Source organism: Pseudarthrobacter oxydans (assembly GCF_034258515.1).
In the GTDB taxonomy this organism is placed as follows: Bacteria; Actinomycetota; Actinomycetes; order Actinomycetales; family Micrococcaceae; genus Arthrobacter.
Window position 1 is genome coordinate 2,402,844 of the sequence record NZ_CP139438.1, and the last position, 55,002, is coordinate 2,457,845.

The 55,002-nt window shown below is 65.8% G+C and carries 56 protein-coding genes and 1 riboswitch (2 of these 57 running past the window's edge); of the genes, 24 read left to right on the plus strand and 32 right to left on the minus strand.

The window, feature by feature from the left end:
* Positions 1-138, minus strand: the 5' end (the start) of a protein-coding gene (gene pdxT / locus SMD14_RS10850; protein ID WP_157242055.1) for a pyridoxal 5'-phosphate synthase glutaminase subunit PdxT. Its footprint begins 573 nt before the window's first position; the window shows 138 of its 711 coding nt (coding positions 1-138); its start codon is at positions 136-138; its stop codon lies off the left edge, out of view.
* 90 nt (positions 139-228) lie between these two features.
* Between pdxT and SMD14_RS10855 the strand changes: the two genes are divergently transcribed.
* Positions 229-1,521 carry a MurT ligase domain-containing protein gene (locus SMD14_RS10855; RefSeq protein WP_321213638.1) on the plus strand — a complete coding sequence of 431 codons (1,293 nt, stop codon included), beginning with the start codon at positions 229-231 and terminating at the stop codon, positions 1,519-1,521.
* Between the two features lie 80 nt (positions 1,522-1,601).
* Positions 1,602-2,279 carry a glutamine amidotransferase gene (locus tag SMD14_RS10860; protein ID WP_231755121.1) on the plus strand — a complete coding sequence of 226 codons (678 nt, stop codon included), beginning with the start codon at positions 1,602-1,604 and terminating at the stop codon, positions 2,277-2,279.
* 22 nt (positions 2,280-2,301) lie between these two features.
* Here SMD14_RS10860 and SMD14_RS10865 read toward each other — a convergent pair whose 3' ends face one another.
* Both SMD14_RS10865 and SMD14_RS10870 read right to left on the minus strand, forming a co-directional pair.
* Entirely contained in the window at positions 2,302-3,669 is a 1,368-nt protein-coding gene (locus tag SMD14_RS10865) for a hypothetical protein (protein ID WP_321213639.1), read from the minus strand.
* Between the two features lie 3 nt (positions 3,670-3,672).
* A complete protein-coding gene (locus tag SMD14_RS10870) occupies positions 3,673-4,983 on the minus strand; it encodes a CapA family protein (RefSeq protein ID WP_321213640.1) in 1,311 nt (436 codons plus the stop codon).
* 75 nt (positions 4,984-5,058) lie between these two features.
* Here SMD14_RS10870 and SMD14_RS10875 point away from each other — a divergent pair, with 75 nt between their 5' ends.
* Entirely contained in the window at positions 5,059-7,071 is a 2,013-nt protein-coding gene (locus tag SMD14_RS10875) for a M3 family metallopeptidase (protein ID WP_321213641.1), read from the plus strand.
* 139 nt (positions 7,072-7,210) lie between these two features.
* Here the strand turns inward: SMD14_RS10875 and pdxS are convergent, their stop codons facing one another.
* The 6 genes from pdxS to SMD14_RS10905 form a co-directional block, all read right to left on the minus strand.
* Entirely contained in the window at positions 7,211-8,137 is a 927-nt protein-coding gene (gene pdxS / locus SMD14_RS10880; RefSeq protein ID WP_041652076.1) for a pyridoxal 5'-phosphate synthase lyase subunit PdxS, read from the minus strand.
* 143 nt (positions 8,138-8,280) lie between these two features.
* Entirely contained in the window at positions 8,281-8,904 is a 624-nt protein-coding gene (gene pgsA, locus SMD14_RS10885) for a phosphatidylinositol phosphate synthase (RefSeq protein WP_157242049.1), read from the minus strand.
* Positions 8,894-9,481, minus strand: coding sequence for an HIT domain-containing protein (locus SMD14_RS10890; RefSeq protein WP_321213642.1), 588 nt, complete (start codon positions 9,479-9,481; stop codon positions 8,894-8,896). Before SMD14_RS10890 ends, pgsA begins: the two co-directional genes overlap by 11 nt.
* Before the next feature lie 18 nt (positions 9,482-9,499).
* A complete protein-coding gene (gene thrS, locus SMD14_RS10895; RefSeq protein WP_321213643.1) occupies positions 9,500-11,509 on the minus strand; it encodes a threonine--tRNA ligase in 2,010 nt (669 codons plus the stop codon).
* Positions 11,510-11,625: 116 nt separating this feature from the next.
* Positions 11,626-15,114, minus strand: a complete 3,489-nt coding sequence (locus SMD14_RS10900) for a DNA polymerase III subunit alpha (RefSeq protein ID WP_321213644.1) — start codon at positions 15,112-15,114, stop codon at positions 11,626-11,628.
* Entirely contained in the window at positions 15,111-15,446 is a 336-nt protein-coding gene (locus tag SMD14_RS10905; protein ID WP_321213645.1) for a DUF6504 family protein, read from the minus strand. The genes SMD14_RS10900 and SMD14_RS10905 overlap by 4 nt, the downstream gene beginning before the upstream one ends.
* Before the next feature lie 157 nt (positions 15,447-15,603).
* On the opposite strand from SMD14_RS10905, the gene SMD14_RS10910 reads away from it, so the two are divergent.
* Complete coding sequence (locus SMD14_RS10910) at positions 15,604-15,993, plus strand: hypothetical protein (RefSeq protein ID WP_157242047.1); 390 nt, start codon at positions 15,604-15,606, stop codon at positions 15,991-15,993.
* 19 nt (positions 15,994-16,012) lie between these two features.
* Here SMD14_RS10910 and SMD14_RS10915 read toward each other — a convergent pair whose 3' ends face one another.
* Complete coding sequence (locus SMD14_RS10915; RefSeq protein WP_157242046.1) at positions 16,013-16,333, minus strand: chorismate mutase; 321 nt, start codon at positions 16,331-16,333, stop codon at positions 16,013-16,015.
* Between the two features lie 19 nt (positions 16,334-16,352).
* On the opposite strand from SMD14_RS10915, the gene SMD14_RS10920 reads away from it, so the two are divergent.
* Positions 16,353-16,775: a VOC family protein gene (locus SMD14_RS10920; protein ID WP_157242045.1), complete on the plus strand. Its 423-nt coding sequence runs from the start codon at positions 16,353-16,355 to the stop codon at positions 16,773-16,775.
* 27 nt (positions 16,776-16,802) lie between these two features.
* On the opposite strand, the gene SMD14_RS10925 is transcribed toward SMD14_RS10920, so the two are convergent.
* Positions 16,803-17,546 carry an SOS response-associated peptidase gene (locus tag SMD14_RS10925; RefSeq protein WP_321216255.1) on the minus strand — a complete coding sequence of 248 codons (744 nt, stop codon included), beginning with the start codon at positions 17,544-17,546 and terminating at the stop codon, positions 16,803-16,805.
* Between the two features lie 157 nt (positions 17,547-17,703).
* Between SMD14_RS10925 and SMD14_RS10930 the strand changes: the two genes are divergently transcribed.
* Positions 17,704-17,961 carry a mycoredoxin gene (locus SMD14_RS10930; protein WP_104998100.1) on the plus strand — a complete coding sequence of 86 codons (258 nt, stop codon included), beginning with the start codon at positions 17,704-17,706 and terminating at the stop codon, positions 17,959-17,961.
* A gap of 21 nt (positions 17,962-17,982) precedes the next feature.
* On the opposite strand, the gene SMD14_RS10935 is transcribed toward SMD14_RS10930, so the two are convergent.
* Positions 17,983-18,756 carry a biotin/lipoate A/B protein ligase family protein gene (locus SMD14_RS10935; RefSeq protein WP_409339679.1) on the minus strand — a complete coding sequence of 258 codons (774 nt, stop codon included), beginning with the start codon at positions 18,754-18,756 and terminating at the stop codon, positions 17,983-17,985.
* On the opposite strand from SMD14_RS10935, the gene SMD14_RS10940 reads away from it, so the two are divergent.
* Positions 18,749-19,141, plus strand: a complete 393-nt coding sequence (locus SMD14_RS10940) for a DUF2177 family protein (protein WP_321213646.1) — start codon at positions 18,749-18,751, stop codon at positions 19,139-19,141. The genes SMD14_RS10935 and SMD14_RS10940 overlap by 8 nt on opposite strands.
* An 11-nt stretch (positions 19,142-19,152) precedes the next feature.
* On the opposite strand, the gene SMD14_RS10945 is transcribed toward SMD14_RS10940, so the two are convergent.
* The 3 genes from SMD14_RS10945 to SMD14_RS10955 all read right to left on the minus strand — a co-directional run bounded on the left by SMD14_RS10945 (position 19,153) and on the right by SMD14_RS10955 (position 22,344).
* The gene (locus SMD14_RS10945; RefSeq protein ID WP_321213647.1) at positions 19,153-20,865 is read right to left on the minus strand and encodes an AarF/UbiB family protein; all 1,713 of its coding nucleotides are present in this window, start codon (positions 20,863-20,865) and stop codon (positions 19,153-19,155) included.
* Between the two features lie 5 nt (positions 20,866-20,870).
* Positions 20,871-21,413 carry a PadR family transcriptional regulator gene (locus tag SMD14_RS10950; RefSeq protein WP_157242041.1) on the minus strand — a complete coding sequence of 181 codons (543 nt, stop codon included), beginning with the start codon at positions 21,411-21,413 and terminating at the stop codon, positions 20,871-20,873.
* Positions 21,414-21,540: 127 nt separating this feature from the next.
* Positions 21,541-22,344: a thioesterase family protein gene (locus SMD14_RS10955; RefSeq protein WP_321213648.1), complete on the minus strand. Its 804-nt coding sequence runs from the start codon at positions 22,342-22,344 to the stop codon at positions 21,541-21,543.
* Between the two features lie 185 nt (positions 22,345-22,529).
* Here SMD14_RS10955 and SMD14_RS10960 point away from each other — a divergent pair, with 185 nt between their 5' ends.
* Positions 22,530-23,207: an endonuclease/exonuclease/phosphatase family protein gene (locus SMD14_RS10960; RefSeq protein WP_157242039.1), complete on the plus strand. Its 678-nt coding sequence runs from the start codon at positions 22,530-22,532 to the stop codon at positions 23,205-23,207.
* Here SMD14_RS10960 and SMD14_RS10965 read toward each other — a convergent pair.
* Entirely contained in the window at positions 23,204-23,707 is a 504-nt protein-coding gene (locus tag SMD14_RS10965) for an NUDIX domain-containing protein (protein ID WP_157242038.1), read from the minus strand. The genes SMD14_RS10960 and SMD14_RS10965 overlap by 4 nt on opposite strands.
* A gap of 55 nt (positions 23,708-23,762) precedes the next feature.
* Positions 23,763-23,960: a DUF1918 domain-containing protein gene (locus tag SMD14_RS10970; RefSeq protein WP_104999751.1), complete on the minus strand. Its 198-nt coding sequence runs from the start codon at positions 23,958-23,960 to the stop codon at positions 23,763-23,765.
* 130 nt (positions 23,961-24,090) lie between these two features.
* On the opposite strand from SMD14_RS10970, the gene SMD14_RS10975 reads away from it, so the two are divergent.
* Positions 24,091-24,597, plus strand: a complete 507-nt coding sequence (locus SMD14_RS10975; RefSeq protein WP_157242037.1) for a metallophosphoesterase — start codon at positions 24,091-24,093, stop codon at positions 24,595-24,597.
* Between the two features lie 74 nt (positions 24,598-24,671).
* Here the strand turns inward: SMD14_RS10975 and SMD14_RS10980 are convergent, their stop codons facing one another.
* Genes SMD14_RS10980 through SMD14_RS10995 form a run of 4 tightly spaced genes read right to left on the minus strand, consistent with a single transcriptional unit; the run spans position 24,672 to position 27,397 of the window.
* The gene (locus SMD14_RS10980; RefSeq protein WP_157242036.1) at positions 24,672-25,127 is read right to left on the minus strand and encodes a DUF1810 domain-containing protein; all 456 of its coding nucleotides are present in this window, start codon (positions 25,125-25,127) and stop codon (positions 24,672-24,674) included.
* Positions 25,111-25,680, minus strand: a complete 570-nt coding sequence (locus tag SMD14_RS10985) for a DNA alkylation repair protein (RefSeq protein WP_321213649.1) — start codon at positions 25,678-25,680, stop codon at positions 25,111-25,113. Before SMD14_RS10985 ends, SMD14_RS10980 begins: the two co-directional genes overlap by 17 nt.
* Positions 25,677-26,036: a TraR/DksA C4-type zinc finger protein gene (locus SMD14_RS10990; protein WP_321213650.1), complete on the minus strand. Its 360-nt coding sequence runs from the start codon at positions 26,034-26,036 to the stop codon at positions 25,677-25,679. Before SMD14_RS10990 ends, SMD14_RS10985 begins: the two co-directional genes overlap by 4 nt.
* A gap of 20 nt (positions 26,037-26,056) precedes the next feature.
* Positions 26,057-27,397, minus strand: coding sequence for a lytic transglycosylase domain-containing protein (locus tag SMD14_RS10995; RefSeq protein WP_321213651.1), 1,341 nt, complete (start codon positions 27,395-27,397; stop codon positions 26,057-26,059).
* Between the two features lie 239 nt (positions 27,398-27,636).
* A riboswitch (cyclic di-AMP (ydaO/yuaA leader) is annotated at positions 27,637-27,837 on the plus strand.
* Between the two features lie 3 nt (positions 27,838-27,840).
* Between SMD14_RS10995 and SMD14_RS11000 the strand changes: the two genes are divergently transcribed.
* Positions 27,841-28,674 carry a LysM peptidoglycan-binding domain-containing protein gene (locus SMD14_RS11000; protein WP_321213652.1) on the plus strand — a complete coding sequence of 278 codons (834 nt, stop codon included), beginning with the start codon at positions 27,841-27,843 and terminating at the stop codon, positions 28,672-28,674.
* A gap of 147 nt (positions 28,675-28,821) precedes the next feature.
* Here the strand turns inward: SMD14_RS11000 and SMD14_RS11005 are convergent, their stop codons facing one another.
* From SMD14_RS11005 to SMD14_RS11030, 6 genes are all read right to left on the minus strand, one after another.
* Positions 28,822-30,297 (minus strand): protein adenylyltransferase SelO family protein, encoded by a 1,476-nt coding sequence (locus SMD14_RS11005; RefSeq protein WP_321213653.1) that lies wholly within the window; start codon positions 30,295-30,297, stop codon positions 28,822-28,824.
* Complete coding sequence (locus SMD14_RS11010; RefSeq protein WP_157243147.1) at positions 30,294-31,325, minus strand: ribonuclease Z; 1,032 nt, start codon at positions 31,323-31,325, stop codon at positions 30,294-30,296. Before SMD14_RS11010 ends, SMD14_RS11005 begins: the two co-directional genes overlap by 4 nt.
* Before the next feature lie 67 nt (positions 31,326-31,392).
* On the minus strand, positions 31,393-31,575 hold the full coding sequence (locus SMD14_RS11015) for a hypothetical protein (protein ID WP_157242032.1): 183 nt from the start codon (positions 31,573-31,575) through the stop codon (positions 31,393-31,395).
* 219 nt (positions 31,576-31,794) lie between these two features.
* The gene (locus SMD14_RS11020) at positions 31,795-33,150 is read right to left on the minus strand and encodes a phenylacetate--CoA ligase family protein (protein ID WP_321213654.1); all 1,356 of its coding nucleotides are present in this window, start codon (positions 33,148-33,150) and stop codon (positions 31,795-31,797) included.
* A gap of 36 nt (positions 33,151-33,186) precedes the next feature.
* A complete protein-coding gene (locus SMD14_RS11025) occupies positions 33,187-33,444 on the minus strand; it encodes an SHOCT domain-containing protein (RefSeq protein ID WP_157242030.1) in 258 nt (85 codons plus the stop codon).
* 124 nt (positions 33,445-33,568) lie between these two features.
* A complete protein-coding gene (locus SMD14_RS11030) occupies positions 33,569-34,000 on the minus strand; it encodes a hypothetical protein (protein ID WP_321213655.1) in 432 nt (143 codons plus the stop codon).
* Positions 34,001-34,193: 193 nt separating this feature from the next.
* Between SMD14_RS11030 and SMD14_RS11035 the strand changes: the two genes are divergently transcribed.
* The 6 genes from SMD14_RS11035 to SMD14_RS11060 all read left to right on the plus strand — a co-directional run bounded on the left by SMD14_RS11035 (position 34,194) and on the right by SMD14_RS11060 (position 41,608).
* Positions 34,194-35,060, plus strand: a complete 867-nt coding sequence (locus tag SMD14_RS11035) for a universal stress protein (protein WP_321213656.1) — start codon at positions 34,194-34,196, stop codon at positions 35,058-35,060.
* A gap of 67 nt (positions 35,061-35,127) precedes the next feature.
* The gene (locus tag SMD14_RS11040; RefSeq protein WP_321213657.1) at positions 35,128-36,732 is read left to right on the plus strand and encodes a DUF4389 domain-containing protein; all 1,605 of its coding nucleotides are present in this window, start codon (positions 35,128-35,130) and stop codon (positions 36,730-36,732) included.
* Positions 36,733-36,850: 118 nt separating this feature from the next.
* Positions 36,851-37,189, plus strand: coding sequence for a hypothetical protein (locus tag SMD14_RS11045; RefSeq protein WP_321213658.1), 339 nt, complete (start codon positions 36,851-36,853; stop codon positions 37,187-37,189).
* 117 nt (positions 37,190-37,306) lie between these two features.
* The gene (locus SMD14_RS11050; protein ID WP_321213659.1) at positions 37,307-37,765 is read left to right on the plus strand and encodes a universal stress protein; all 459 of its coding nucleotides are present in this window, start codon (positions 37,307-37,309) and stop codon (positions 37,763-37,765) included.
* A 48-nt stretch (positions 37,766-37,813) separates the two neighbouring features.
* The gene (locus SMD14_RS11055) at positions 37,814-38,794 is read left to right on the plus strand and encodes a polysaccharide deacetylase family protein (protein WP_321216257.1); all 981 of its coding nucleotides are present in this window, start codon (positions 37,814-37,816) and stop codon (positions 38,792-38,794) included.
* Between the two features lie 18 nt (positions 38,795-38,812).
* Positions 38,813-41,608: an HAD-IC family P-type ATPase gene (locus SMD14_RS11060; RefSeq protein WP_321213660.1), complete on the plus strand. Its 2,796-nt coding sequence runs from the start codon at positions 38,813-38,815 to the stop codon at positions 41,606-41,608.
* A gap of 41 nt (positions 41,609-41,649) precedes the next feature.
* Here SMD14_RS11060 and SMD14_RS11065 read toward each other — a convergent pair whose 3' ends face one another.
* Positions 41,650-42,261 carry a hypothetical protein gene (locus SMD14_RS11065; RefSeq protein ID WP_321213661.1) on the minus strand — a complete coding sequence of 204 codons (612 nt, stop codon included), beginning with the start codon at positions 42,259-42,261 and terminating at the stop codon, positions 41,650-41,652.
* Between the two features lie 137 nt (positions 42,262-42,398).
* Between SMD14_RS11065 and SMD14_RS11070 the strand changes: the two genes are divergently transcribed.
* Both SMD14_RS11070 and SMD14_RS11075 read left to right on the plus strand, forming a co-directional pair.
* Positions 42,399-42,836, plus strand: a complete 438-nt coding sequence (locus SMD14_RS11070; RefSeq protein ID WP_321213662.1) for a VOC family protein — start codon at positions 42,399-42,401, stop codon at positions 42,834-42,836.
* A gap of 128 nt (positions 42,837-42,964) precedes the next feature.
* On the plus strand, positions 42,965-43,492 hold the full coding sequence (locus SMD14_RS11075) for a hemerythrin domain-containing protein (RefSeq protein WP_321213663.1): 528 nt from the start codon (positions 42,965-42,967) through the stop codon (positions 43,490-43,492).
* 14 nt (positions 43,493-43,506) lie between these two features.
* Here the strand turns inward: SMD14_RS11075 and SMD14_RS11080 are convergent, their stop codons facing one another.
* Positions 43,507-43,974 carry a universal stress protein gene (locus SMD14_RS11080; protein ID WP_321213664.1) on the minus strand — a complete coding sequence of 156 codons (468 nt, stop codon included), beginning with the start codon at positions 43,972-43,974 and terminating at the stop codon, positions 43,507-43,509.
* 275 nt (positions 43,975-44,249) lie between these two features.
* Here SMD14_RS11080 and SMD14_RS11085 point away from each other — a divergent pair, with 275 nt between their 5' ends.
* Positions 44,250-44,924 carry a response regulator transcription factor gene (locus tag SMD14_RS11085; RefSeq protein WP_321213665.1) on the plus strand — a complete coding sequence of 225 codons (675 nt, stop codon included), beginning with the start codon at positions 44,250-44,252 and terminating at the stop codon, positions 44,922-44,924.
* A gap of 45 nt (positions 44,925-44,969) precedes the next feature.
* Here SMD14_RS11085 and SMD14_RS11090 read toward each other — a convergent pair whose 3' ends face one another.
* The gene (locus tag SMD14_RS11090) at positions 44,970-46,625 is read right to left on the minus strand and encodes a GAF domain-containing protein (RefSeq protein WP_321216258.1); all 1,656 of its coding nucleotides are present in this window, start codon (positions 46,623-46,625) and stop codon (positions 44,970-44,972) included.
* A gap of 278 nt (positions 46,626-46,903) precedes the next feature.
* Here SMD14_RS11090 and SMD14_RS11095 point away from each other — a divergent pair, with 278 nt between their 5' ends.
* The 5 genes from SMD14_RS11095 to SMD14_RS11115 all read left to right on the plus strand — a co-directional run bounded on the left by SMD14_RS11095 (position 46,904) and on the right by SMD14_RS11115 (position 52,388).
* On the plus strand, positions 46,904-47,365 hold the full coding sequence (locus tag SMD14_RS11095; RefSeq protein WP_157242020.1) for a pyridoxamine 5'-phosphate oxidase family protein: 462 nt from the start codon (positions 46,904-46,906) through the stop codon (positions 47,363-47,365).
* Positions 47,366-47,411: 46 nt separating this feature from the next.
* Positions 47,412-48,284 carry a universal stress protein gene (locus tag SMD14_RS11100; RefSeq protein ID WP_157242019.1) on the plus strand — a complete coding sequence of 291 codons (873 nt, stop codon included), beginning with the start codon at positions 47,412-47,414 and terminating at the stop codon, positions 48,282-48,284.
* A gap of 27 nt (positions 48,285-48,311) precedes the next feature.
* Positions 48,312-50,780, plus strand: a complete 2,469-nt coding sequence (locus SMD14_RS11105; protein WP_321216259.1) for an HAD-IC family P-type ATPase — start codon at positions 48,312-48,314, stop codon at positions 50,778-50,780.
* Positions 50,781-50,848: 68 nt separating this feature from the next.
* The gene (locus SMD14_RS11110) at positions 50,849-51,904 is read left to right on the plus strand and encodes a zinc-dependent alcohol dehydrogenase family protein (protein WP_321213666.1); all 1,056 of its coding nucleotides are present in this window, start codon (positions 50,849-50,851) and stop codon (positions 51,902-51,904) included.
* A 61-nt stretch (positions 51,905-51,965) separates the two neighbouring features.
* Positions 51,966-52,388 (plus strand): Hsp20/alpha crystallin family protein, encoded by a 423-nt coding sequence (locus SMD14_RS11115; RefSeq protein WP_157242018.1) that lies wholly within the window; start codon positions 51,966-51,968, stop codon positions 52,386-52,388.
* 41 nt (positions 52,389-52,429) lie between these two features.
* On the opposite strand, the gene SMD14_RS11120 is transcribed toward SMD14_RS11115, so the two are convergent.
* Both SMD14_RS11120 and SMD14_RS11125 read right to left on the minus strand, forming a co-directional pair.
* Positions 52,430-53,455 (minus strand): ATP-dependent 6-phosphofructokinase, encoded by a 1,026-nt coding sequence (locus SMD14_RS11120; RefSeq protein WP_321213667.1) that lies wholly within the window; start codon positions 53,453-53,455, stop codon positions 52,430-52,432.
* On the minus strand, positions 53,452-55,002 hold the end of the coding sequence (locus SMD14_RS11125) for an HAD-IA family hydrolase (RefSeq protein ID WP_321213668.1). The gene runs 1,635 nt beyond the window's last position; 1,551 of the gene's 3,186 nt are visible here — the last part of the coding sequence; its start codon lies beyond the right edge, outside the window; it ends in the stop codon at positions 53,452-53,454. The genes SMD14_RS11120 and SMD14_RS11125 overlap by 4 nt, the downstream gene beginning before the upstream one ends.

Below are 55,002 nucleotides of genomic sequence, written 5' to 3' on the forward strand. Positions count from 1 at the left end.
GCGGCGGACGCCCACAGCCTGGGCACCCGTCCGTTCGATCGCACGGAGGTGCTCGCGGAAGTCGCCCTGGAGCGCCAGCACACCGATCCGAAGGCCGGCGCCCGGGCGCGCAGAATCAGCTGAAGGGGAATTTGCCATCCAACCAGCATAAGCGCCCAAACCATCCTGCCTGGCTCATGGCAGGCGCCTGGCGGAGGTTGCATGCCGTTGCTGGGATATATTCAAAACATGCTCTACTTCAGTGTTCCGCTCGGCAAGCTGGTGCGCCGCGTCTCCCGGCTCAGAGGTGGCGGGTCCGCCCTGCCCGGGCTGGTGGTTGAAAAAATCGACCCCGGCTTCATGCGGCGGACGCTCACCACGCTCCCCCACGGCGTCGCTGTTGTCAGCGGCACGAACGGCAAGACCACCACCACCAAAATGGTGGTGGAGCTGCTGGAAAGCCAGGGCCTCAAGGTCTTCACCAACCGCACGGGGAGCAACTTCACCCGCGGTGTGGCCGCAGCCCTGCTGGGCGAGGTGGATTGGCGCGGCCGGCTCGACGCCGACGTCGCGGTCCTGGAACTCGACGAAGCCCACGCCGTGCACTTCGTCAACAGCGTGCCGCCGCGCTACTGCCTGCTGCTGAACGTCCTCCGCGACCAGCTGGACCGCTTTGGTGAAATCGACAAGACGGCCCAACTGCTCCAGCACATCGCTGCCAAGACCACCGGGACGGTGGTGCTGAACCGTGAGGATCCCAGGGTGGCCCGGATCGCCGAAACGCTGACCGGCCAGGACGTCAAATACTTCGGCCTGGACGATTCGCTCCTGGGCACCTTCCCCAACGACGACGATATGCGGGCCGCTCCCGGCAGTCCCGCCCCGGCGGGCCTGCCGGAGAAGCCCGCTGCCGACGTCGTCCTTCGCAAGGTGGGCGCGGACACGGCCGAGTTCGAGTACGACGGCGTCACGGTCAGCACAGGCATGAAGCTTCGGGGTGTCTACAACATCTTCAATGCGGCCGCGGCGCTGACGCTCGCGCGGAGCATCTGCGGCAGCGGCGCCGCCACGGCCAACCAAGAGACCCTGTTGGATGCGCTGTCCCACGTGGCACCGGCATTCGGACGCGGGGAAAGCCTTACCGTGGACGGCCAGCCCCTGGACCTGGTCCTGGTCAAGAACCCGAGCGGCTTCCGGCTCGGCCTGAAGTCCTTCCCGGCCGGAGGCTACGCCACCATGATCGCCATCAATGACAACTATGCGGACGGCCGGGATATGTCGTGGCTGTGGGATGTTGAGTTCGATTCCCTGCGGGAAGGCGGGGTGGACCAGCTGACCGGGTCCCGCGCCTATGACATGGCCCTCCGGCTGCAATACGACGACGTCCCCGTCGGCAGTGTGCAGACGGACATTGCGCCGGCCCTTGCAGCCTTCATCCGGGAAGCCCGGGGAAAGCCGAAGCGCATCTTCTGCACCTACACCGCCATGCTGGCCATCCGCCGTGAACTGTCCAAAATCACCACCGTGGAGGTTGTCTCTTGAGCCAGGCAGGTGCGGACCCCGCACGGGAGAACTCTGAGAGCAAGGGCACCCTCCGCGTGGTGCAGCTCTACCCGCGGGACATGAACATCTACGGCGACTGGGGCAATGCCCTGGTCCTGCAGCAGCGGATCAGGTGGCACGGCTACACTCCGGAGCTGGTCGAGTACAACGTGGGGGATCCGTTCCCCGACGGCGTGGACATTATCGTGGGCGGCGGCGGCCAGGACAGCGGCCAGCTGGTGATCCAGGACGACCTGCAGTCGCGGGCCGGAGTACTTAAGGACCTGGCTGAGGACGGTGCGCCGATGCTTGTCATCTGTGGGCTGTACCAGCTCTTCGGACACTTCTTCAAGACCCGCACAGGCGCCGTGATCCCGGGCATCGGCATCCTGGACGTGGAAACCCACGGGACGGACGAACGCCTGATCGGCAACGTCAAGGTCTCCACCCCGGAGTTCGGCGAAGTCCTGGGTTATGAGAACCACAGCGGCCAGACCACCCTTGGCAGCGGCGTGCGGCCTTTGGGCTCCACCCCGAAGGGTATGGGCAACAACAGCAGTGACGGCCACGAGGGTGCCCGCTACCGCAATATAGTGGCCAGCTACCTGCACGGCTCCCTCCTGCCCAAGAATCCGGCCATCGCGGACTTCCTGATCCGCACGGCAGCGGAGCGCAAGTACGGCAGCTTTGTTCCGGGCCATCCGGATGACCACTACGCGGAACTGGCCAGGGAACACGCGGCGCGGCGCCCTCGCTGACCCGGGGCGGGACAGTCAGCGCTCAGCGCCAGTTAAAGTACTCACGGTGTATGTTCGCCCGGCGGACACCGGCGGCGCGAAAAGCCTTCCCAAACTGGCGGAGCATCTTGTCCGGACCTCCCATGAAGACAGACAAGCGGCGAGGTTCCACGGCTACGGAGCCAAGGACCATCTCAGGAGTCAGCCTCCCGTCCGTATCCGTGTCCACGAAATGGACCGTAAGGCCAGGGTGGGCCCTGGCGATACCTGCGATTTCTTGGGCAAAGGGCGACGTGCCTGATGAGGTGACGAACAGATCGACGGTGCCCTCCAGCTTTCCTTCCAGGGAACGCAGCCAGCTAAGGAACGGGGTGATCCCCACGCCTCCTGCTATCCAGACCTGGTGCCCGGTCCCGGCGTCGCGGTCGAAGCGGCCATAGGGTCCGCTGACTACCGCCGGCATGCCGGGGAGCACCGCGTCGGGCATGCCGGCGGTGTGATCACCCAGGGCCTTGACCGTGATGCGTATCCGGCGCTCCCGGACGGAGCCCGAGATCGAAAACGGATGCCGCTGCCATCCTTGCTTCGTCTCGAGGTAGATCATGGCGAACTGGCCTGGTTTGAACTTCAGCGGCCTTCCCAGTGGCAGGAGGCTAACCTCCACCAGGCCCGGCGCCACGATGTCGACGCGTTCCACCTGGTAATCGTGGTGGGGCAGGAAGTGCCGCGCCAGGAGTTCCCGGTAGGCGTAGAAGGCAAGTCCCGTGCCGCCGATGGCCACGTAGCTCCAGCGCAATCCTGGTACCGCATCGAAGGCGCTGGCGTCCAAAAGGCCATGCAGAAAGCCGGCAGCGACAAAAAGTCCTGTCAGGCGGTGGAAGCCGCGCCACCGTTCATAGCCTCCAAGCAGGCGCCGAAGAAGCCGCACAGGCCAGGCTTCGCGGAAGTCGAGCACCATCCGCCGGACAGGGGCAGGCAGCATGGTGCGCCAGCGAGGCAGGACGGCCCAGACCACCAGGGCGGCAAGCCCGGTTGCGGCGATGACGGCCAGCGCCTTGCCCACGCTGGTGGCAGCGGGGTTGGCGGCAAGTTGGATGTGGGGCACCAGGAGCAGGCTTCCGGTAATCGCAAGGCGGCGGTGCCAGATGGCGGCGTGGTCAATGCCACCGAAGATGTGCTCCACCTGCGGAAGCGTACTGATCAGGACCAACGCTATGGAAAAGAGCAGGATGGACTCGCCACCAAAGAGTTGTCCCAGGTAGCCCGGCACAGCCTCCCCTCCGGGCCGCATCAGGTACCAAAGGACTGCATAGGCCGCGGAAAAGCCCATAATGCCGGCGGGCCCGGTCCACCGCACGGGGAGGCCGGGATGCCCGGCCACTCTTCCTGACTCCGGCTGCGGGTTCACCACGGATCACGGCTCCTTCGTTACCAGGAGTTCGTGGGCGCCGGCGGACGGGGCGTCCATGGACTCGACCACCCCCAGAGTACGCTCCCTGGTCGCGGCGTCGGCTTCCGGCCCGGCACAGGGCCCCTGCGGCGCGTCGGAGGCCACCGAACACCAGCGGTAGGGATCCCGGACAATAACCGAAGGAGCCCAGGCCAGGTCCGTGGCTGACCACCTGCCCGACGTGTCCTGGCCGAACTGTACCCTGACCAGCAGGCCCTCATTGTTGACCACATACCACGGGGAAAGTTCCGTGATGGCGTTGCCCAGCCCGTACACGATCCAGGTGCCCTTGTAGTTTTCAATGGGCTGCACGGCGTGCGCGTGGTGTCCGTAGACCAGGTTGAACTGGCCGCTGTCCGCCAGGGCACGCGCCACCTCCTGCTGCTGGACGTTGGGTTCACTGGCGTATTCGTCCCCCGCATGCATGGCCGCCAGCACGATGTCCGCCCCCTGCGCCCGCGCTTTCTCCGCCTTGGCGATCATGGTGGGGGCATCGAGCATGTCCACCTGCCAGGGATGGTCCGGAACCAGCCCGTTAAGCCCATAGGTTCCCTGGACAACAGCGATCTTTGCCGCCGCCGTCTGCATAATGAGGATCTTTTGGGACTCGGTTTCGGTCCGGTAGGAGCCTGTGTGTTTGAGGCCGGCGGCGTCCAGGGTATCCAGGGTTCGCAGCAGTCCGTCCGTCCCGCGGTCGATGGTGTGGTTGCTGCCCGTTGTGCAGGCCTGGTAGCCGACCTCTTTTGAGGCGGTAATGATCTGCGGCGGAACGTTGAAGGAGGGATAGGCCGAGAACGGGCCGTCCGGACCGGATACGGGAGTTTCCAGGTGGCAGATGGCGAGGTCGCTGTTGTTGATGTACCTGCGCTGGCCTTCCAGGAGCGGCACGAAGTCCATTCCCGGCTTGCCTGCGGCCGCCGCGTCGTGCTGTCCCTGCTGCCACAGCTGCGCGTGCACCAGCATGTCTCCGGTGACCAGCACCGAAGTGCAGCGGAGCACGGGGCAGGCAGGCCCTTTGCCGGGGGTCGGGGTGGGTGTCGGTGTGGACGGCGGAGCAGGGGTTGTGGCCGTCACGGGACCAGAACTGCCGGAACCGCCCGCTGCCGGACCCGCCCCGGCGGAAGCGGAGTTTCCCGCCCGGGCCGTGGACCCGTCCTGCTCCGCCAACAGGCCGCAGCCTGCCAAGGCCCCTGCCAGGAGCACCGAAACGGCCAAGGCCGAAGCGGAAGCATGGGCGCGGATATGCACCGGCCCCCTGCCGGATATGGTCCCCATAGCTGCCATTGTAGGGACGGCGGCGTGGCGTGGCGCACATTGAGAAGCGTGGCCTGCTGTGAAAGGTTTTAGTTCATGACCAACCCCCTTCTGGCGCCCAGTCCCCTGCCGTACGGACTTCCTCCCTTCGCCGGGATCGAACCCGCCCACTACGAGGAAGCCATCGAAGCGGGCCTCGCCGAACACCTGGCCGAGATCCAGGGAATCGTGGACACCCCGGCACCGGCCACCTTCGACAACACGGCACTGGCGATGGAGCGCTCCGGCCGCCTGCTGGACCGGGCCGCCGCGTCCTTCTTCACACTGGTGTCAGCGGACGCGTCGGACCGGATCCGGGACCTCGAAACGAAACTTTCCCCGCTCTTCTCAGCCCACCAGGACGAGATCTTCCTGAACCGTGGACTTTTCGAGCGCTTTGCCGCCATCGATACGGCCCAATGTGATGCCGAGTCCACCCGGCTGGTGGAGGAATACCTCAGGGAATTCCGGCAGTCCGGCATCCAGCTTGACGGCCCGGGCCAGGAGAGGCTCCGCGCCATCAACGCCGAACTCTCACAGCTGGGCACGGAGTTCGGACAGCGGGTCAAGGACGGAATGAAGTCGGCCGCCATCCTGCTTGACCATGCCGGGGATCTGGCCGGCCTGCCGGCGGATGACATTGCCAGCGCTGCCGAGGCCGCCCGCGCGGCCGGCCATGACGGGAAGTTCCTGCTGACGCTGATCCAGCCCAGCAACCAGCCCGCCCTGGCCGCCCTCGAAAACCGCGACGTCCGCCGTCGGCTCTTCGAAGCCTCCGTAGCCCGGGGCAGCAGCGGCGGCAGCCTCGACGTGCTGGACCTGGCAACATCAATGGCGCGGCTCCGCGCCGAGAAGGCATCGCTGCTCGGCTTTGCCAACTACGCCGAGCTGGTGGTGGACCGCCAAACTGCTCCGGACTTCGAATCGGTCCAGGCCATGCTTAGCCGCATGGCCCCGGCAGCGGTGCGGAACGCGGACGCCGAAGCGGCGGCGCTGGCCGAGGCTGCGGGCCATCCGCTGGAGGCCTGGGACTGGGCCTTCTACTCCGCCAGGGTCCGCCGCGGGAAGTATGCGGTGGACGAACAGGCGCTGCGCCCTTATTTCGAACTTGACCGGGTCCTGGCCGACGGGGTTTTCTTCGCCGCCACATCCCTGTACGGCATCACGTTCCACGAGCGGGACGACCTCTCCGGCTACCACCCTGATGTAAGCATTTGGGAGGTCCGGGACGAGGACGGTGAGGGACTGGGCCTGTTCCTGGGCGACTACTACACCCGCGAGTCAAAGCGTGGCGGGGCCTGGATGAATTCCCTGGTTGAACAGTCGGCGCTGCTGGGAACCAAGCCTGTTGTCATCAACAACCTGAACATCTCCAAGCCGCCGGCCGGCGAGCCAACCCTGCTGACCCTGGACGAGCTGCGGACCACGTTCCACGAATTCGGCCACGCCCTGCACGGGCTCTTCTCCAACGTTACGTACCCGCGGTTTTCCGGCACGTCAGTTCCCCGCGACTTCGTTGAGTACCCGTCCCAGGTCAATGAAATGTGGATCATGTGGCCCGAAGTCCTGGAAAATTATGCGCGCCACCACGCCACCGGTGAGCCGCTGCCGGCCGCCGTCGTGGAAAAGCTCAACGAGTCCCGGCTGTGGGGCGAGGGTTTTGCCACCACCGAGTACCTGGGCGCGGCCTTGCTGGACCTTGCCTGGCATGTCCTCGGGGCCGGCGATGTTCCGGAAGACGCCCTGGCTTTCGAAGACAAGGCCCTCGCTGCGGCGGGAATCGCCCACGCCCTGATTCCGCCGCGCTACCGCACCGGCTACTTCCAGCACGTCTTCGCAGGCGCAGGGTACGCAGCAGGCTACTACTCCTACATCTGGAGCGAGGTCCTGGACGCGGAAACGGTGGACTGGTTCACCGAAAACGGCGGCCTGACACGCGCGAACGGCCAGCGCTTCCGCCAGGAGCTGCTGTCACGGGGTAACAGCCGGGACCCCCTGGAATCCTTCCGCAGCCTCCGCGGCCGCGACGCCCGCCTGGACCCGCTGCTGAAGCGCCGCGGCCTGGAGTAAGGGTTTCCAAGTAGGTAGCGCTAAGTGTCGTTTTGAACCTCCAAAACGACACTTAGCGCTACCTACTTGGGATAAACGAACGACGGCGGCGGGTCACCTTCCCGGGTGACCCGCCGCCGTCGTACTGCTTTTGAAGCTGTTACCAGCCGCGTTCGGCGAGGCGGTGGGGCTGGGGGATCTCGTCGACGTTGATGCCCACCATGGCTTCGCCGAGGCCCCGGGAGGCCTTGGCGATGACGTCGGGGTCATCGAAGAAGGTGGTGGCCTTGACGACGGCGGCGGCGCGCTGGGCCGGGTTGCCGGACTTGAAGATGCCCGAGCCGACGAACACGCCGTCAGCGCCGAGCTGCATCATCATGGCCGCGTCAGCGGGGGTGGCGATGCCGCCGGCGGTGAACAGCACCACCGGAAGCTTGCCGGCGGCGGCAACTTCCTTGACCAGTTCGTACGGTGCCTGCAGTTCCTTCGCCGCGACGTACAGCTCGTCCTCGGGCAGGGCCGCAAGCTTGGCGATCTCGGAACGGATCTGGCGCATGTGCCCGGTGGCGTTCGAGACGTCGCCGGTGCCGGCCTCGCCCTTGGAACGGATCATGGCCGCACCCTCGTTGATGCGGCGCAGTGCCTCACCGAGGTTGGTGGCGCCGCAAACGAAGGGAACCTTGAAGTTCCACTTGTCGATGTGGTTGACATAGTCGGCCGGGGTCAGGACCTCGGACTCGTCGATGTAGTCCACGCCCAGGGACTGCAGGACCTGGGCCTCCACGAAGTGGCCGATCCGGGCCTTGGCCATGACCGGGATGGACACGGCATCGATGATCTGGTCGATCATGTCCGGATCCGACATGCGGGACACGCCGCCCTGGGCCCGGATATCGGCCGGAACGCGTTCCAGCGCCATCACAGCAACGGCACCGGCGTCCTCGGCGATGCGGGCCTGTTCGACGTTGACGACGTCCATGATGACGCCGCCCTTGAGCATCTCAGCCATACCGCGCTTCACGCGGTTGCTGCCCGTGACGCTGTTCGCGGACGAACCGGCTTCGCTGCTTACATCAGGTGTAGACACAAAAACCCCTATGGGTAGATAGATGACCTTCGCCGGGGTGCAGGGCGGCACGGAGATGCCGATGTACACGCACCGGGTTGCCGGATCCATTGACCGGGCAGTCCTAATACTAGTCTCACCGCGGCCAGCAGGCTTAATTCGTGTTAATCAGCAGGCGACGGCTCGGCGAGGGACTGGCGGCGGACGGAAAGCACGCGCTGGACCACTGTGATGAAGCTGGCCACGGCCAGCAGCAGGAGCGTCACCAGGAGCACCAGTTCCGGAAGTCCAAGGCCCGTGAAGCCGGTAACCACCAGCACGGAGACGAGGCGCTCGGCCCGCTCCGCGATCCCGGTGTTGGCCGTGAACCCCAGCGACTCGGCCTTTGCCCTGGCATAGGAAACCACCATGCCAAGGACCAGGCAGACCATGGCTGCCACGGCGATGGGAACGTTCGCCCCGCCGGTGAAGAACCACACGGCCAGGCCGGCGAACAGGGCGCCGTCGGCGATCCGGTCAAGCGTGGAGTCAAGGAAGTTGCCCCACCGGCTGCCCACCTCCCGCATCCTGGCCATGATGCCGTCCAGGACATCGGAGAAGATGAACGCGGTGATGAACAGGGTTCCCCACCAAAGCTGGCCGAGCGGATAGAAGACCAGGGCACCCACCACGACGCCGGCCGTGCCGACGACCGTTACCGCATCCGGCGAAACACCGATCTTGAGGAGCCAGCGGGCAAGCGGGGTGAACAGTGCGGTGAAGAAACCGCGGGCATGCCTATTCAGCATCCGTCTCCCCGGGCCAGGCGTCGGCCACCTGCTGGCGGACCTCGTCGAGGGTCTGCGTAATGGCCTTGGTCTGGGCGATGATCGGGAAGAAATTCCCGTCACCGCCCCAGCGGGGAACGATGTGCTGGTGGAGGTGCGCCGCGATTCCGGCACCGCCCACGACGCCCTGGTTCATGCCCAGGTTGAAGCCCCCCGGGTTGGCCACTTTCCGCAGGACCTTCATGGCGGTCTGGGTGAGTTCCGCGAACTCGGCGGTCTCGTCGAGAGTCAGGTCTGTGTAGTCGGGAATGTGACGGTACGGGCACACCAGGAGATGGCCGGGGTTGTAGGGAAAGAGGTTCAGCACCACGTAGCAGGTCTTTCCACGGTGGACGATAAGGGCTTCCTCGTCAGTCCGTCCGGGGCCAACGCAGAAGGGGCAGTCGTTCTCATTCTTGAACTGGTGCTGCCCGCCTTTGATGTAGGCCATGCGGTGCGGAGTCCACAGGCGCTGGAAGGCGTCCGGGACACCGGCGAGGTCAAAGTCGTCGGTAACGCCGGCATCGCCTGGATACCCTGCGCCTGTGTTCTCCTGCACCGTGCTGTTCCGTTTCCGCTAGCTGGTCCGGTTACGGACGGCTTCCGTGATCCGCTTGACTGCCTCTGCCACGGGCACGCCGTTGTCCTGGCTTCCGTCCCGGAAGCGGAACGACACTGCGCCTGCCTCGGCGTCATCCCCGCCGGCGATCAGCACGAACGGGATCTTGTCCTTGCTGGCGGTGCGGATCTTCTTCGGGAACCGGTCCGAGGAGGTGTCCACCTCGGCACGGATGCCTGCGGCCTTAAGCTGGTCGACGACGTCGAACATGTACTCGTTGAACGTTTCCGCCACCGGGATGCCCACCACCTGCACCGGGGCAAGCCAGGCGGGGAAGGCGCCGGCGTAATGCTCGGTGAGCACTCCCATGAACCGCTCAATCGATCCGAACAGTGCGCGGTGGATCATGACGGGCCGCTGGCGGGTGCCGTCTGCCGCCTGGAACTCCAGTTCGAACCGTTCCGGCAGGTTGAAGTCCAGCTGGATGGTGGACATCTGCCAGGTCCGGCCCAGGGCGTCCTTCGCCTGCACGGAAATCTTGGGGCCGTAGAACGCGGCCCCGCCCGGATCAGCGACAAGTTCCAGGCCCGATTCCTCGGCCACTTCGGCCAGGGTCCGGGTAGCTTCGTCCCAGGCGGCGTCGTCACCGACGAACTTCTCGGGATCCTTGGTGGAGAGCTCCAGGTAGAAGTCGTTCAGGCCGTAGTCCTTGAGCAGGTCCAGCACGAACGTCAGGGTCTTGGTGAGCTCATCCTTCATCTGCTCGCGGGTGCAGTAGATGTGGGCGTCGTCCTGTGTCATGCCGCGGACCCGGGTCAGGCCGTGCACCACGCCGGACTTCTCGTACCGGTACACCGACCCGAATTCGAACAGCCGCAGGGGCAGCTCACGGTAGGAGCGTCCGCGGGCCCGGAAGACCAGGTTGTGCATGGGGCAGTTCATCGGCTTGAGGTAGTAATCCTGGCCGGGCTTGCGGACTGTGCCGTCTTCATTGAGTTCGGCGTCCACGTGCATGGCCGGGAACATGCCGTCCTTGTACCAGTCCAGGTGGCCCGAGACCTCGTACAGGTGGCCCTTGGTGATGTGCGGCGTGTACACGAACTCATAGCCGGCCTCAACATGGCGCTGCCGGGAGTAGTCCTCCATCTCCTTGCGGATGATGCCGCCCTTGGGGTGGAAGACGGGAAGGCCCGAGCCGAGTTCGTCCGGGAAGGAGAACAGGTCCAGCTCAGAGCCAAGCTTGCGGTGGTCGCGGCGTTCGGCCTCGGCGATGCGCTCCTGGTAGGCCTTGAGGGCATCCTTGGTAGGCCACGCAGTGCCGTAGATCCGCTGCAGCTGCTGGTTCTTCTGGTTACCCAGCCAGTAGGCGGAGGACGAACGGGTGAGGGCGAAGGCATTGGAGATCAGCTTTGTGTTGGGCAGGTGCGGCCCACGGCAAAGGTCGCACCAGACGGTGGTCCCGTCCTTGCGCTCCACGTTGTCGTAGATGGTGATGTCGCCGGCACCGACCTCGACGTTGACGCCTTCGCCGGCCTCTGCGGCTTCGTTCTTCTTGCCCAGGAGTTCAAGCTTGTAAGGCTCGTCCTTCATGGCTTCGCGGGCCTCGTCCTCATTGACCACACGGCGGACGAACTTCTGGTTCTGGTTGATGATCTTCTGCATCATCTTTTCGAGGGTCTTGAGGTCCTCGGGAGTGAACGGTTCGGCAACATCGAAGTCGAAGTAGAAGCCGTCGGTGATGTACGGGCCGATGCCCAGTTTGGCGTCCGGGCGCAGCTGCTGGACGGCCTGCGCCATGACGTGGGCGGTGGAGTGGCGGAGGACGTTCAGCCCGTCCGGGGAATCGATGGTGACGCCCTCGACGTCGGCGCCTTCAGGCAGTTCCTGGTCCAGGTCCTTAAGCTCGCCGTTGACGCGGGCAACAACAACATCACGGCGCTCAAAGAAGAGTTCCGCACCGGTTGTCCCGGTAGTCACCTTGGTCTCTTCGCCATCGACGAGAAGGGTGATCTGCTGGGCATCTGACACGGGTGTCTCCTATTCAAAGTTAAGGCTTCATAGCTTGTGGCATACGGGGACCACAGCCAGCCATCGTCAATGCTATCGGTTCAGCTCAGGCCCGACCAACGCGGCGCACCCGAGGATCAGCCGCCGAATCCCGTGATGGCGAGGGTCCGGGTGATTCCGTCCAGGGGGTGCCGGGCCTCCGGTTCCTGCGCCTGGGACTCCTGGAACGGCAAGGTTTCGGCGCGGCTCAGGTCCCAGGCCATGCTCGCGCTCAGGCTGATTCCCCGCGGGCCGGTCCGCCTGGTGGTGCCACGGATCAGGAGCAGCCGGGTTCCAAAGAGGAGCATTCCTGCCTTTTCCTGGGCTTCATGGAAGAAGACCGAATCGATGCAGCCGGTGCCGTCGTCGATGCTGATGAAAACTACCCGCCGGCCGCCCCGCATGGGCGGCGTCTGGGTTGCCACGCGAACCCCGGCCACCAATACTTCCGTCCCGTTCCGCAGGCCGAGGAGCTTGTCCGCCGTGGTGACTCCCAGCCTGTTGAGCATCGGCCGGTGGCTGTCCATCAGGTGGCTGCTGACATCAACAGCCATCAGGTCGAGTTCGGCCCGCACAGTTTCCACCAGGGTAGGCGCCGGCAGCCCGGGCTTGACGTTGCGCAGTTCAACATCCCCCAAAGGCAGGGAGAGCTGACCCTCGATAACCTCCACACCTTTCCGTCCGCTGCCGGCACCTTGGAGTTTTTGCAGGTGTTGGACAAGGTCCGCACGGTTTGCGTTGCCGCCTGCCTCCCGGTGAAGGGAATCAAAAGCGCCCAGCTGGGCCAGCCGCTTGATGCTGGGCTTGCTGACCCTGGACCGTGCCCTCAGGTCTGCGAGTGAGTCAAAGGGCTGGCCGGCAACGATCCGCTTAAGTTCTGTTGCGGACAATCCGTAAATGCCGTTCAGGCTTAGCCTGATTCCCAGCTTTCCTGCATCCGGGCCTTGCTCTACCCGTTCCACCCGGTATTCTGCCTTGCTGCGGTTGATGTCCAACGGGAGGATCGGGATGCCCAGGCGCCGTGCTTCCGCTACCAGCAGCCTTTTGGGGTACATCCCGGGATCGTGCTCCCACAGCCCGGCAAGGAATGCTTCGGGGTGGTGCGCCTTCAGCCAGGCCGACTGGTAGGTGGGGACTGCAAAGGCAGCACCATGCGCTTTGCAGAATCCGAAGCTTCCGAAGGCTTTCAAGGTTCCCCAGACGTTGTCCACCACAACGGGCGCGTAGCCCCTTTCCCGGGCCGCTTTGCGGAAGAACTCCTCCACGCCCAACTCAAGGACCTCGTTGCCCAGGGCACGGCGGAACTCGTCCGCACGTGCCAGTCCGCAGCCTGTCATGACGTCGAAGGTCTTCAGGATCTGTTCGTGGAAAACGGTGACGCCGTGGGTCTCCGCGAGCACCGGTTTCAGGTCCGGATGGGGGTACACCTCGGGGGCGAATCCGTGCCTGTGCTCAAGGAAGGGCCGGACCATGTCCGATTTCATGGGGCCGGGGCGGAACAGTGAAATATCGATGATGAGGTCGTTGAATTCCCGGGGCGCCATCTTGCCAATGAGCTCACGCTGCCCGGGCGATTCAATCTGGAAGCAGCCCAGGGTGTGGGTGCTCCTGATCAGTTCAAAGGTGGCTTCATCGTCCAGCGGGACGGCATTGAGGTCGATGCGCCCGTTGTCGGCAATGTAGTCGGGACCGGTCCCGTCCGGACCAGGTGAATGCTTTCCGGCTGCCACCACTTCTTCCTTGGAGGGGTGGATGCGGATGACTTCCCGCACGGCAAAAGCCATGGCGCTCTGCATCCGGACCCCAAGGACATCAAGCTTGAGCATTCCCATGGGATCCATGTCGTGCTTATCGAACTGGCTCATGGGGAGGCCAATTCCGCTGGGCTGCACGGGAGTGCGGTCCAGCAGGGTTGCGTCGCCAAGGATCACGCCGCAGGGATGCATGGAAATATGCCGGGGCAGCCTGTCAAGGCGTTCCGTCAGGTCCACCAGCAGATCAAGCTGCTGGTTTCCATCCAGGTCCCGCTGTTCCACCCGGCCGGCGAACTCCCGGAGCTCAGGTTTTTCCTGCAGCGCTTCACGGAAATTGCGGGCAGAAAAGCGCCACAACTGCTTGGCAATCTCCCCCACTTCGTCGCCGTCCATGCCCAGCGCCATGCCGGCGTCCCGCACTGCGCCCCTGGCCCGGTAGCCATTCTGCATGCTCATCAGGGTGACCCGCTCAGCACCAAAGCGCTCAAAAATCCGGTGGTAGACGTTGTGCCGCTCCGCGCTTTCAACGTCTATGTCAATATCCGGAAGGGTTGCCCGGTCCTGCGACAGGAAGCGTTCGAAAATCAGGTCATGCTGCAGGGGGTTCACCTGGCTGACGTCGATCAGGTAATTGACCAGGCTTGAGGCGCCGGATCCACGGGCTGCTGCCCGCACTCCCATTTCCTGGATCATGCGGGAGACCTCGGCAACTGTCAGGAAATAGGAGGAGAAGCCGAGGTTGCGGATGATGCCCAGTTCGTGATCGAGCCGGGAGCGCATCCTTTGTCCGGCAGTGCCGGTAACTCCCGGGAAGCGCCTGGTGATTCCAGCCTGGCACCGCTGGACCAGTTCAAGGTGCGGATCCTGGCTGATCCCGATGACTGAAGCTTCCGGCACCACGGGCTGCTTCCACCCCATGTCCGTGACCGGATCAATCCTGCAGAGGTCCGCCAGCGCCTCGGTCTGCGCCATCAGCTGCTTGAGGTCCGCTGCACCATAGCCTGCCGCAGAAATGATCTCCTTGCCCAGACGGAGCATCTCCGCGGAGGATTTAAGCCAGCCTTGGCCTGTTAGCTGCAGCAGGGGCTCTTCCGCGAGTTGCGGCAGGGATTTCAGGGTGCGGGCTGAGTCGAGCACATCCGCGGTGGGCGCTCCGTCTGCAGCGCAGTACCTTACGGCGTTTGTCAGGATTGCAGGAACATGATGCTCTTCTGCCAGCTTGAGCATGCGGACAGCATGGGCGGTACTCAAGGGCTTTCCGGGTGCGCTGAGCTGGGAAACTATCTCGGCAACCAAAGTGCCTGCGGGCATGGCGTCCAACCATTGCTTGAAGAGGGTGCGCGGACGAAGGTAGCGCCGCCCGCCCATGGCGCGGCCGACGTCGGAATCAGGCCCGACCAGGACAGTCAGCACCGGTTTCAGGGTTTGGGGATCGAGGGTTCGGGAGGCAAGTTCGGCCCTGGTCACGGCGGCTGGAACTGTTCCCCCGGATTTCCCGGAGGTGCGGGCATGGGCATCTGATATCAGCCTGCAGAGCGCGCGGTAGCCCGCCCCGTTGTTGTTGCCCCGGGCCAGCACCACCACCCTGCCGGCAAGCTGGGTGCGGTGATCGCCGTCGTCGTCAAATACCGCAAGGTCAACACCCACAATGGGATCGATGCCCGCTCCCATGCATGCCTTGAGGTGTTTGATGGTTCCGTACATGCCGTCACGGTCAGTGCATGCAAGGGCCGTTGCACCGTCAGCGGCGGCGGCCTGTGCCAGTTCCTCTGGCCAGGAGACGCCGTAGTGCGCACTGAAGGCAGTGGAGACGTGAAGATGGGTGAAGCTCATGCTGTCCTGGGCCGGAGTGCGTCATGGATGCGCAGCAGCCGCCAGCGGCCGCTTTGGATATGCCTGGTGAGGTCAAGCGTCAGGGTTTCTTCCGGCCCCTGGACCCCACGGACAGGGTGGTCAGGCCGCACCTGGACCCGCCAGATTTCGTGGTCCACCAGTCCGCGGCCGCTGCCAAGCGGAGCGCGGCTTTCTTCCGCCCACCATTGCCGGCGTTCGTACCAGCGCACCGGTTCAGCACAAACAGCATAGGAACGTCCTGCCCACAGCAGGCGCTGCGGTTCGCCGTCGGCGGTGCACTCGACGTCCACGGATTGGCTGAACATGCCCATGGCGCCTCCCGGATCTCATCTGGCTTATTCGAATACTTGTTCGAATAAGCCCAGTCTACCCCTGCCCTGAACGTGCGCAAAGAAGGTTCAGAGGAAGGACTGAGGAGAATGGCGCGCAAGGGTGGACGGACCGATCGACAGGGAGCAGGATGGTGCCATGAGCACCCAAGACGCACTTCTTAAGCAGGCAAGCATCTCAACCCAGGACTCCACCGTGGTGGCCACGTTCAATATAGACGGCACCATCCCGGCGTCCGGTGCTTACGTGGTAGGTCTGGTAGGGGCTACTCCGGACTATTCAACACAACGGCGGCTATGCATTGAGTTCATGAACGGGGAGGCGATTGCCTTTTATTCATTCAACCGTGAACAGGGAGTCGAAGAAGACTACGACCTGTCCGGTGTGACCCACTCCGACAGCACCATTACGGGCAGCTTTCCCCTGGCGGCCTTGAACGGCCTTGGCAAGGGGCATGTCATGTCAGCCTTCAGCGAGGCCGAGGGCAGGGAATTCCAGCACGGCGTCCCCGTGGAGGAACACCTCTAAACAAGGGCTTGCGGGCAGTTCAGCTGTTCCCTTTGTGGACCCGCATTTCCAGTTCGATGAAGCCGGAGATCATTGCCCGGTACGTGGACTCCACAATGTCCGGGTCGATGTCTTTTTTCTCGGCTGCCGAGCGGACATGCTCAATGATCCGTTCCACGCGCCCGGGCGCACGGACCTCGGCGTCATCACCCTTGAGGGTTCCGGCAATCCGGATCAGCCGTTCCCGGCGGGCGATGAGGGTGACAATCTGCTCATCCACCTCGTCGACAGCAATGCGGACCGCAGCGAGCTGTTCCTTGTCGGCCAAAGCATCTCGATCATTTCCTTGAATTGTCGCCATCGTCTGACAGTATCGAAGCATGCAGCCCAGAGTCGACTTCATCTCACTAGGTGTCCGCAGCGTTTCCGCCTCCCGCGCGTTCTATGTGGACGGCCTTGGCTGGCCGGTCCACCGTGAACTTGAGGGTGATGTTGTGTTCATCCAGGTGAACCACGGTTTGGTGCTGTCCCTGTGGGACGTCCGCCAGATGCAGGCTGACGCCGGCGTCAGTCCGCCCGGTCCGGTTCCCTGCATCACGCTTAGCCACAACCTTCCGTCCACTGAGGACGTGGACCGGGTCATGGAAGAAGCGGCCGCGGCGGGGGCTGCCATCATCGCGGAGCCCATCACCCAGCCGTGGGGCGGGTACAGCGGATACTTCGCCGATCCGGACGGCTTCCGGTGGGAGGTTGCCTACAACCCCGCCTGGAGAGTGGACGACGACGGCGCGGTCACCGTATAGCGCTTGCCGCGGGTCCGCGACGGACTACTAGAAGAGGGCCTCCACGGGCCGGATGAGTTCCGGCCCGTTGTTCCGGACGTTGCCGACTTCTTTTCCCACAGAGTCCACGTGCCAGTCCGCCGCCACGTCCTTGACCCCCGCCCGCACCAGGTCCACCAGGCCGGCGGCTTCGTCCGCGGTTGGGTCGAGCCATGCCCGCATCGTGGCTTTGTCCATCGGCAGCGGCACGCGGTCATGCAAGGCCGTCAGTTTTCCAAACACCGTTGACTCGCTGCCGGGCGGCGGGGTGTCAGTGGTCAGGATGGCCGTGGAGAGCATCCAGCCGCCCGGCTCCCCCGCCGGCCACGCGGGATCCTTCCACCACTCATAGAGCCCTGCGAAGACCAGGCCCTTACCCCCGTCCGGATGGACATAGTACGGCTGCTTCGACTTTCCCGGCCCCTGCTTCCATTCGTAGTATCCATCTGCCGGGACCGCACAGCGGCGCGACCTGGCGGCCTTGCGGAACGCCGGCTTCTCAAGCACGGACTCACTGCGTGCGTTGATCATCCGCGAGCCGATGCCCGGGTCGTTGGCCCAGGACGGGACCAGCCCCCACCGGGCAACATGGAGCTGGCGCACCTGCCTGGCAGCCGGCCCGTCATCCACCAGGCGTTCAAGGACGATGGGAACGTCGTCCGTCGGGGCGACATTCCACGACGGAGGAATGTTCACCTCGTCCTCCAGCTCGGCGTCGAACTCGGCCAGGAGGTCCCCCACGGCACGGGCCATGACATAGCGTCCACACATGGCTCCAGCATGCCACCGGCGCCAGATGGTGTCATCCGAAGGACATATGAACGGCCTGCGGCCTCTGTTGGCCGGGAATAGGCACCGCCGCGTTACCGTTGTCAGGAACGAAACCGTCAACGACACAGAGGAGAGCTCCGTGGACTTCACTCCCGACTCCGGCACCATCACCATGTTTTCCACTACCTGGTGCGGCTACTGCAACCGGCTGAAGAAGCAGCTGGATGCCCAGGGCATCGGCTACACCGAGATCAACATCGAGGAAGTCGAAGGCACTGCCGAACTCGTGGAGCAGCTTAACGGGGGCAACCGCACGGTACCCACCGTCCTCTTCCCGGACGGCACCGCGGCCACGAATCCGTCCGCAGCCGAGGTCAAGACCCGCCTCGCAGCCTAGGCGTTGACGCCATCGCGCGGGTCATGCCCCCAGGCTGCTGAAGGAAGCGGCCTTCAGGACGGCATGGCCCGCGTAGGCGGCAAGCAAGGCATTTTCCACCGCGGCAACGTCCACGCCAGGGACCAGGTCTTCGACCGCACCTGCCGTGGCGGGGTTCCAGTCCAGCCCCAGGGCGGCATAGCTGTCGGTCAGCACTTTGCGGATGGGCGCAGAGTTTTCCACCACAATGACGGAACTGAAGAGCCAGCCGCCGGCCACTACGCGTTGCGCCGTGCCCACCAGCTTCACCTGGTGGCCGCCGTCAGCCGGGTCGGTTCCGTGCACGCTGAACTCGCCGGGGCAGTATTCGCCCGGAATCTCGCCCACGGCCGCCTGAACGCCGACGCTGCGCAGTACCTCGGCAAACAGCTCCCCAAAGTAACCGAACCTGGTTTTGGAGCCTGCGATGGCGTCGGCGTCCGGTTGAAGGTGGTCCACCACCAGGGTCCCCTCATGGTAGGCGGCCGCCCGCCCCCCTGCCCGGCGGACCAGGGGCTCGAAGCCGTTGGCCCTGCACGCCCGGGCAGCCGCCTCAAAGCCCGGCAACCGGGTGTCACGCTGGCCGAAGGCCACGGTGGGCGCAGGCCGGTAAAGCCGGAGTGTGGGGCCAATGTCCCCCTTCTTCACCCGTGCCAGGAGTTCCAGGCCGAGCTCCAGGTCACGGCCCGCGCCCAGCGACTTTTCCTGCCGCACAACGGTTAGCGTGCGGGGCCCCGGGCCGTCGTCGTACATGTTGCTATGCTCCCCTATGGTCATATTGCAGTTCCTGGTGGTCGCCGCCGCCTTCGCGGCGATTGACGCCGTCTGGCTCAAGCTGATGAATCCCTTTTACCGCAGCCACATCGGCGAGCTGCTGGCGGATAAACCACACCTAGGTTACGCCGTCGCCTTCTATGTCATTTACATCGCCGGGATTGTGTTTTTCGCCCTCCGGCCTGCCCTCGACGGCGGCAACTGGCTCACTGCCCTGGGTTACGGCGCGGCATTGGGCGCCTTCGCCTACGCCACCTACGACCTCACCAATGCCGCCACCCTGAAGGTGTGGCCGCTGCAGCTGCTCGTGGTGGACATGCTGTGGGGCGCCGTACTCACCGGGCTGTCCACGGTTGCCGGCTGGCTTGTATTCCAGGGACGCGCCTGACGCTGACGCGGTCACGGGCCGCGGCGGCCCGCCCACAGCCCGTGCAGCAGCGGGACCACGGACCCGGCCATGAGGACGCTGCCCAGGACAAGGTCGTCTGCCCGCACCACGGCGCCGGCAATGAGCAGGGCCGCAAAAACAAGGGCCGACGCCGACCGCCGGGCCCTGCGGTCCAGCCGGGCGAGCTGCCGCTCAATGCGGGGATTAGCCACCGCAAGCGACCCCTCCTCGAGGCGGCCGGCCAGTGCCTCCAGGCGTTTGGGCAGGCGCAGGGCGATCGCCGCGGCGTCGAGGGCCTGCTGAACCACGTCCTGCACGAGGTTGCCGCGCTCGTCCCGCAGCAGCCGGGCCGCATACGGTTCCACCGAGTCCCACAGGTTGAAGCGTTCATCAAGCGAGCTGCAGACACCGGACGTCAGTGACATCGCCCGGATGATCAGCAGGAAGTTCTCCGGGAACTGGAACGGCAAAGAGCGGATAACGTCACCGAATTCCACGCCGAAATCGCGGAACTCCTTGGGATCCACTTCACGAAGCTCGGCAAACCCCATCCCGCCGAAGCGGGCGAAGAGGTGCGTCATGGCCCTTTCCAGCTCCATGACGTCCGCCGACGGCGCCAGCACGCCGACGTCGTTGATCGCCGCCACCAGGCCCTTGCCGTCACGCGCGGCGGCCGCAATCAGCAGCTTCCTCAGCCCGCTGCGCGTGGAGTCGGTGACCTCACCCATCATGCCGAAGTCGATGAACGTCAGTTTCCACGGATGTCCCCCCGAGCCGGCGGAAACAGGAGTGACGAAGATGTTGCCCGGGTGCGGATCCGCGTGGAAGAAGCCGGTGGTGAACAACTGGTCGAACATAACGGACGCGAACACCGGGGCCACTTCGGCCGGATCGATACCGGCGGCGCGAAGGGCTCCGGCCTCCGTGATCTTGATGGCTGTGACATCTTCAAGGGTAAGGACGCGCCGGGTGGTCCGCTCCCACGCGACGCGCGGCACGCCGACCCTGTCATCAGCTGCAAACGCGGCCTCGAAGCGCTCGGCATTTGCCGCCTCGTGCAGGTAGTCGATCTCCTCGAAACTCGTCTGCGCGAACTCCTCGACCAGCGCCGGGACGTCCGCACGGCTGGAAACCAGGCGGATGCGGCTGAGCCACCCTCCCACCTTGCGCAGGGCCGCAAGGTCGACGTCGACAATCCCGTCAATGCCCGGACGCTGCACCTTCAGGACCACGTTGCTGAGCCCGGTGTCGGCGGCGTCGGCGGGCAGGAGGCGGGCACGGTGCGCCTGGCCCAGCGAGGCGGCCGCGACCGGCACCTCCTCGACGAAGGCGAACACCTGCTCAAGCCGGGCGCCCAGTTCCTTCTCCGCAAGGGCGCGGATCGCGGGAAACGGAACCGGGGGGACTTCGTCCTGCAGCCCCTCAAGCTCCCTGGTGATCTCGGGCGGAAGGACGTCGAGCCTGGAGGACAGGAACTGCCCCACCTTGATCATCAGGCCGCCCAGTTCCACTGCCATCAGGTGGAAGTTCCGGGCGAAGCCCTGCATCCTCTTCGAACGTGTCCGTCCGGCGATGCGGGCAAGCCCGATCCGCGGGAGGAAAAGCTCAAACCACCACGTCACAGCCAGGTTCCACGCGGCAAAGCGAAGGATGCGGCGGTAGCGGGCACGGGTGCCTCCGGCGCCGGGTACCCGGGCAGGGCGGTCCCGGCGGACGAACGCCACCCGCGTCAGTCCTGGGCGAGGATCGAATAGATCCGGCGCCGCGCCTCATCGAGCACTGCCACGGCCTGCCGCACCTGCTCCGGTGAACCCGTGCGGCCAACCTGGGCTGCAGCCTGGGCCAATTCCACACCGGCCTTGGGCAGGGCCGTAAACCCGCCGGCCTGGGAACCCGCTGATTCCCAGGGGGCCGCCGCGGCATGGTCGTTGGCCACTTCCTCACGGCCGGCCTCTGTCAGCGAATAGATCTTGCGGCTGTTGGACTCTTCCGCGCGGATGGTGCCCTCGTCCGCGAGCAGCTGCAGCGTGGGGTAGACCGAGCCGGCGCTTGGCTTCCAGCTGCCGTTGCTGCGCTCCTCGATTTCGCGGATGATCTGGTAGCCGTGCATGGGCCGCTCCGCCAGGAGGGCCAGCACGGCGGCGCGGACCTCGCCTTTGCCGGCGCGGGTTCCTGCGCGCTTTTCGAACCGGGAACGCAGTTCCTCGACGGCCTGCCACATGCCATCGATGTTGGTCCCGCCGAATCCGCCGGATTGATATGAACCACGCATGATGTTCTCCCTTGTGAATCCTGAACGATATACAACGATACTCAACGACACAGGCTCGGAGCTAGGGGCAGGGGAGATTTCATGAGCGCGCGGCTTCGGCCTCTGCGGCCGAAATCCGCGCGCAATGTCAGGTTCTGCGGATGGTGAGAATCTGCTCGGCACGCCCGAACGGACCCTGGAGGTCGTGCAGCACGGTGGATGTCAGGCCAATCCCGTCTCCGCCGAACGACACAGCATTGTCCAGGCCCAGCCATTCCCCCTCGGGGCGGCGGTACATGTGGATCTGGAGGTCCAGGTTGGGAAAGGCATAACTGTCCTTGCCCGGGGGGACCCTGGCCGCAATACCGTTGGCGGTGTCCACGAGCCCCATGAGCCGGGCAAGGTCGCCGCTGTCGCCACGGTCCGTCAGGGGGTGGTCTGTCCGGAGCCAGACCTTTCCGGCACCCGGCCGGTGCCCTTCCGCCACCCTCATTTCAAGGGAGCGGATGTAGCCGCCCGGCCAGACGGACGCGCCGTCGTAAGGCTTGCAGTCCTCCGGTCCGGGAATCGGGTTGTCTTCGATGGCCGCCACTTCGGTGGTATCGCTGGTGACCAGCCGCCAGGCGGTGGCGCGAATGGCAGTCCGCCCGCCGGCCACCAGTTCCGCCTGGAGGAGTTCGATGGTCTTCCCCGGCCGGAGGGTGGTGGTTTCGATATGGAAGGCGCCGCCCGGGATGAGCCCCAGGATCTCGTAGCTGATCCGCGCCATCCGCATGTCCGCCCGCGGCTCATGCCGTTCCAGGCTGTCCGCCATCAGGCCTGACGCGGGTGCCATGTGCTGCTCGTGCACGTTCCAGGCGCCCTGGGCATGGATGGTGGAACGGAATCGTCCCCCGCCCAGGTCCAGGTAGTAGAAGCTTCCTGCGGCCAGTTCAGGCAAATCTGCGGTCAAAGCGCGCCCCTCCGGTGATACTCAGTGAATTGGCCTTAACTCTATCCGCCGTCCCCCGGACCGGCGGCAGAGGCGGTCTGCCGAGGGAGACTTGGCCGGACGCGGCGAAATGTTGGAGCCGGACAGGATTGATCCGACTAGACTCGGAAACTGGTCCTGTCAGCAACCCTCGGAAGAGGTGTTCCATGCGTGTCATCAGCTACAACCTCCGCAAACACAAGGCGAGCGGTGAACTCCTCGCCCTGGCGCGGAACCATGACATTGATGCGCTCTGCCTCCAGGAGGTGGATTCCAGCGACCTCCCCGAGACGCTGGGGCCGCTGCACCTGGCGGATGCCACCAAGGGCAACCGGCTGGGGCTGGCCATCTATTACCGGATGAGCCGCTTCACTGCCCTGGACACCCAGTCCTTCGCGCTCAAGAAGTCAATGCACGACCGGGTCCTGGCCCCGGCCCATGAGCGGCTGATCGGCACCCGGGTGATGGACAACGAGACGCAGCATGAGCTGGTCATCGGCTCCTTCCACGCCGCGCCCCTCACGGCTTCGAACTCGCTGCGGCGGAAGCAGATCCACGCCGCCCATGCCGAGCTGCTCAGCATGGGCAAAGGCCTGATGACCCTGATGGTGGGCGACTTCAACTATCCGTTCTTCACGAAGAACCTGGACCTGCACATGAAGAACTCCGGCTATGCCCTGTCGCTCAGCAACAGGCGCACCTACACCCGGTACAAGGTATTCAAGGGCCACTTCGATTTTGCAACGTCACTGGGCCTCGACATCGAAAGCGTCGAAACGCTTCCACGCGGGAACTCGGACCACCTCCCGATCCTGGTCACCGCCGAATACGGTCCGGACTACTAGGCCCCAAGCCGTTCACGCAGGCCGGGCCACGATGCCCCGAAGCCCGGGTGCAGTTCGAGGCAGTCCACATCGGCCACCGGCACCCACCGCAGTTCGAGGCTTTCGGGATCACTGATCACCGGATCAAAGGGCTCCCTGACCAGTACCACCACCGTGGTGTAGGACCAATAACCCACGTCAAAGAAGGACGTGAAGAGAAGGTCGACATTGCCGGCGGGTACGGCAGCTTCCTCGAAGGCTTCCCGGAGCGCGCCTGTGACGGGCTCCTCGCCATGATGGAGCGCCCCTCCGGGCAGGCCCCACGTCCCCCCGTTGTGGCTCCAGACAGCACGGTGCTGCAGCAGCACGCCTTTGTCCGGATCGTACGCCAGCACTCCGGCTGCACCGAACCGCCCCCAGTAGCGGCCGCGGTCCCCTTCGACCCAGGCGTCGCCCGGGTCCCGGGGACCGGTGCGGACGGGCGGGGCTGAGGACGCAGTGGAAACCGAAAAGTGATCCATCGTTCCAGTCTGACAGGTGCCGTGGACGGGGTGCACCTGCCGTGCCGAATGTCAGTCAGGCCTGGTTCGCGTGGCCGCGTTCGACGGCGAAATCACCGCCGGGGTACATGATGGTTTCGTGTCCGTCATCAAAGCGGACGAGGTAGGGCGGCGTCCCGCCCTGGCCCCGCACCTCCAGGATCACCCCGTGCCGGTCTGTGGCCCCAACGGTCCTTCCATGGACGATGATGCGGTCGCCTTGCGTTGCCTCCATGGCAATCACCTCCCAGCCCAAGAGTACGACTGCCTACCCGGCGGGGAAAGGGCGAAGGAGAAAGTGCGGAGGGAAACGGGGGCATGGCGGCGAGGTGGGGAAAGAGCCGCGCCATGGCAGGATTTTGACCATGCCGCTGCATCTTGTGCTGGTTGCCGATACCCATGTCCCGAAGCGCGCCCGGGCGCTCCCCGCACAGCTGTGGTCCGCCGTCGAAAGCGCCGACATGGTGTTGCACGCCGGCGACTGGGTTGACGCGTCCCTCTTGGATGAGTTTGAACAGCGGAGCCGCTCGCTGCTGGGCGTCTACGGAAACAATGACGGGCCGCAGCTGCGCCGGCGGTTGCCGGAAGTTGCCACGGCCACGCTCGAGGGAGTCAACTTTGCGATGGTCCACGAAACCGGCCAGGCAAAGGGACGTGAGGCACGCTGCGAAGCGCTGTACCCGGAGGCGGACGTCCTGGTCTTCGGGCATAGCCACATCCCGTGGGACACCACCACCCCGCGCGGCCTGCGCCTGCTGAACCCGGGTTCACCCACCGACCGCCGCCGGCAGCCGGCCTGCACTTACATGACCGCCGTCGTGGACGCCGGCCGGCTGGCCGACGTCCGCCTGGTGGAGGTTTCCCGCGGCTGACGGGAGGCGGGAAGGGACGGGGTCGACAGGGGCCGCGTACTGCCTGCGCCGGAACAGTAGACGTGCTTGGCTTTTCAGTCCTGGTCCTGCTCCGCGAGCAGGGCGTCGGTGGCCTCGTCCGGCTGGCCGTCAAAGAACTGGGCAAGGACGGTCTTGAACACTGTTTCGCCGGGCGCGGCGCGGAGGAACAGGGTCATGGACGAGTGCAGCTTCCTGGCATCGATGCCGCCCAGGATTTCCTCGGCAGTGCGCCCGGCGTGGTTGCTGAACGCCAGGGCGCACTCCAGGAGCCGCGGGCCCAGGACCTCGTGGTCCAGGTACGCCCGGGCTTCGGCCAGCGAAGTGATGGCATATTTCCGCGAGGTAGGGCTTTGCCCAAGGCCGGCGAGCTGCGGAAAGATGAACCACATCCAGTGGCCGGCCTTGTTGCCGAGCTGAAGCTCAGCCAAGGCCTGCCCGAAGGTCCCGCCCTCGCCTGCGCCGCTGTCCTGGGCTGACACGAAGCGTTTCAGGTCATAGGGATCGTTCATAGCTGTCTCCTTTGTGGGGGGCCTCAGTGCCCGACTGCTGCCCAATGCAGGCCGCAGCCCTGCGCAGCCGCCCGTCCGGGTCCTGGCTCCACCTGGCAAGGACCACACCTGCGCGCTGCCGGTCGCGTCCTGCCAGTCCAGCCAATAGCGGCAACACTACGTCGGACAGCAGGGGGTCCACCAACTCGGGGCTTTCCGCGGAACGAAGGAAGCCCTCGATCCGGGTCAGGTCGGAGTGCAGCAGGAGGCCGACCCTTGACTGCAGGAGCACCACGGCGGCCAGGCGCCGCTCAAAAACCGGCCTGCTGCCAGGTTTCGGCTGGCCCCACAGCCCGGACGCCAGCTGGAGCACGGCATCGTGGTCCAGCTCCTTGAACTTCCGCAGGGCGTCCCGGACCGTTCCCCGGACGGCGCCCACCGAAGAGCCGTAGGAGGACAGCACCCCGCCCAGCCGGGACTCGACGTCGTCCGCCCGGTACCAGGCGCCTTCATTCTGCAGGGTGCGGTCGATGAACGCCGCGGCGGCCGCCACACAGTCGGTCCCGCCGTTCATCGGCCACGTCCCGCGGCTGCGTGCCGGATGCAGAACGGTGTCCAGGGCCTGGCCTCAAGCCTTCCCTCCGCGATAGGTTCTCCACAAACCGCACAGATGCCGTACGTGCCGGCAGCGATCCGGGCCAGGGCGGCCTCCACCTGGTCAAGGCCGGCGGTGCTTTGCTGCAGCAGGGCAGCTGCCTGGGACAGCTCGAAGGCAATGGTGGAACCCTCGGGATCGTGTTCGTCGTCGACGTTCGAATCCTGGCGCGCAGAGTTTGCCGAGGCAATGTCGGCGCGGAGCGACGGGAGCAGTGCCACCTTCCGCTTCCGCTCCTCCTCGAGGAGGACGCGGAATCTTTCGAAATCAGGCATGGGAAAAGCCTAGCGCGGTGTCAGTACCAATTCCTGGCCACGGAGTGGTTCCAGGCCGAGCAGGGGGAACCGTACCGCTCGCGGATATAGCCAAGGCCCCACTCGATCTGTGTCCGGTAATTGGTCAGCCAATCGCTGCCGGCGCTGGAATACTTGCCCGGCGGCAGCGCCTGCGGGATGCCGTAGGCACCGGAGTACGGGTTGGTGGCCGTTGTCAGCCAGTTCGATTCCTTGGTCCAAAGCCGGGCAAGGCAGAGGAACTGGTCCGATCCCCAGCCATAGGCCCCCAGCCTGCCCGAGGCGTAGCTTTTGGCACCGGCAGGATCGTTGACCGCACCCGCAGGAGCAGAGGGAATTACGACGGCGGGCGGGCTGGGCGGCGCGGCAGGCGCCGGAGCGGGGACAGGCGGAGCAGGATCCGCCGGCGCAGGGTTGCCGGCCGGAGGATTTTCAGGTGCCAGATCGGCAGGAGCCGGACGCACGGGGGCGGGAGCAGCAGATGGCTGCGCCTTTGCCGCCGCGGCGGCTGCGGCAGCCCGTCGTCGTGCCTCTTCTCCGGCCGCGGCCCTTTTCGCCTCCTGCGCTGCTTCATAAGCGGCCAGAGCCGCCTGTCCACGCCGGAATTCACCCTCAACCGCCGCCGTCGTGCCCTTCAGGGACGCCAACTGCTCGGTCAGCTCCCGGTTGCGCTGCTGTTCTTCCGTAAGCTGGCGTGCCATGGCTTCCTGGGCCGATCGGGCCGCCGCAAGCTTTTCCGCCGCCTCGCCGGACAGCCGTTCACGCTCGGCCCGGGCGGCTTTCTCCTGATCGGCCAGTGAAGCCGTGACTTTCCCCGCGGCGGCTGCCTTGTCCACAAGGCCCGCCGTTTTGCCGCCCACCAGATGCACCACGTTGAGCCCGTGGACATTGTTGTTCCCGATCGCATCAAGGGCCACGAAGAACCCCATGTTCGTACCGCCCGTTTTGTAGGACTGGGCGGCCAGGGCTCCGATGTCCTTCCTGTGGCGGATGAGTTCGGCTTTGGCGGTCCCGGCCTGTTCCGCCAGCGACTCCACTCGGGCAGTGGATGCTGCCAACGCGGCATCAGCCGCTGCAGACTCAGCGGCTGACGCCACCGCCGCGTTGCCCAAGGCCTCCGACTGCGCCTGCAGCCCGTCCAACAGGCCTGCGATCATACCGATCTCTTTTTCCGTGCCGGCCTCGGTCAGCTTGGCCCGCTCCACGTCCTCCCACGAGGGGTAGCCACCAGGCGGAACGCCCTCGGCCGCGCCGGCCGGAGTCAGCCAAACGCTGCCGGCGAGGGCGGCGGCCAGCAGTATCCCGGGCAGGCGGTGCCGGGCATTTAGAACGGAACGGGACATAGTTCGGAAGCTTACCGGCTTCAACCTTCACTTCAAGGATGAGGGGCCTGCATCGTTATACAGCAGAGACAAGCCATCGACTTTCCACGGTGAAAGCCTGAGCGTGCGCGCAGTGCCCGCGACCCAGAGTCGATTCGTTTGCATAAACCGAGAGGAGAACCTCGCATGTTACCCAAACGTGACAATCGGCGCCGGGGCGGGTTATGGTCTTAAGGTGTCCCTCCCAGACGGGACATTCCCCTCAGCTTGCCGAGCCCTGCCGCTGAACCGGGAACCATCGCTATCCAGCTGGCAGGGACGGGGGAACCAAGTTTCCACGGCCTCTCAAGAGGCCTTGGGGTTAAGTCGCTGGCGCCTCCGTTCCTTTCGGAGTTGCTCCCGGCCGGGTATCTCCAGCCCGAACCCGACAGCTCACCCCGCAGGCATGGGAGAGGCGATCAACTGTGTCAAAAATTTCCACCACCGCCCGTCATCGCGCAACTCCGGCCCGCTCCATCATCCTGGAAGGACTGGCTGTTTCGGCCAAGTCCCAAGCCAGGACCCTGGGCCGTCCGGCGCTCGCCGTCGCAGCCGCATCCGGCATTGCCTTCGGCGTCGGAGCCCCGGCGCACGCCGGTGTGACAGGTCCGGACACCACTGAGACCACTAACATCCAGGCCTCCGCCGCCCCGGCAGCAGCAGTTGCAGCCCCCGCCGCCGCGGCCGGAACCGTCCATACGGTTGTATCCGGCGACACGCTTGGCGCCATCTCGGCCGCTTACGGCGTGGCCCTGGGCGATGTCCTGGCAGCCAACGGGCTTTCAATCTCCGCGGTTATCTACCCCGGCGACCAGATCCAGATCCCGGGTGCAGGCTACGCCCCGGCAGCTCCGGCCGCCGCACCCGCCCCGGCACCCGTCCAGACCGCCGCTGCCACGGCACCGGCGAACACGGGGATGAACCTGTCCTACGCCTCTGCCAGCACCGGCACGGGCACCGGAGCAGCAATTCTCGCCTCGGCTTACAGCCAGGTGGGCGTCGGCCAGGACTGCACCGCGATGGTGGAGAACGCCCTGCGTTCCGTTGGCCTGAGCGTCGGCGACCTGGCTCCCACCCAGTTCTTCCAGTACGGCACTGTTGTGGGTTCCCCCGCTCCCGGTGACCTCGTGATCACGGCCGGCCACGTGGGCGTTTACGCCGGCGACGGCCAGGTTGTCAGCGGCGGCGTGAACGGTTACAGCACCGAAGTCCACTCCATCAGCTGGCTGAGCGGCGCTTCCTTCGTCCGCGTAGCGTAACCAACGGCGACGGGGCAGTCCGCTCGCAGCGGGGCAGTCCCACCCTGTGGAAGGGGCTGGAAGGGGCGGCAGCCGGGTTTACCGGCTGCCGCCCCTTCCACGTTCTTAAGGGTCCTTGGGGCTCCCTTGGCTCCGCTGGAATTACGGCTAGGTGCCGCAGAAGGTCCGGTATTTGCCGAAGTCCTCCGGCGGTCCTTCCGTGTAGCGTTCCAGCCCCGGACGCTCCTGGAACGGGGACCGGACAACCTCAAGGAGGCGGTTAAACGGGTCAAGATCGCCCTCGGTGGCAGCGGCCAGTGCTTCCTCCACCAGGTGGTTCCTGGGGATGTACGCGGGGTTCACGCTGTCCATGAGTTCGGCGTCGGGCTTCAGCGCGGCCCAGCGTCCGGCCCAGGCATCGAAAGTCCCCAGGTCCGGCACCATGCCGCGGGCAGGCCTGGAGTTGCCCCGGGCGGCCTGTCCAAGGTTCCGGAAGAATTGCGTGTAGTCAACGGGTCCGTCCTTCAGCAGGCCGATCACGCCATCCACAAGGTCCGAGGCTTCGTCACGTTCCGGGCCTGCCGCAGGGCCGGCAGGCACGCCGAGCTTGGCCTTCATGCCCTCGAACCAGGCATCACTGTACCGGCCGCGGAACGTGCCTAGGGCCTCCACCGCGGGGCCGACAGCCTGTTCCTGGTCTTCGTTGAAGAGCGGCAGCATGGCCTCAGCGAGCCGGGCCAGGTTCCACTCGGCTACCACGGGCTGGTTCGCGTAGGCATAGCGGCCGCCTACATCGATGGAGCTATACACGGCGGCGGGATCAAACGCGTCCATGAATGCGCAGGGCCCGTAGTCGATGGTTTCCCCGGAGATGGTCATGTTGTCCGTGTTCATGACCCCGTGCACGAAGCCCACCAGCATCCACTTGGCCACGAGCTCCGCCTGGGCGGCGACCACTGCTTCAAACAGCGCCAGGTAGGGCTGTTCGGACCGGGCTGCAGCCGGATAGTGCCTGCTGATGGCGTGGTCCGCCAGCCGGCGCAGCAGGTCCATGTTCTCCGTGGCCCGGGCGTATTGGAAGCTGCCCACGCGGAGGTGGCTGCTGGCCACACGGGCCAGGACGGCGCCCGGCAGCATCGTGTCCCGGCGCACCGGCCGCCCGGTGGCTACGACGGCCAGGGCCCGCGTGGTGGGAATGTTCAGGGCGTGCATGGCCTCGCTCACAAGGTACTCCCGCAGCATCGGGCCGATGACGGCCCGGCCGTCGCCCGCGCGGGCGAAAGGTGTACGGCCGGAACCCTTCAGGTGCACATCCCGCAAGCGCCCGCCGTCGGCAACTATTTCGCCCAGCAGCAGCGCGCGGCCGTCGCCGAGCAGCGGTGAGTAGCCACCGAACTGGTGCCCGGCGTACGCCTGGGCTACGGGGGTCGCACCCGGGGGGAGGTAGTTGCCCAGCAGGAGGCGCACGCCTTCCGGCGTCCGCAGGTAGTCGGGTGCCAGCCCCAGCTCGGTCGCCAGCGCGTCGTTAAGGACCAAGAGTTCAGGCTCCGGCGCTTCCTCCGCCTGCCACGGAACGGCCAGCTCCGCCAGTTCACGGGCAAAGCGGCCCTCGAAGACGACAGTTGATTCTGCTGCAGCAGTCATGGGTTAACCCTATCGCCGTCGCTTGTCCGGCCGTTGATGAGCTCATCGGTGACCTCCCCGGCTCGAGGAATGGCATGGCCTGGCAGAGCGGTCCGTTCAGGTGCAGTGGACCGTTCCGGTGCCGTGACGCCATGCCCCGGCCAGCGGCGCCGCCGGGGCATGGGGACGCGTTGCAGGTCCTGCGCGGCGATGACGTCAGTATCCGCCGCACGGGCCCTGGCCTGGACCGCGAGCGGCGCGGCGTCCTCGCCGTACCGTGAGGAGAAGTGCGTCAGCACGAGGGTTCGGGCGGCTGCCCCCGCTGCCAGTTCCCCTGCCTGCCCGGCGGTGAGGTGACGGTACTGGCGCGCCAGCCCGCCGTCGTCATCGCTGAAGGTGGACTCCGCAACGAGGAGGTCGACGCCGTCGGCCAGCTCCTCGGCGCCCTCGCAGGGCGCCGTGTCCATTACGAAAGCGAAGCGCTGGCCGGGCCGCGGAATGCTGACATCATCGAGGCGGACGCCCGCAAGGCTGCCTTCATGCTGCAGGCGCCCGATCGCGGGGCCCGATATTCCTGCCGCGGCAAGGCGTTCAGGCAGCAGCGTGCGGCCGTCCGGTTCCACCAGCCGGTAGCCGTAGGTCTCAATGCGGTGCTTCAGCGGCCGGACGTCAAGGCCTTCGGCCACCGTCCCGCTTCCGCCGTGGGGGCGAAGCCTGAGGTCGATTCCCGGTGAACTGACAGACACGAGGGCGCGCACCACGTCTTCCCCGGATAACGGGTAGTGAAGATGGATAGGGTGCGCCACCCCGTCCAGGGCCATCCGCGACAACACCCCCGGCAGACCAAAACAATGGTCTCCGTGGACGTGGGTGAGGCAAATGCGGGTTATCTGGCTCGCCGGGATCCCCGCGTGGATCATTTGGCGCTGCGTGCCCTCGCCCGGGTCAAAGAGGAAACCTTCCCCGTCCCAGCGGAGCAGGTAGCCGTTGTGGTTCCTGGTCCGGGTGGGGACCTGGGAGGCCGTACCGAGGATGGTGAGGTCGCGCATGGCGGTGGGTGCCAAAAAGCAGGCTCCGGAGGAGTCCGGGACCTGCTTTTGTGGTTGCCGGGTCGGCTTAGCGCCGCCGGAGCATTCCCATGATTTTGCCGGTCACGCCACCGGTCCGGGCTCCTGCGGGGCCCGTCGTGCCAGGTGCCCGGCCCGTGGCATTCAGTCCGGTCCGGCGCGTTGTTCCGGCGGTCCCGGTCCTGCCGGAGAATCGTCCAGCGGCATTCCTGATCATGCTTCCCAAGTTCATGTGAAACTCCTTCAGTATTGATCCTGCCAACCGATATTCATCAGCCTGCTTATGATTTTAGCGTAGTTCGGCTGCAACTAGGGGAAGCAGCAGAAGTTCCCCCTGCATTTGGCCCGATAAGCGCAGGAGCCCCGATCCGTTCTGCTGGCTGGCCGAAGTCCGGTAAGGGACACCATTGCCGAACATTTCACCGGAAGCGTCCAGGTCCGTTCCGACGGCTCACGGCCTGAGCCGGCGGACGAAGGGCGCCTTGCCCAACGGTGTCCGCTCCAGCTGGTCCACCACGGACACAGAGACCGGGGTTCGCGCGACGCCGGCTGCTGCGAGGGCTTCGGCCACCGAAGCCTGGATGCCTGCTGTTGTGCTTCCCGCCGTCAGTCCTGCAACGAGGACCCGCAGTCCCGTGGGTTCCTGGACCACCTGCCAGCCGGCGGCGGCTGCCTGGTCCAGGACGTGGTGGAACACGATGGGGTGGACGCTGACAAGGCCTGCCCTGCCTGGCAGCTCAAGCACGTCCTCCAACCTGCCTTCGATATCCTCCATGCGGATGAACGAGCGGCCACAGGGGCATCCGCGCTGCCCCAACGTCACGCTGTCCGACAGCTCATAGCGAATCAGCGGCAAAGTCCGCGAGAACAGGACGGTGACCAAAAGCTTCGCGCCCGTTGACCCGGGCGGTACCGGGACGCCCTCCTTGTCCACTGGTTCGACAATGAGCAGGTCCTCGTAGACATGCCGGTTCCGGTAGACGCACGGTGAAGCGATGCCGGCCGTCTCAGTGGCGGCGTAGACATCGAACGGTGCACTCCCCCAGGCCCTTTCCAATTCCCGGGCAGCGGGCGGGGTGAGCACCTCCGAGGCCGACATCACTGCCTGCGGCGAAATTTTCAGGCGCCCGGCCAGCTGTTCGGCCGCCAGGGGCAAAAGCGCGGAAGCGTAACCCACCAGGACCCGGGGCTGGAACCCGTTCAGCGCCGCCACTGTTTCATGCATGGGTGCGGTCACGTCCAGCCGGAGCGTGGGGACAAGCCCCGAACGCAGCGAAGCGCCAACCACGGCGGACTGGTGGGTGGGGACGCGCGAGCTTACCAGCGCCATTTTAAGCGGCCGGCCGAGGCCGGCCGCTATTCCAGCCCAGTCATTAGCGCGGGCATAGGAAGCCAGCACATGTGCCCATTCCGGCCGGCTCCACACGAAGGTTCCGCGTGGACCGGCGGTCCCGGCTGTCGCCGCAGCCCACCAGCGCCCCCTCCACGGCAAGCCGGGATCACCGTCCTCGGCGGCGAGGGTCCGGAGACGTTGTTCCAGGTCGGCCAGGCTCAGGTCGCGCGTAGTAAGGACCTCGTCGAAGTGGCCCATGAGGTCGGCCTTGGTCACGGGCGGCAACTGGGCAAGGGGAGCCCCGTAGAGCCCTGCATGGCGGCGCCGGTAGAACTCAGACCCGGCATAGGCGGCCGTCCGCAGTCTCTGCAGGGCACGTTCCTGGTGGGCAGCAATCCGGACAGGGCTCCAGCGGTCCCGCCGCTTCAAGGCAGCCCGAAGAACGAGCACCCGGGCTATGAGCCGCACATCCATGCGATCCGGCCTTGGAAGAGCCGGCGCGGCGGCGCGTCAGGCCCCGCGGGCGCGGCGGAGGGCGGAGAGGCGGGCCGAGTATTCCGTCTCGTCTATTTCACCGCGGGCAAACCGCTCGGCCAGCAGTTGCTCCGCACTGCCGAGACTGTGGCCTCCGCCGTCCCTGCGGTTGCCGCCTGACATCGAGCGGGCAAAAACCACGATGGCGACGATGATTGCACCCCAAAAGAGGATGAAGCTCACCACCATCAGGATGTAGCCCCAGGCGCCCATGTTCCCGTCCCACCACATCATCCCTGCATCCTCACCTCGCGGAGCCCCGCCACTGCTCCCTGTTCGATGATCCATCCGGCCCGTGTGCGGTGCCAGAGTCTTTCGTCCCCAGGATGAATGGCCAGGTCAGGACAGCCGCGGCCCCTCAGCGCTCCAGATCGTCGGGTTCGAACTCACTTAGAGGGGAGCCGCCAAAGCTTTCCGTGTCGTCACTGCCCTCAGCCCCTGGTCCGTTCGGATTCCCGCCGAAATCCACATCGGCAACGGCCTCCTCCAAGGTGGGCGTTACGGGACCGTCCTGGGCTTCATCCGCTGCGTAACCTGCCTGGGCTGATCCTTCACGGAATGCCTGGTCGCTGATGAAGTCCTCTTCTTCCCCGGAGACCGCCTCGTCCTGGAGCAGCGGATCGTCCTGCCAGCGGTCCGGATTGTTTTCGGCCGCTCCCGGATAGCCGTCCGGTTCGCCCTTCACCGGGTCAAGTTCAAATGATGCAGCCGCGCCGGGGGTCTCATCAAGGAGCACGTCGTCATCCCGGACAACCTCAAGGCCGTCGTCAGGGAGGTTCTGTTCCGTCATGGTGATGCCTTTCTCTTGAACAGCCAATGTCTCTTGGACAGGCAAAGCGAACAATAGTAAGCATACTGATGAAATAGGGACGGCGCTAGCTTCCCCCCGGCACGACTTGCCGTGACCTTTGGCCCTATATCTCCCGGGGGCACAGCGCCAGTCTTGAACTGGACCCGCCCGAGAAGAAACAGGAAGCCCGGCCATGACAACTCGCAAACCAATCGCAGTCGCCACCAACGACTCCCCCCAGAGCCAGGCTGCCGTGCTCTGGGCTGCCCGCCGGGCCGAACGTTCCGGCCTGCCACTGGTGATCCTCCACGTCGTGGACGACCGGTGGGCGGCTGATCCGTATCCGTGGATCGGCGTTCTCGAGGAGGCGGGCGACAAGCTCCTGCAGACTGCCGCCGGCCGTATCCGGGGGGCCTTCCCCATCAGCGTTACCACCCGGCTTCTTACCGGAAGCGTGGGAGGCTCGCTGGCGAAGTATTCCGGCAGGGCATCCATGGTGGTTGTGGGCTCAGGCACGGGCCACCTCGGCGGAACCCTTGCAGACCGGGCGCTGCAGGTTGCGGCTTCTTCAAAGGTTCCCGTTGCGGTGGTAGGTACACAGGAGCTTGAAGGCCGGTCCGGCGTGGTGGTGGGAGTCGACGGCTCCAGGGAGGCAACCCAGGCTGTGGCCTTCGCCGCAGCCGAGGCTGACCGTGAGGGGGACGACCTCACTGTGGTCTATGCCATCAACGCGCCCGACCGAGTTACGGATGCGGGCCTGCTGACCACCAGCCTGGCCGACCTTGTTACCGAGGAAGAACGCATCGTCCTGTCCGAAACAGTGGCCGGTCTCAACGAGGACTATCCGAGCCTGACGGTGCATCGCGTGCTGGAGACCGAAAGGGGACCGGTGGAATCGTTGGTTGATGCTGCCTCCGGGGCCAGGATGCTCGTGGTGGGCAGCCGCGGAAGGGGCGGAATCAAACGGCTTCTGCTCGGTTCCACAGCCTACGGCGTCCTCAAGCACCTGCCGTGCCCTACCGTGATCACCCGGATCCAGGCAATCAAGAACACACCCTAGGAAGCCCCGGCAGCTGCCCACTCCCCCGCACACACCTGTCCCATTCCCTACGTTCCGGGCCGGCACCATGAAAAAGACTGCTGCAGTAATCATGCTTATCCTCGGGATCCTGATCTCAATCGTCGGGGCCACCATCCTGGCCGGAGGTGCCGTGGCGTCCGTAGTGGGAACCGCCCAAGGCGACGGATACCTCACCACCCGCACGGAACGCCTCTCCGTTGGATCCCACGCCCTGACCTCGCCCAGGCTCGACGCGGTAGGCGGGGGCGTACCGCCCCGCCTTCCCTTCGACGTCGGTACGCTCAGGCTGCGCGCCTCTTCCCTGGACCCCGGCAAGGAGATCTTCGTGGGCGTCGCCCCGCAGGCCGACGTCGAGCGATATCTTTCGGGCGTGCATCACTCGCAGCTGATTAAAGTCGACAGCCGGCCCTTCCGGGCCGAATACCGCGACATCCCGGGCACCGGCACCCCCGCACCCCCGGGAGAGCAAACGTTCTGGAGCACCTCTGCCTCCGGGGCCGGCCAGCAGGATCTCACGTGGGACCTTGCCGCAGGCAATTGGGCGATAGTCATCATGAATGCCGATGCCAGCCCCGGGGTCAATGCCGAAGTGCAGGCCGGTTTCCGCTCCGACCTGATCCGGCCCGCGGCAACGGGGCTGCTGGTGGGAGGCGCCGTTGCGCTGGCAATCGGGATTCCGTTGCTGATCCTGGGAGCCGTCGGACTCGGCCGGCACACGGGGCCGCACTCCGGCGGGCCGGCCGCGCCACCACCCGGCTACGGACCGCCCCCCGGATACGCACCACCCCCCGGCTATGGACCGGCCCCCGGATATGCACCACCACCCGGATACGCAGGCGGAGCACCGGGAGCGGAAGGCACCCCAGGAGGTCCCGGTTATCCGGGCTCACCGGGAACTCCGCCCCTGCAACAGCCCGGCCAAGGCGACCGGGCCGACCGCGCACCCTACCCGGCCCGGCTCTTCGGCGACCTTGACCCGGCCTTGTCGCGAGCAATGTGGCTGGTCAAGTGGTTCCTTGCCATCCCGCATTTCATCGTGCTGTTCTTCCTCTGGTTTGCGTTCGTCGTAACCACCATCGCGGCGTGGTTCGCCATCCTGTTCACCGGGCGCTATCCCCGGCCCCTGTTTGACTTCAACGTCGGCGTCCTGCGCTGGAACTGGCGAGTGGCGTTCTACGCCTACGCCGCTGCAGGAACGGACCTCTACCCGCCGTTCACCCTGGCACGCACCAACTATCCTGCCGATTTCGAGGTGGACTACCCGGAACGCCTCTCCCGGGGGCTGGTCCTGGTCAAGTCGTGGCTGCTTGCGATCCCGCACCTGCTCATCGTCGCAGCCTTCTCCGGCACCCCCTGGACCTGGCAGGCGGAGACCGATGATTTGGGAACCACCTACCAACGGAGCACAGGCCTGTCGCTGCTGGGCCTGCTGGTCCTGGTTGCAGTAGTGGCCCTGCTCTTCACCGGCCGCTACCAGCGCCCGCTGTTCGACCTGATACTCGGCATCAACCGATGGATCTACCGCGTCCTGGCCTATGCGGCCCTGATGCGGGACGAGTACCCTCCGTTCCGGCTGGACCAGGGCGCCCGTGAGGTACCGCCGCCCCCTGGCGGGACCGCCGTACCAGGAGCCACCCCGCCCCTTGAGTGAGGGCCTGCCTTGATGCTGCCGGAGCGTCCTGCCGCCTGCCGGTCAGCCTCTATTACAGGCTGCAAGCCCGCCCTAAACTGGTTCTGCAATCAGCGGCTGCGGACAAGAGGAGAAGGCCATGGCGGTCATCGAGCAGGTGCGCGAAGGAATGCACGTCGTAGCGTCGGACGGGAAGAAAATCGGCAAGGTCGAGGACCTGAAAATGGGTGATCCGGAGGCTGTGACCTCTGACGGCCAAACAGACCCTGAAACGGGAGGCCTCGTCAATACGGCGGTCGATGGGTTTGCCGCGACGTCCAGGTTGCCCCACCACACCGCAGAGAGGCTGCTGCGGATCGGCTATGTCAAAGTCGACAGGTCCGGCTTGTTGGCTGGTCATGTCTACTTCGCATCGGATGAGTTGGACCGGGTCGAGGGCGATACGCTGTGGCTGAAGGAGGGCCGGCACACCGACTAGCCTGGCCCTTCCCACCCCTCGGCACTGCCGCCTGCAGTGACTTTCGGCCCTACCTTTGCGGGAGCCCGCCGGGACACTATTGCCAGTGTGGCAGCACGCGCCGCATGAGGAGCTGAGATGAATACTTCCGGAGCGCCGTTCGCTCGGATACTGGTGGGGGTCGACGGATCGGAGGCTTCCATTGAAGCCCTGCGGCAGGCCCAGCGGCTGGCGGTGCCCCTCGGGGCGAAGGTCCTGGCCAACGCCTACTGGGATTATCCGCAGGTCTACACAGGCTACGTGATGATGGGCATTGGGGGCTTCGAGGAACGCGCCGGGGAAATCCTGGCTGAGGCGGTCAAGACCGCCTTCGGTGACGAAACGCCGTCGAACGTCATTTCCACGCTGGTCCGCGGCCATCCCCGGGAATCACTGATCGAAGCCAGCCGCGACGCGGACATGGTCGTGGTGGGGAGGCGCGGCCACGGCGGCTTTGGCGGGCTGCTGCTTGGCTCAGTCAGTTCCGCCCTGGTGGCCCACGCCCATTGTCCCGTGCTGGTGGTCCACACACCGGAAACCCACACGGCCTCGTCCTAGGCAGGGCAGCTTGGGCCGGCGCACAGCAGGTACAGACCGTTGACAACAATGCGGCAGGGCGGACGACGGCGGGTGGCGGCCGTGGCGGCCGCCCTCGCCCTGCTGGCCCTCGCCATAGTCCTGGCCCTCTTGCTAAGGGCGCCGGGAGGCCCGCCGGCGGCAGGGCCGTCAGGCTCTGCGAGCCCCTCCGCAACCCCGGTGGCGTCAAGCCCCAGCCCCGATGCATCCAGCGCCGTTCCCTCGGCGTCGCAGCCTGCGGAAGCCTCGACAGAACCACCCGAGGCCGGCCAAAATCCCGTCCAGCCGCCGGTTACCGTACCTCCCGTCCCTGTTCCCCCGCCGTCGGAGCCCGTTGCCACCCCTGGCCCGGTTCCGCCCGCAGCTCCCTTTCCGGCCTCGCTCCGTGACCAGGACCTCACGGTCATCCCTCGCGCCGGGCAGGTCGTGGCGCTGACTTTCGACGCGGGAGCCAACGCTGCGGGGCTGCCGAAAATCCTCTCCACCCTGTCCGCAAAAGGGGTTGCCGCCACGTTCTTCCTGACCGGGAACTGGGCAGACACCAATCCCGGAGGGGTGGGGCAGATTGTTTCCGCGGGGCACCGGGTGGCCAACCACTCCATGACCCATCCTGGTTTCACCGGCCTCGACGGTACCGGGATTGCGCAGCAGGTGCGCGGAGCGGAACAGGCCATCCTGGCCGCCGGCGCCGACCCCACGCCGCTGTTCCGCTTTCCCTTCGGGGAACGCGATGCCCGGACCATTGCCGCTGTCAACGACCTTGGCTATGTTGCAGTCCGCTGGACTGTGGACACCCTGGGCTGGAAAGGCACCAGCGGCGGGATCAACACGCAGATCGTTGCCGACCGCACACTGGCTGGCCTGCAGCCGGGCGAAATTGTCCTGATGCACATCGGCTCCAATCCCAACGACGGCACTACCCTGGACGCCGATGCCCTGCCGCAGATCATCGACCGGATCAGCGCCGCGGGGTATGGCTTCGTCACCCTCGACGCGCTGCTGGCCCCGTAGGCAAGGAGGGCCAGACCCATGGCTAAGGCCCGGCAGGCAGGACCCGGAGGCAGAAAATCCGGCCCGGCCGCGAACGGTATGCCTGATCCGGCACACCACGGCCTTCCCCTGCACGAGGTGGTCCTCCTGCTTGGGACAGACCACGTGCGGGGCCTCGCTTCCGCGGAGGTGGCCCGCCGTCAGGAACAGTTCGGTGCCAATGCCCTGCCGCGCTCACGGGGTGCGGGAATTCTCCGGAAACTGGCGCGGCAGTTCAACAATCCGCTGGTTTACGTCCTCCTGGCCGCGGCCGCCGTCACTCTCGCCCTGGGCGAGTACCTGGACTCGGGCGTCATCCTCGCCGTCGTCCTGGTGAACACGGCGATCGGCTTCGTCCAGGAGGTGCGGGCAGAGGCTGCCCTGGATGCGCTGCATTCCCTCGTCCGCACCCGTGCCGTGGTCACAAGGGACGGGCAGAGGCGCGAGGTTCCCTCCGAGGAGCTGGTACCGGGGGACCTCGTGCTGCTCGAAGCCGGCGACAAAGTGCCGGCGGACCTCCGGCTGGTCAGGTTGTCCGGCCTGCGCGCGGATGAGTCAGCGCTGACGGGAGAATCCGACGCAGTCGCCAAGGACGAGGTGGTACTGCCCCCGACCACCCCCGTCGCGGACCGCCGGAACATGGTCTACAGCGGCACCCTGGTGACCGCGGGCAGCGGGGCAGGCGTCGTCGTCGCAATCGGCGGCGAGACGGAACTCGGCGAGATCCATCGGCTCATGGGTGCGGTGCAGCCGGTGGCTACACCGCTGACCCAGAAACTGTCACGCTTCAGCATGACGCTGACGGTGGCCATCCTTGCCCTGGCCGCCGTGGCTTTCCTTGCCGGCGTGGCACGCGGCCAGGAGCCCGCGCAGATGTTCACCGCCGCCGTCGCACTGGCTGTGGGGGCGATTCCTGAAGGCCTGCCGGCAGCGGTCACTGTAACCCTCGCCATCGGTGTCCGCCGCATGGCCCGGCGCCGCGCCGTGGTCCGGCGGTTGCCGGTGGTTGAGACGTTGGGCAGCACCACCGTTATCTGTTCGGACAAGACCGGCACCTTTACGGAAAACCAGATGACGGTGCGTGCGCTCTGGACACCGTCCGCAACGTACGAGGTGACAGGTTCCGGTTACGGCCCGGAGGGGCACGTCTTCCGTGCCGGGGCCGGCGTCCGGGCGGCCGGAACCGCCACGGACCGGACGACGGCGGCGGCGCAGGACGAGGCGCTGTACTGGTCCCTTCTGGCGGGAGGCGCCTGCAATGACGCCAGGATCATCAGGGAGGGACAGCACTGGCAGGCCCGGGGGGACCCCACGGAGGCGGCCATGGTGGTGGCGGCAGGGAAGGGCGGCGTGGAGGCCGGGGAGTTCCTTTCCTCCCATCCGCGGACCGGCACGCTGCCGTTCGCCTCGGAGCACCAATACATGGCAACCCTCCACACCTCCGCCTTCCCGGACGGCAGGGGCACGGGGTCCGGCATTGTGCTGGTCAAGGGCGCGGTGGAACGCGTGCTGGAGCTGTGCGCGGGGCAGATGGATCGCCAGGGCCGCACCATGCCGCTGGCCAGGCAGTCAGTACTCGATGAGGCCCACCGGTTCGCCGGCACCGGGCTGAGGGTGCTTGCCACGGCGATGATGCGCCTTCCTGCCGGCGGCGCCCTGGCCGAGTCAAGCCTGCACGGGCAGCTGACGCTGACGGGACTGCAGGCCATGTTCGATCCGCCGCGGGAGGCAGCGGCGGCATCGGTGCAGGCCTGCCACCAGGCGGGCGTGGCAGTGAAAATGATCACCGGAGACCACGTGGGAACAGCCGCCACCATTGCCAGGGCGGTGGGCCTGACCGCGGACCGGGCGGACGGGACGGCACTGACCGGAACTGAACTTGACGCGATACCCGCGGACGGACTGCCCGACGCCGTCGAGCGGGCAACGGTCTTCGCACGGGTGTCCCCCGAACAGAAGCTTCGCCTGATCGGCGCCCTGCAGTCCCGGGGAAACGTCGTCGCCATGACAGGCGATGGCGTCAACGACGCACCGGCCCTGAGGCAGGCGAACGTGGGCATAGCCATGGGGCGCTCTGGAACGGAAGTGGCCAAGGAGGCCTCGGACATCGTCCTCACCGACGACGACTTTGCCACCATTGAGGCTGCCGTTGAGGAAGGCCGGAACGTCTTCGACAACCTGACCAAGTTCATCGTCTGGACCTTGCCCACGAACATGGGGGAAGGCCTGGTGATCCTGGTGGCAATCCTGATCGGGGCAACGCTCCCCGTCCTGCCCACCCAGATTCTGTGGATCAACATGACCACCGCTGTGGCCCTGGGCCTGATGCTTGCCTTCGAGCCGAAGGAACCGGGCCTTATGTCCCGCCCGCCACGGGCCCCCGGCCGACCGCTGCTGACCTGGACACTTACCCTTCGGATCCTGCTGGTCTCCACCCTCCTCGTGGCAGGCACCTGGTGGATCTTCGAACTTGAGCTCGCTGGCGGCGCGTCCCTCGCGGAAGCCCGGACGGCGGCCGTCAACCTTTTTGTTGCGGTGGAACTGTTCTACCTGTTCAGCTGCCGTTCCCTCACCAGGTCGGTCTGGCGAATCGGCTTCTTCAGCAACCGCTGGGTCATCCTTGGCGTCCTGGTCCAGGCAGCCGGCCAACTGGCCATCACGTACCTGCCGCTGATGAACGAGCTTTTCCATACGGCCCCGATCACGGCGGAAGCCTGGCTGCGGATCCTGGGCATCGCACTGCTCGCGTCCCTGGTTGTGGCAGTGGAAAAGCGCTTCCGGCGCCGTGAGTTCTAGGGGCCGTTCAACGATGCGGCGAACGCCCGGCCCGCCGTGCCTTACGTCTTCGGCAGGAGCCGGACCATCACCAACCCGGTGACCGCGGCCATGGCCACCGCCATCAGGACGGCGGCCCCGGCTCCTATGGCGGCAACCAGCCACACATCCTGGCCGGGCTGCCACAGCGGCGTGGCCACCGCCATGAAGACGCCCAGTCCTGCCGTCCACGCGGCGGCGCTTCCTGCCACCCACCGCCAGGCCCGCGGAACGTGGTGCCGCAGCTCAAACCACTGCGCAAGGCCGATCGAAACCAGGATGACCACTGCCGCCACGGCTCCCGTAGCGGCCTGGGCGGGTGCGGGCCAGCCCTGCCAGCCTTCGTTGCTGAAGGTCAGCAGTGCCACGGTCCAGGCAACCACCGCCGCGGCGGCCGTCAGCAGGACCCACCGCAGAACCGATACGCCGGGCAGCGTTGTCCTGAGCACCCGCACCTGGAACCACCCCAGGACCGCTCCTTCAACGAGGCCGGCCAGCACCAGCAGCGGAACCGCCGCCGCGGGCCCCAAGGCAACCGGGACGGACTGGGCGAGTACTGGGGCAAGGAATCCCAGGCTCTCGCCGAGGCTCACCCAGCCCACCCAGCGGGCGAAGAAAGTGTTTCTGCGCGTCACAACGGGCCCCTTAGCCACCGGTCACAGTCCTCCTTCCGGTGTCTTCCCCAGAGTGGGACGGGCAGCCGCGGAACACCAGTGCCAAAGGCCCTGCGGTGGCACTGGAGCCGGCCTGTCCGCCTTGGTAGCTTCAATGCATGGCCATCAAACTTGAGAACGTCGGTATCGCGGTTCGCGACCTCGAAGCGGCCATCGCCTTTTTCACCGACCTCGGGCTGATACTCGTCGGCCGTGACACTGTCAGCGGCGAGTGGGCCGACACTGCCGTGGGGCTTGATGGCAACCATGCCAGGATTGCGCTGCTCCAGACCCCGGACGGCCGGGGTCAACTTGAGCTCTTCGAATACATCCACCCCGAAGCGATCGAGTCGAATCCGACCCGTCCAAACGACATCGGCATGCACCGTGTGGCCTTCTCGGTCGACGACATCGACAAAGCCCTCGAAACAGCTGCGAGGCACGGATGCCATCCGCTCCGCGGCGTGGCGACCTACGGCGATGCCTACAAACTCACGTACCTCCGCGGTCCCAGCGGAATCCTCCTGATGCTCGCCGAGAAACTGAATAACGACTGACACCCTGACCGGGACCAATGGCTCTGCCTGCGGCCTGCGCCTGCTGCCCATAGTTAATGGCAGGCAAGCGTCGGTCCATTACCAGCAGTCCGCAGCCAACAGCCGGCATATGAGTTAGGGAGAGAACCATGAAGCACCCCAAGGACGCCGCCGCCGAGACCCAGGCGCTCCAGGCCGTCGAACAGCATCACGCGAACATGCTCGGGCAGCTCAAGGGGCTGGTGGCCCTGCTGATGGAAGCGGTTGAGGCAGGCGACACGGAAGCCGAACGAACAGCACATGCAACGCTGTTGGACTGGTGCGACAACGAGCTTATTCCCCACGCCCTGGCAGAAGAGGGGCCCCTGTACAGTGGACCCCGCGACACCCCGGAGGGGCGGCTCCTGGTGGAGGGAATGCTGGCCGAGCACCGCGTCATCGTGGACCTGGTGGAGGAACTTCGCACGTCCAAGGGACTGTCCGCGGCAGTTGCCGGCGCTGCCATCCAGCGGATGTTTGCCATGCACCTGGAGAAGGAAAACCGCCTCCTGATGCCCTTCGTTGCCGGCTCCCCTGCGCTTTCCCTTGCCGCAGCGGTCAAGGGACTCCACGAATTGACCGGGGAAGGCAGCGGGCACCACGCGGAAACGCACGACGGCGGCGCGCACCAGCGGTGACCTGCCCGGCGTCCCTATTTTCCGCCGTCGGCTCCTCTCGCGCGGGCGCGTTCTTCGTCCGGGGCATGGACTACCAGGACAGGGCAATGGGCGTGGCTGACGCACGCAGAACTGACCGAGCCCGGCACAAAGCCGCTGTGCCCCCGCCGCCCAACGATGAGGAGTGAGGCGCTGCGGCTCCCCTCAACCAGGAGCTCGCCGGGTTTTCCACGCATCAGCCGGGTATGGACATATGACGGCCGCTCCGGGCCGAACGCAGCTGTGAGCGCCTGCTCCAGCGACTGCTCCGCAGCGTACTGAAAACCTTCAATACCCACTACCAGGTAGAGCCCGAAGCCGGCCGGAACATCCCAGCATGCCCAAGCCTCCACCGTTGCTTCGAGCGGCCCGGCCAGGGTTGCGGCCGTCCGGAGGGCGGAAACAGAGGCGTCGGAACCGTCCACGCCCACAATTATTTTGGGGTGCCGTTCGGGGGCATCCATGATGCGGGCTCCATTCTCTTTGGCCTGTTCCAAGACTGGAGAAGGTGCGGGCCTGCGGGATAGGGCCTAAAGTCACAGGGGGATGCCGGCCGGCAGCAGGACCGGCCGGCCCGGCACAGTCGCGGCCACAGGGTGCGTTGTATGACCACGACTCCAGACTTTGGTCCCTTCCAGCCGATCTGTGGGCAAGGAAGAATAGTCCTAGGCCCTTGGCAGGGCTGCCTCACACAGCAGTGAGTTTTGGTCCTTATGAAAACGGGAGCGGTTGGGTGCAAATGCATGAGTCAGGTCCGGAAGGGACTGCAGGTCTCCGCGGGCCCCTGCGCGTTTTTATCCTCGACGACCATGAACTCGTCAGGCAGGGACTGAAGGACCTGTTGGAGGGTGAGGGGTTTGTGGTGGTCGGCGAAAGCGGATCGGCGGCGGAAGCCACCCGGCGCATCCCGGCATTGCAGCCGGATATTGCGATCCTGGACGGTCGGCTTCCCGACGGCACCGGCATCGAGGTCTGCAGGGACGTGCGCTCGTTCGACCCCCGCCTGCACTGCCTGATCCTGACCAGCTACGACGACGAGCAGGCCATCCGCGGGGCTGTCCTGGCAGGCGCGTCCGGGTACATCCTCAAGCAGATCAGGAGTGACGACCTGCTTCAGGGCATCCGCAAGGCCGCCATGGGCGAATCGCTGTTCGAGCCCGGAGTCAAGGAGCGGATTATCGCCGGCCTTTCCAAAGTCCCGACAGACCCGCGGTTGGACGCGCTCAGTGCGCAGGAGAAGAAGGTACTGGCGCTGATCGGGCAAGGACTGACGAACCGCCAGATCGGTGAGGAACTTTTCCTGGCGGAGAAAACCGTGAAGAACTACGTTTCTTCCATCCTGGCGAAATTGGGGTTCGAAAGGCGGACCCAGGCAGCCGTCTACGTCACCCGGAATGCACAGGACGCCCAGTAACCCTGTGCACGGCGGTGTACAACATTCAGTCGTTTTCGGCGCAGATCATTGGCGGTGGACGGACCAGGTTATCCGGGTGCCTTCCCCCGGGGCACTTTTAATAAGGCAGGTGCCGCCCAGCAGCTCTGCGCGGTGCCGCATGTTCGCGAGGCCGCTGGCCTTGGCAGGCTCGCCAAAACCGCAGCCGTCGTCCGTGAGCACCAGTTCAACCTGTTTTTGGGTGACGGAAACGGTGACGCGGATTTCCTCGGCGCCCGAGTGCCTGGCCGCATTGCTCAGTCCTTCCGAGAGGACGGACAGCAGGTGGCCGGCGATATTCTCCCTGACAGCATCGTCCACGGGCCCGGCGAAGGCGACTTTCGGTGCCACGGCATAGCTCCGGGATGTCTCCTGCACCACCTTCAGGATGCGGCCCGTGAGCGGTTCACGCTCTTGCTCGCCCGTGCGGAGGGAGTAGATCGTGTCCCTCAACTTCCTGATGGTGTCGTCGAGCTCGGACGTGACGACCGCGATCCGCTCATGGGCGACAGGATCCAGGGTGTAGCGGCGGAGGCTCTGGATGCTCAACCCGGAAGCAAACAGCCTCTGGATAACGAGATCGTGCAGGTCACGGGCAATCCGCTCCCGGTCGGTGAACAGCAGGTTCTGTTCGCGCAAGGCATGGACGCGGGCCAGGTCAAGTGCCAGCCCGATCCTGCTGCCGAAAAGCGAGCTGGACTCAATTTCGGCCTGGTTATAGGCAGCCGCGCCCACCGGACGCGCAAGCAGCAGCACGCCATTTGTACTGTTGCTGTGGCCCAGGGGGCACACCAGGACCGAACCCAGCTTTTCAACGACCTCGTCATCAAATACCAGGCGGGGGTCCCGCGCCACAAGCGACTCCCCTGTTTCAATGACCCGGGAAACCTCGTCCGACCCGGTAATTTCCTGCCCCGCCTGCAGGCCCTGCACCCCCAGGGATGCCCTGCATCTTAGGGCGCCGTCACCAGCGGGAACGGCAATCACGGCCAGCGCTGAATCCGACACCCTCAATGCGGTTTCGGCAACGAGATCGAGGTTGTCCTCAGTTTCGGGGTGCGGGGTCATGATCAGCCGGCTGCTCAGCTCCATGCCCGCCTCCAGCCATTTCTGGCGCCGCTTGCTGTCTTCGAAAAGGCGGGCATTCTGGATGGCCACACCGGCAGCAGCAGCCAAAGCGACGGCGAGGTCCTCATCCTCCGGCGTGAAGTCCTGGCCGCCGTCCTTTTCCGTCAAGTAAAGATTCCCGAACACTTCGTCCCTCACGCGCACGGGTACGCCAAGGAAAGTCTTCATTGGCGGGTGGTTCCTGGGAAAACCTGACGCTATGGGGTGCTGGCCGAGGTCGTGCAGCCGCAGGGGCCGCGGCTCGCGGATCAACAGTCCCAGGACGCCATGCCCTGTCGGCAGGTCCCCGATGGACCCGATCGCGTCGTCGTTAATTCCCACAGTGATGAAATGGCTAAGGCTGCGGTCCTCGGCAATGACCCCCAGCGCACCGTACCTGGCGCCGACAAGTTCGCAGGCCGACCGCACCAGTCGGTCCAGCACGGCTTCCAGGCTCAGATCCTCGGCCAGGGCCACCACGGAAGCCAGGAGGCCGTTCATCCGTTCCTGGGTCTGCAGCAATTCGTCCGCACGGGCAACAAAATCCCGCAGGAGGTCTTCTGCCCTTTCCTTCATAGGAGAGCGCCACGGCTCAGTGCTCACGTCCGACCTCCTGTGACAGTTACCCGCGACGCTGCGGGCCCAGCAGCACTTCAATCGTCCGGGCCGGTTTGCTCCCCCGGAAAGGTCACCTTTGCCTGAGCACGAAGGCATACCTTGGGGCCAGTTTAGAAGAAAAAGTCAAGGCCTGAAATGCCCTAATTGAAACGCTTAGCAATGCCCGCAGACTGCCACGAAATGCTGCGGGACCTTCTTCCCTAGCCGGGTGGGATTCCCCGCCTTAGGCTACGGCCATGGATACAGCTGCGACAGAACCGGAAGCCGAAAGCCTGGGCGTACATGATTGCTGGAGATACCTTCGGTCCACCTCCCTTTGCCGAATGGCCTTCACCCGTGGCAACACGGTGGAAATCTTCCCGGTGAACTACGTGCCCAGCAACGGAACACTGCTGATCCGGACGGGAGAAGGCACGAAATTGGATGCAGTGGCGGAACGCAGGGTGGTGGCGCTGGAGGCCGACGGCCTGAACCAGTACGGCACCATCGCCTGGAGCGTCGTGGTGAAGGGCCACGCTGTGGTCGTTACCGACGCCGAGGAATTCCAGGACGCCGCCGACGCGGGGCTCTCGCCGTGGCAGGCGGGACCAAAGAACAGCCTTATCCGCGTTACACCCGAGGAGATCACCGGGCGGCGATTCGTGATCGCCCCGCCTACCCGGTGGTGGGCCCCGCAGGAGCCGGGCGACAGGGCCTGAGGCACATCTTCACCGCCGCACTGAGAGAACCAAGGAAGGTAAACCCATGGACGCAAGCAAGCCCATCGCCGTCGGCATCATCGACTCCTCCCCCTCGAACGCCGCCCTGCTGTGGGCGGCCGCCCGTGCCCGCCGGCTCAGGCTGCCGCTGGCCATCCTTCATGTCCTGGATGACCGCTGGATGGCAGGCGAGGCGCTCGATGCGCTCCCCTATATCGACGCCCTGCGGAACTCCGCGCTCGGCATGCTGAAGGAGGCCGGGGAACGCGTCCGCGCAGCAGAACCTGACCTTCAGGTAACAACTGAACTGCTGGAAGGAAGCGTCGGGGGATCCCTTGGCGACTATTCAACGAAAGCATCCATGCTGGTCCTGGGCAGCAGCGGCCACTCTCGCGCTGCACTGACGGACCGGGCGCTCCAGGCGGCTGCCCACGCAGAATGTCCGGTGGCGGTCATCGGCGCAGGCCACGGCGGCGGGCAAGGCGTCGTGGTGGGCGTGGACGGATCAAGGGAGTCCACCCAAGCCGTGGCCTTCGCGGCATCCGAGGCTGACGCACTGGGCGAAGAACTTACCGTCATCTATGCCTTCACCGGCCCCAACCGCTGGATCAAGGCAGGGCTGCCGTCCAGCAGTTTCGCGGAGCACGTGATGCAAGAGGAACAGATCGTCCTGTCAGAGACCGTGGCGGGGCTCCGCCAGGACTACCCCGGCCTCGTGGTGCACGGAGTCCTCGAAACCGTCCTGGAACCTGCCGACGCCCTGGTCCAGGCAGCTGCCAACGCACGGATGCTGGTTCTGGGCAGCCGGGGCAGGGGCGGCTTTGGAAGGCTGCTCCTCGGATCGACGGCGCACGGCGTCCTCACCCAGCCACCCTGCCCCACTGTGATCACACGGCTGAAGAAGACCCGGCATGAGTAATGACGGACGGAACCTGCTGACGGCGTGATGTATGAAGCCGGGGAAAGCCTCGAACACCACCCGTCCTCAAGCATGCCCGGGGGCCGGCGGTGGCACGATGGCCTCACCTCGGCTGATGTCCTGGAACGCACCAGTGCCGGACGCATCAACCGCGTCCCGGGAACAACAAGCCGCAGCCTCTGGGAAATCGTCCGGGCGAATGTCCTGACCCTTTTCAACGGCATCGTGGCGGGGTGCTTCATCCTGCTGTTGGTGCTGGACCAGTGGCGGGACGCGCTCTTTGGCTTTTCGGCCCTTGGTAACTCACTGATCGGAATCGTCCAGGAATACCGCGCGAAGAAATCCCTTGACCGGTTAGCCATTCTCCACGCGGCGGAGAGCAAGGTTGTGCGGGACGGCAGGCCCCAACGGATCCCTGCGGACGCCCTGGTTCCGGACGACATCGTCCTGCTCAGCGCCGGGGAACAGGTAAGCGCGGACCTGCGCCTCCTGGACGGAGGGTACGTGGAGGTGGACGAGTCCTTCCTGACCGGAGAATCCGAACCCGTGTCCAAGGCTCCCGGAGCGGTGCTCCTGTCCGGGTCGCTGATCATGGCCGGCAGTGGCCGGGCAGCGGTGTTCCGGGCAGGACCGGACACGTTCGCCTACAAACTTACGGCTGAGGCCAAGCGGTTCTCCCTGGTCACGTCCGAGATCCGCTCGGGCCTGGACAAAGTCCTCCGCGTCATTACGTGGCTGCTCCTGCCCACCGCAGCACTCGTGGCCAACGCCCAGATCCAGAATGCCGGCGGCTGGGAGGACGCCCTCAGTTCCGGGCGCTGGATACCCGGGACCTTGGGCCTGGTGGCCAGCATCATCTCCATGATTCCGCTCGGCCTGGTCCTGCTCACCAGCGTTGCGTTTGCCGTGGGCGGGGTCCGGCTTGCCGGCCACATGGTCCTGGTGCAGGAGCTGGCGGCCGTTGAGGTCCTGGCGAGGGTCGACGTCCTGTGCCTGGACAAGACGGGCACCCTGTCCTCCGGTTCCATCAAATTCGACGCCGTGCACGACGCCGGCACACCGCCGGCGGAGGGGTGGCGGAGGGCCCTGGAGTGGTTCGGCGCAAACGAGGAAGCCAGCACGACGGCCAAGTCCATCGGCGCCGCTTTTCCGGCGGGCGACCTCCTGGCGGCGGCCGCGTCCGTGCCGTTCACTTCCGCCCGGAAGTGGAGCGCAGTGACGTTCCCGCCCGGATCCGGGGCTCCCGGAACCTGGGTGTTGGGAGCTCCTGACGCTGTCCTTGCGGGATCCTCCCGGCGTGCCGGGGCCCACCGGCTCGCCGCGGCACTGGCCTCCACCGGGCTGCGGACCCTGGCACTCGCCCACATGCCGGGCTCCCTGCCCGGTTCCGTGCCCGAATCGGGCGAAAGCGGCCGGCTGCCCCCCGAACTTGTTCCGGTGGTGCTGTTGACCTTCCGTGAGGACATCCGGAAGGACGCACACAAGACCCTCGCATACTTCCGGCAGCAGGGGGTGGCCGTGAAGATCATTTCCGGGGACGATCCGCGCACCGTTGCCGTCCTGGCGCGCGAAGTGGGGTTTGGACAGGGTGCGGCCTATGACGCGCGAAACCTGCCCGCCGACCCCCTCCTGCTGGAAAAGACCATGGAGGACCACCACGTGTTCGGCAGCGTCACCCCTGCCCAGAAGCGGGACATGGTCCAGGCCCTGAAGCGGCGCGGGCACACGGTGGCAATGACCGGAGACGGCGTCAATGATGTGCTTGCGCTGAAGGATGCGGACCTGGGCATCGCCATGGACACGGCATCACCGGCCACCAAGGCCGTGGCACGGCTTGTCCTTTTGGACGGGCGCTTCGACAGGTTGCCCGCGGTCGTGGCGGAGGGCCGCCGCGCCATCAGCAACATCGAGCGGGTCTCCATGGTGTTCCTCAGCAAGACCGTGTACATAACCCTTATCTCGTTGGCTTTCGCCCTGCTGTTGCTGCCCTTCCCGTTCCTTCCGCGCCAGCTTTCCGTACTGGACGGACTGACCATCGGCCTGCCCGCATTCTTCCTGGCCCTCCAGCCCAGTGCACAGCGCTATGCACCTGGTTTCCTGAAACGCTCCCTGGCCTTCTCGGTACCGGCCGGTATGTGCGCCGCGCTGTGCGTGCTGGCGGTCGCCGCCTACGCGCGGCTGGGCGGCCAGCACGGCACCGGGGCGGTACAGTCTGCCACCATCATCAGCCTCGCCCTGATCGCGGCATGGATCCTGGTGATGGCATCCCGGCCGTTGAACTGGATCAAAACCCTCATTTTGGCCGGCATGTACGGCGGCCTGGTCCTCTTGTTCACCGTCCCTCCGGTCAAGGATTTCTTCAGGCTCGACTGGCCGCCCCCGGACCTGCTGGCGGCCTCCGTCATAGTGGCCCTGGCAGGAAGCCTGGCTATCGAAGGAATCGGCCGTTTTCAACGGCGCCTGGCCGGCGGCCAAGGAATGGCTGGCGGAAAATGACTTTCGGCTCTGGCCGGGCTGCGCCGGCCGTGCCACAGTGATAAGCCGGATGGCACGAGGAGGAATCGGTGCTCGCTTGGTGGGTGGGCCGCCCCGGCCCCGTCTCTACCCGTCCCCTGACCATGGGGATCCGCGAAAACCCCAGGCCCGGGGCCAACGAACTCCTGGTTGACGTGAACGTGTGCGGTGTCTGCCGCACGGACCTGCATCTCGCCGAAGGGGACCTCCCGCCCCGCCGTCCCCGTGTTGTGCCAGGGCACGAGGCAGTGGGCGTGGTAGCCGGGACCGGGCCGGGCAATTCCCCGTTCGCACCGGGTGACAGGGTAGGCATCGCCTGGCTTGGCGGGGTCTGCGGTACCTGCGCCTACTGCCGCCGCGGGGACGAAAACCTGTGCACGGCACCCGTCTTCACCGGGTGGGACAAGGACGGCGGCTACGCCCAGCAGCTCACTGTCGCCCAGGACTTTGCCTACCCTATCCCTGAGGTGTTCACCGATGAAGAGGCGGCACCCCTGCTGTGCTCGGGCATCATCGGCTACCGCGCGCTGAAGCGGGCCCGTGTGCCGGCCGGGGGCCGCCTTGGCATCTACGGTTTCGGCAGTTCCGCCCACCTGACCGCGCAGCTGGCGATGCACCAGGGGGCGTCCGTCTACGTCATGACCCGCTCGGCGAAGGCCCGTGCCCTTGCCCGGGATCTCGGCGCAGAGTACGTCGGCGGCGCCTACGACGATCCACCGGTGCCGCTTGATTCCGCCATCCTCTTTGCTCCTGTGGGGGACCTCGTGCCGGTGGCGCTCCGGGCCCTCGATCGTGGCGGAACGCTGGCGATTGCGGGCATCTACCTCAGCGACATACCGGCCCTGAACTACCATGACCATCTGTTCTACGAGCGTCAAGTGTGCAGCGTTACCGCCAACACGCGGGCGGACGGACTGGAGTTCCTGGCGCTCGCAGCCGAAATTCCGCTGGCACCGGCCACCACCGTCTACCAGTTTGATGCAGCCGCTACCGCGCTGGACGATCTCGCCGGGGACAGGATCACCGGTTCCGCCGTGCTCCGGGTTCGCCCGGAAACACCTGCAGGCCAGGGTGGGACCTTGGACTCTGGAACCTTCACCGCGTAAAGCGGATGGTGGTAGTGCCGGGCAACCAGCTGTCCCGGACCAGTATGAGCAGGAGGCAATAATGACCGAGCTGATGAAGTGGTTTGAGTCGCGCCGCTCCCCCATGGACCTGATCGAAAGGCTGTTCGAAGGCGAGACGGGGACGGCCGCCATCCGGGTAGAGGAGATGGTGGACGGCAACACCTTGGTGGTGCGGGCGGAGCTGCCCGGCATCGACCCGGACAAGGACGTTGACGTGACAGTGACCGACGGCGTGCTGTCCATCAAGGCCGAGCGGCAGGAAAAGAAGGAACACAAGGACAAGGACAGTTACCGGTCCGAATTCCGTTACGGTTCCTTTGTCCGGCGGCTCCCGCTGCCCAGCGGCGTCCAGCAGGGCGACGTCACCGCGTCCTACAAGGACGGCGTCCTGGAAGTCCGTGCTCCCCTGCCGGACCAGGGCCAGGGACCGGCGGCCTCGAAAATCCCGATTAGCAGGGGTTGACGGCTGGTGCCTGGTACTGCCGGGGCCAGGCACCACTCCGGTCAGCCGAACAGGACTGCCGCCTCCCGGTACCGCTCCTCGGGTACCACCTTCAAAGTTCCAAGGGCGAGCTCCAGGCCCACGGTGACAACGTCGGTTCCCCGCAGGGACACCATGGTCCCCCAACTCCCCTTCGCTGCCGCTTCCACGGCGGCCATCCCGAGCCTCGTGGCAAGCACGCGGTCGTAGGCCGTCGGTTCACCGCCCCGCTGGATATGGCCCAGGACGGTGGCCCGCGTTTCAATGCCGGTCAGCTCCTGCAACTGCTGTTCCAGCAGGCGGCCGATGCCGCCAAGCCGGGGCCGCCCGAAAGTATCAAGGCCCCGGGGCGCATAGGGTGCTTCCTGTCCCTCCAGCGCAAACGCCTCCGCCACCACCACCAGGGGTGCCCTTCCGCGGTCCCGTGCCGACATGACCCAGGCCGAGACCTGCTCCAAGGACACGGGATGCTCGGGAAGCAGGATGGCGTGGGCGCCTGATGCCATTCCCGCGTGGAGCGCAATCCAGCCGGCGTTGCGGCCCATGACCTCCGCGATCATGCACCGGTGGTGGGATTCCCCGGTGGTCCGCAGCCTGTCAATGGCTTCCGTTGCCGTTTGCACTGCTGAATCGAAACCGAAGGTGTAGTCGGTTGCACCGAGATCGTTATCGATCGTTTTGGGTACACCCACCACGTTGATGCCCTGGTCGGACAGGGCTTTTGCCGCCGCCAGCGTTCCTTCACCGCCAATGGCGATAAGGCCGTCCAGGCCGTTGCGCCGGAGGCTTTCCCTTACCGCGTCACTGCCGCCGTCCTTGAGCGGATTGGTGCGGGAGGTTCCCAGGATGGTTCCGCCAAGCCGGGAAAGTCCCCGGACACTGGACCGGGGCAAGGGAACAACGTCCTGCTCCAGGACTCCCCGCCAGCCATCGCGGAAGCCCAGGAATCCGAATCCGTGGGCAACATCGCCCCCCAGCACGGCTCCCCGGATCACGGCGTTCACCCCCGGGCAGTCACCGCCGCTGGTCAGGATTCCCAGTTGCTTCATGATGCGGCCGATCCCTGCGCCTTCGCCGGCAGGCGGAAACTCCTGGCCAGCCCGGCCGGGAGGGCTGTGTCCCTCCCGTTCACATGCAGCGTGATGGGGGCCGCGTCTCCTGGTGCGGAGGCAATGTGCAGGCGCCCGTCCTTGAGTTCAATCTTGAGGTGATGTCCCCGGTAGCGGACTTCAAAGGCCACAGCCCGCAGCCCGGTGGGCAGGTTGGGCGCGAACACAATGGTGTCGCCGCTGAGCCGCAGCCCGGCGAAACTGCGTTGGATGACGTCGATGGTCCCGGCCATGGCGCCCAAATGGATTCCGGCCCGGGTTGTGCCATGCTGCGTGTCGTCGAGGTCGGCGTCGAGGGCTTCCCGGAAACTGTCCCATGCGCGGTCCGCGTCCACCGCGGCCAGCACGGATGCATGCGCCACCCGGCTCAGCGTGGATCCATGGGCAGTCCGGGCGAGGTAATACTCAATGGTCCGGTTCAGCTGGTCCGCGGTGCAGGCGTATCCGAGTTCGGAAAGAAGGCTGATGAGCCCTTCCTGGCCCAGCAGGTAGGGCAGCATCAGGACATCGGCCTGCTTGGCGAGTTTGTAGCGGTTGGTACCGTCCCCCTCGGCCTCCAGGATCAGGTCCAGCCGCTCGATGCTGTCATAGGCCTCCCGGTAGCGTTCCCAGTCGAGTTCCTCCAGCTCTTCGTAACCGGCGAACTGGCTGATGATGCCGTCGGAGTGGAAGGGAACGAAAAATGCCTTGCCCACCTGCTCCCAGCCGGCAACTTCCTCATCCGTAATGCCGAGGCGGTCCATCAGCCCGCCCAATTCGTTGCCCTGCACAATGGAGACAAGCTCAGCGGCCCGGAGGCATGCCCAGGCAGCCATCACGTTGGTGTAGGCGTTGTCATCAAGTCCCGGATCGGCGCTGCCCGGATATCCCGTGTGGTACTCATCCGGCCCCACGACGCCGCGGAGGTGGTAACGGCCGGTGTCCTGGCTGCGCTCCGCCCGGGACGAGAAGAACCGGGCAACGTCGATGACCAGTTCAGCGCCCCGCCGGAGGAGCCAGGCTTTGTCATTGGTGGCCTGGTAGTACTGCCAGGCGTTAAAGGCCACGGCCAGGCCAGCGTGCAACTGCATATGCGAATTGTCTTTGACCCACCGCCCGGACCTGTCGTTATAGAGCCATTTGGGCGTCTCCTCCGTCCCGTCACTGCCGCTCTGCCACGGAAACTTCGCACCGGAGAGCCCCAGGACGGAGGCCGCGTGGCGGGCCGCGGGAAGCCTCCGCCAGCGGTAGTCGATGAGGGACCGGGCGACATCGGGCGTCCTCGACGTCAGGAGGGGCAGCACAAACAGCTCGTCCCAGAAGACGTGGCCCCGGTAACCCTCGCCATGGAGACCGCGGGCAGTAACTCCCGCATCCAGCTCGGCCGTATGGCGGGTCAGGGTCTGCAGCACGTGGAAGATGTGCAGGTTGAGGACCAGGCGCACCTGGACCGGCGCGTCGATATCCACCCGGAACGGGTCCAGTTCACGCCGCCAGGCCTCCTGGTG

What these genes read in the sequence shown, in the direction of transcription:
- SMD14_RS11010 (WP_157243147.1), bottom strand. Translation starts at nt 31,325, where the DNA reads ATGCGCGACCTCACCATCCTCGGTACGGCCTCCCAGGTCCCCACCCGG.
- SMD14_RS10870 (WP_321213640.1), bottom strand. Translation starts at nt 4,983, where the DNA reads ATGGGGACCATATCCGGCAGGGGGCCGGTGCATATCCGCGCCCATGCT.
- SMD14_RS11035 (WP_321213656.1), top strand. Translation starts at nt 34,194, where the DNA reads ATGACAACTCGCAAACCAATCGCAGTCGCCACCAACGACTCCCCCCAG.
- SMD14_RS11080 (WP_321213664.1), bottom strand. Translation starts at nt 43,974, where the DNA reads ATGGATGCCCCCGAACGGCACCCCAAAATAATTGTGGGCGTGGACGGT.
- SMD14_RS10900 (WP_321213644.1), bottom strand. Translation starts at nt 15,114, where the DNA reads ATGAGCTTCACCCATCTTCACGTCTCCACTGCCTTCAGTGCGCACTAC.
- SMD14_RS10920 (WP_157242045.1), top strand. Translation starts at nt 16,353, where the DNA reads ATGCAGCCCAGAGTCGACTTCATCTCACTAGGTGTCCGCAGCGTTTCC.
- SMD14_RS11020 (WP_321213654.1), bottom strand. Translation starts at nt 33,150, where the DNA reads ATGGATGTGCGGCTCATAGCCCGGGTGCTCGTTCTTCGGGCTGCCTTG.
- SMD14_RS10935 (WP_409339679.1), bottom strand. Translation starts at nt 18,756, where the DNA reads ATGACCATAGGGGAGCATAGCAACATGTACGACGACGGCCCGGGGCCC.
- SMD14_RS10855 (WP_321213638.1), top strand. Translation starts at nt 229, where the DNA reads ATGCTCTACTTCAGTGTTCCGCTCGGCAAGCTGGTGCGCCGCGTCTCC.
- SMD14_RS10915 (WP_157242046.1), bottom strand. Translation starts at nt 16,333, where the DNA reads ATGGCGACAATTCAAGGAAATGATCGAGATGCTTTGGCCGACAAGGAA.
- SMD14_RS10910 (WP_157242047.1), top strand. Translation starts at nt 15,604, where the DNA reads ATGAGCACCCAAGACGCACTTCTTAAGCAGGCAAGCATCTCAACCCAG.
- SMD14_RS11100 (WP_157242019.1), top strand. Translation starts at nt 47,412, where the DNA reads ATGGACGCAAGCAAGCCCATCGCCGTCGGCATCATCGACTCCTCCCCC.
- SMD14_RS11055 (WP_321216257.1), top strand. Translation starts at nt 37,814, where the DNA reads ATGCGGCAGGGCGGACGACGGCGGGTGGCGGCCGTGGCGGCCGCCCTC.
- SMD14_RS11030 (WP_321213655.1), bottom strand. Translation starts at nt 34,000, where the DNA reads ATGACGGAACAGAACCTCCCTGACGACGGCCTTGAGGTTGTCCGGGAT.
- SMD14_RS10985 (WP_321213649.1), bottom strand. Translation starts at nt 25,680, where the DNA reads ATGAACGGCGGGACCGACTGTGTGGCGGCCGCCGCGGCGTTCATCGAC.
- SMD14_RS10965 (WP_157242038.1), bottom strand. Translation starts at nt 23,707, where the DNA reads ATGGATCACTTTTCGGTTTCCACTGCGTCCTCAGCCCCGCCCGTCCGC.
- SMD14_RS11060 (WP_321213660.1), top strand. Translation starts at nt 38,813, where the DNA reads ATGGCTAAGGCCCGGCAGGCAGGACCCGGAGGCAGAAAATCCGGCCCG.
- SMD14_RS11120 (WP_321213667.1), bottom strand. Translation starts at nt 53,455, where the DNA reads ATGAAGCAACTGGGAATCCTGACCAGCGGCGGTGACTGCCCGGGGGTG.
- SMD14_RS10940 (WP_321213646.1), top strand. Translation starts at nt 18,749, where the DNA reads ATGGTCATATTGCAGTTCCTGGTGGTCGCCGCCGCCTTCGCGGCGATT.
- SMD14_RS10860 (WP_231755121.1), top strand. Translation starts at nt 1,602, where the DNA reads ATGAACATCTACGGCGACTGGGGCAATGCCCTGGTCCTGCAGCAGCGG.
- SMD14_RS11045 (WP_321213658.1), top strand. Translation starts at nt 36,851, where the DNA reads ATGGCGGTCATCGAGCAGGTGCGCGAAGGAATGCACGTCGTAGCGTCG.
- SMD14_RS10990 (WP_321213650.1), bottom strand. Translation starts at nt 26,036, where the DNA reads ATGCCTGATTTCGAAAGATTCCGCGTCCTCCTCGAGGAGGAGCGGAAG.
- SMD14_RS10980 (WP_157242036.1), bottom strand. Translation starts at nt 25,127, where the DNA reads ATGAACGATCCCTATGACCTGAAACGCTTCGTGTCAGCCCAGGACAGC.
- SMD14_RS10950 (WP_157242041.1), bottom strand. Translation starts at nt 21,413, where the DNA reads ATGCGTGGTTCATATCAATCCGGCGGATTCGGCGGGACCAACATCGAT.
- SMD14_RS11050 (WP_321213659.1), top strand. Translation starts at nt 37,307, where the DNA reads ATGAATACTTCCGGAGCGCCGTTCGCTCGGATACTGGTGGGGGTCGAC.
- SMD14_RS10960 (WP_157242039.1), top strand. Translation starts at nt 22,530, where the DNA reads ATGCGTGTCATCAGCTACAACCTCCGCAAACACAAGGCGAGCGGTGAA.
- SMD14_RS10875 (WP_321213641.1), top strand. Translation starts at nt 5,059, where the DNA reads ATGACCAACCCCCTTCTGGCGCCCAGTCCCCTGCCGTACGGACTTCCT.
- SMD14_RS11105 (WP_321216259.1), top strand. Translation starts at nt 48,312, where the DNA reads ATGTATGAAGCCGGGGAAAGCCTCGAACACCACCCGTCCTCAAGCATG.
- SMD14_RS11075 (WP_321213663.1), top strand. Translation starts at nt 42,965, where the DNA reads ATGAAGCACCCCAAGGACGCCGCCGCCGAGACCCAGGCGCTCCAGGCC.
- SMD14_RS11040 (WP_321213657.1), top strand. Translation starts at nt 35,128, where the DNA reads ATGAAAAAGACTGCTGCAGTAATCATGCTTATCCTCGGGATCCTGATC.
- SMD14_RS10995 (WP_321213651.1), bottom strand. Translation starts at nt 27,397, where the DNA reads ATGTCCCGTTCCGTTCTAAATGCCCGGCACCGCCTGCCCGGGATACTG.
- SMD14_RS10970 (WP_104999751.1), bottom strand. Translation starts at nt 23,960, where the DNA reads ATGGAGGCAACGCAAGGCGACCGCATCATCGTCCATGGAAGGACCGTT.
- SMD14_RS11005 (WP_321213653.1), bottom strand. Translation starts at nt 30,297, where the DNA reads ATGACTGCTGCAGCAGAATCAACTGTCGTCTTCGAGGGCCGCTTTGCC.
- SMD14_RS11085 (WP_321213665.1), top strand. Translation starts at nt 44,250, where the DNA reads ATGCATGAGTCAGGTCCGGAAGGGACTGCAGGTCTCCGCGGGCCCCTG.
- SMD14_RS11090 (WP_321216258.1), bottom strand. Translation starts at nt 46,625, where the DNA reads ATGAAGGAAAGGGCAGAAGACCTCCTGCGGGATTTTGTTGCCCGTGCG.
- SMD14_RS11015 (WP_157242032.1), bottom strand. Translation starts at nt 31,575, where the DNA reads ATGAACTTGGGAAGCATGATCAGGAATGCCGCTGGACGATTCTCCGGC.
- SMD14_RS11095 (WP_157242020.1), top strand. Translation starts at nt 46,904, where the DNA reads ATGGATACAGCTGCGACAGAACCGGAAGCCGAAAGCCTGGGCGTACAT.
- SMD14_RS11070 (WP_321213662.1), top strand. Translation starts at nt 42,399, where the DNA reads ATGGCCATCAAACTTGAGAACGTCGGTATCGCGGTTCGCGACCTCGAA.
- SMD14_RS10975 (WP_157242037.1), top strand. Translation starts at nt 24,091, where the DNA reads ATGCCGCTGCATCTTGTGCTGGTTGCCGATACCCATGTCCCGAAGCGC.
- SMD14_RS10925 (WP_321216255.1), bottom strand. Translation starts at nt 17,546, where the DNA reads ATGGCCCGTGCCGTGGGGGACCTCCTGGCCGAGTTCGACGCCGAGCTG.
- pgsA (WP_157242049.1), bottom strand. Translation starts at nt 8,904, where the DNA reads ATGCTGAATAGGCATGCCCGCGGTTTCTTCACCGCACTGTTCACCCCG.
- SMD14_RS10905 (WP_321213645.1), bottom strand. Translation starts at nt 15,446, where the DNA reads ATGGGCATGTTCAGCCAATCCGTGGACGTCGAGTGCACCGCCGACGGC.
- SMD14_RS11115 (WP_157242018.1), top strand. Translation starts at nt 51,966, where the DNA reads ATGACCGAGCTGATGAAGTGGTTTGAGTCGCGCCGCTCCCCCATGGAC.
- SMD14_RS11025 (WP_157242030.1), bottom strand. Translation starts at nt 33,444, where the DNA reads ATGATGTGGTGGGACGGGAACATGGGCGCCTGGGGCTACATCCTGATG.